40 protein-coding genes (1 of these 40 only partly in view) are annotated in these 45,765 nt (G+C 46.3%); 26 read left to right on the top strand and 14 right to left on the bottom strand.

Translation table 11 applies throughout. From position 1 onward, the window contains the following. Both NF543_RS15915 and NF543_RS15910 read right to left on the bottom strand, forming a co-directional pair. Window positions 1-897, bottom strand: an 897-nt coding sequence (locus NF543_RS15915) for a phage tail-like protein (protein ID WP_257957518.1), incomplete at its 3' end; no start/stop codon positions are given. A 48-nt stretch (window positions 898-945) separates the two neighbouring features. Next, window positions 946-1,650, bottom strand: coding sequence for a response regulator transcription factor (locus NF543_RS15910; protein WP_257668788.1), 705 nt, complete (start codon window positions 1,648-1,650; stop codon window positions 946-948). A gap of 519 nt (window positions 1,651-2,169) precedes the next feature. Between NF543_RS15910 and NF543_RS15905 the strand changes: the two genes are divergently transcribed. The 20 genes from NF543_RS15905 to NF543_RS15810 all read left to right on the top strand — a co-directional run bounded on the left by NF543_RS15905 (window position 2,170) and on the right by NF543_RS15810 (window position 28,927). Further along, window positions 2,170-2,811, top strand: a complete 642-nt coding sequence (locus tag NF543_RS15905; RefSeq protein WP_257668789.1) for a response regulator — start codon at window positions 2,170-2,172, stop codon at window positions 2,809-2,811. Between the two features lie 3 nt (window positions 2,812-2,814). Further along, window positions 2,815-4,863 carry a sensor histidine kinase gene (locus tag NF543_RS15900; RefSeq protein WP_257668790.1) on the top strand — a complete coding sequence of 683 codons (2,049 nt, stop codon included), beginning with the start codon at window positions 2,815-2,817 and terminating at the stop codon, window positions 4,861-4,863. Between the two features lie 153 nt (window positions 4,864-5,016). Further along, entirely contained in the window at window positions 5,017-5,724 is a 708-nt protein-coding gene (locus NF543_RS15895) for a hypothetical protein (protein WP_257668791.1), read from the top strand. Window positions 5,725-5,821: 97 nt separating this feature from the next. Continuing rightward, on the top strand, window positions 5,822-7,006 hold the full coding sequence (locus NF543_RS15890; protein WP_257668792.1) for a trans-sulfuration enzyme family protein: 1,185 nt from the start codon (window positions 5,822-5,824) through the stop codon (window positions 7,004-7,006). Between the two features lie 57 nt (window positions 7,007-7,063). Next, a complete protein-coding gene (locus tag NF543_RS15885; protein WP_257668793.1) occupies window positions 7,064-8,056 on the top strand; it encodes a sugar kinase in 993 nt (330 codons plus the stop codon). An 87-nt stretch (window positions 8,057-8,143) separates the two neighbouring features. Further along, complete coding sequence (locus NF543_RS15880; protein ID WP_257668794.1) at window positions 8,144-8,785, top strand: beta/alpha barrel domain-containing protein; 642 nt, start codon at window positions 8,144-8,146, stop codon at window positions 8,783-8,785. Between the two features lie 78 nt (window positions 8,786-8,863). Beyond that, window positions 8,864-10,711, top strand: coding sequence for a beta-N-acetylhexosaminidase (locus tag NF543_RS15875; protein ID WP_257668795.1), 1,848 nt, complete (start codon window positions 8,864-8,866; stop codon window positions 10,709-10,711). A 360-nt stretch (window positions 10,712-11,071) separates the two neighbouring features. Beyond that, window positions 11,072-11,563 carry an RpiB/LacA/LacB family sugar-phosphate isomerase gene (locus NF543_RS15870; protein WP_257668796.1) on the top strand — a complete coding sequence of 164 codons (492 nt, stop codon included), beginning with the start codon at window positions 11,072-11,074 and terminating at the stop codon, window positions 11,561-11,563. A 5-nt stretch (window positions 11,564-11,568) separates the two neighbouring features. Then, entirely contained in the window at window positions 11,569-12,981 is a 1,413-nt protein-coding gene (gene gnd, locus NF543_RS15865) for an NADP-dependent phosphogluconate dehydrogenase (RefSeq protein ID WP_257668797.1), read from the top strand. Between the two features lie 52 nt (window positions 12,982-13,033). Beyond that, on the top strand, window positions 13,034-14,536 hold the full coding sequence (zwf, locus tag NF543_RS15860; RefSeq protein ID WP_257668798.1) for a glucose-6-phosphate dehydrogenase: 1,503 nt from the start codon (window positions 13,034-13,036) through the stop codon (window positions 14,534-14,536). 26 nt (window positions 14,537-14,562) lie between these two features. After that, a complete protein-coding gene (gene pgl, locus NF543_RS15855; protein ID WP_257668799.1) occupies window positions 14,563-15,300 on the top strand; it encodes a 6-phosphogluconolactonase in 738 nt (245 codons plus the stop codon). An 88-nt stretch (window positions 15,301-15,388) separates the two neighbouring features. Then, window positions 15,389-15,985, top strand: a complete 597-nt coding sequence (locus NF543_RS15850) for an RNA polymerase sigma factor (RefSeq protein WP_257668800.1) — start codon at window positions 15,389-15,391, stop codon at window positions 15,983-15,985. 73 nt (window positions 15,986-16,058) lie between these two features. Further along, window positions 16,059-17,030, top strand: coding sequence for a FecR family protein (locus NF543_RS15845; protein ID WP_257668801.1), 972 nt, complete (start codon window positions 16,059-16,061; stop codon window positions 17,028-17,030). A gap of 121 nt (window positions 17,031-17,151) precedes the next feature. Beyond that, the gene (locus tag NF543_RS15840; RefSeq protein ID WP_257668802.1) at window positions 17,152-20,832 is read left to right on the top strand and encodes a SusC/RagA family TonB-linked outer membrane protein; all 3,681 of its coding nucleotides are present in this window, start codon (window positions 17,152-17,154) and stop codon (window positions 20,830-20,832) included. Between the two features lie 29 nt (window positions 20,833-20,861). After that, window positions 20,862-22,508: a SusD/RagB family nutrient-binding outer membrane lipoprotein gene (locus tag NF543_RS15835; protein WP_257668803.1), complete on the top strand. Its 1,647-nt coding sequence runs from the start codon at window positions 20,862-20,864 to the stop codon at window positions 22,506-22,508. A gap of 5 nt (window positions 22,509-22,513) precedes the next feature. Further along, window positions 22,514-23,887, top strand: coding sequence for a PhoPQ-activated pathogenicity-related family protein (locus NF543_RS15830; protein WP_257668804.1), 1,374 nt, complete (start codon window positions 22,514-22,516; stop codon window positions 23,885-23,887). Window positions 23,888-23,914: 27 nt separating this feature from the next. Next, a complete protein-coding gene (locus tag NF543_RS15825) occupies window positions 23,915-25,144 on the top strand; it encodes a purple acid phosphatase family protein (RefSeq protein ID WP_257668805.1) in 1,230 nt (409 codons plus the stop codon). A 76-nt stretch (window positions 25,145-25,220) separates the two neighbouring features. Continuing rightward, on the top strand, window positions 25,221-25,880 hold the full coding sequence (locus NF543_RS15820) for a DUF8465 domain-containing protein (protein ID WP_257668806.1): 660 nt from the start codon (window positions 25,221-25,223) through the stop codon (window positions 25,878-25,880). Window positions 25,881-25,970: 90 nt separating this feature from the next. Continuing rightward, on the top strand, window positions 25,971-27,116 hold the full coding sequence (locus NF543_RS15815) for a metallophosphoesterase family protein (RefSeq protein ID WP_257668807.1): 1,146 nt from the start codon (window positions 25,971-25,973) through the stop codon (window positions 27,114-27,116). Between the two features lie 230 nt (window positions 27,117-27,346). Further along, entirely contained in the window at window positions 27,347-28,927 is a 1,581-nt protein-coding gene (locus NF543_RS15810; protein ID WP_257668808.1) for a calcineurin-like phosphoesterase C-terminal domain-containing protein, read from the top strand. 8 nt (window positions 28,928-28,935) lie between these two features. Here the strand turns inward: NF543_RS15810 and NF543_RS15805 are convergent, their stop codons facing one another. From NF543_RS15805 to NF543_RS15795, 3 genes are all read right to left on the bottom strand, one after another. Then, window positions 28,936-29,946: a hypothetical protein gene (locus tag NF543_RS15805; RefSeq protein ID WP_257668809.1), complete on the bottom strand. Its 1,011-nt coding sequence runs from the start codon at window positions 29,944-29,946 to the stop codon at window positions 28,936-28,938. After that, window positions 29,943-30,437 carry a P-loop nucleotide/nucleoside kinase family protein gene (locus tag NF543_RS15800; RefSeq protein ID WP_257668810.1) on the bottom strand — a complete coding sequence of 165 codons (495 nt, stop codon included), beginning with the start codon at window positions 30,435-30,437 and terminating at the stop codon, window positions 29,943-29,945. The genes NF543_RS15805 and NF543_RS15800 overlap by 4 nt, the downstream gene beginning before the upstream one ends. Before the next feature lie 307 nt (window positions 30,438-30,744). Next, window positions 30,745-31,413 carry an NAD(P)H-dependent oxidoreductase gene (locus NF543_RS15795; protein WP_257668811.1) on the bottom strand — a complete coding sequence of 223 codons (669 nt, stop codon included), beginning with the start codon at window positions 31,411-31,413 and terminating at the stop codon, window positions 30,745-30,747. Window positions 31,414-31,518: 105 nt separating this feature from the next. Between NF543_RS15795 and NF543_RS15790 the strand changes: the two genes are divergently transcribed. Then, window positions 31,519-31,884 (top strand): winged helix-turn-helix transcriptional regulator, encoded by a 366-nt coding sequence (locus NF543_RS15790; protein ID WP_257668812.1) that lies wholly within the window; start codon window positions 31,519-31,521, stop codon window positions 31,882-31,884. Between the two features lie 201 nt (window positions 31,885-32,085). Here the strand turns inward: NF543_RS15790 and NF543_RS15785 are convergent, their stop codons facing one another. Both NF543_RS15785 and NF543_RS15780 read right to left on the bottom strand, forming a co-directional pair. Further along, entirely contained in the window at window positions 32,086-32,385 is a 300-nt protein-coding gene (locus tag NF543_RS15785; RefSeq protein ID WP_257668813.1) for a winged helix-turn-helix domain-containing protein, read from the bottom strand. Beyond that, window positions 32,382-33,008: a hypothetical protein gene (locus NF543_RS15780; RefSeq protein WP_257668814.1), complete on the bottom strand. Its 627-nt coding sequence runs from the start codon at window positions 33,006-33,008 to the stop codon at window positions 32,382-32,384. Before NF543_RS15780 ends, NF543_RS15785 begins: the two co-directional genes overlap by 4 nt. 110 nt (window positions 33,009-33,118) lie before the next feature. Between NF543_RS15780 and NF543_RS15775 the strand changes: the two genes are divergently transcribed. Further along, on the top strand, window positions 33,119-33,889 hold the full coding sequence (locus NF543_RS15775; RefSeq protein WP_257668815.1) for an oxygenase MpaB family protein: 771 nt from the start codon (window positions 33,119-33,121) through the stop codon (window positions 33,887-33,889). 107 nt (window positions 33,890-33,996) lie between these two features. Here the strand turns inward: NF543_RS15775 and NF543_RS15770 are convergent, their stop codons facing one another. The 7 genes from NF543_RS15770 to NF543_RS15740 all read right to left on the bottom strand — a co-directional run bounded on the left by NF543_RS15770 (window position 33,997) and on the right by NF543_RS15740 (window position 43,475). Beyond that, complete coding sequence (locus tag NF543_RS15770) at window positions 33,997-35,274, bottom strand: TlpA family protein disulfide reductase (RefSeq protein ID WP_257668816.1); 1,278 nt, start codon at window positions 35,272-35,274, stop codon at window positions 33,997-33,999. A gap of 44 nt (window positions 35,275-35,318) precedes the next feature. After that, the gene (locus NF543_RS15765) at window positions 35,319-36,749 is read right to left on the bottom strand and encodes a RagB/SusD family nutrient uptake outer membrane protein (RefSeq protein WP_257668817.1); all 1,431 of its coding nucleotides are present in this window, start codon (window positions 36,747-36,749) and stop codon (window positions 35,319-35,321) included. A 35-nt stretch (window positions 36,750-36,784) separates the two neighbouring features. Further along, window positions 36,785-40,429: a SusC/RagA family TonB-linked outer membrane protein gene (locus NF543_RS15760; RefSeq protein WP_257668818.1), complete on the bottom strand. Its 3,645-nt coding sequence runs from the start codon at window positions 40,427-40,429 to the stop codon at window positions 36,785-36,787. A 91-nt stretch (window positions 40,430-40,520) separates the two neighbouring features. Next, complete coding sequence (locus tag NF543_RS15755) at window positions 40,521-41,807, bottom strand: FecR family protein (RefSeq protein ID WP_257668819.1); 1,287 nt, start codon at window positions 41,805-41,807, stop codon at window positions 40,521-40,523. Between the two features lie 96 nt (window positions 41,808-41,903). Further along, on the bottom strand, window positions 41,904-42,500 hold the full coding sequence (locus NF543_RS15750) for an RNA polymerase sigma factor (RefSeq protein ID WP_257668820.1): 597 nt from the start codon (window positions 42,498-42,500) through the stop codon (window positions 41,904-41,906). Window positions 42,501-42,687: 187 nt separating this feature from the next. Next, window positions 42,688-43,053 carry a DUF2200 domain-containing protein gene (locus NF543_RS15745; protein ID WP_257668821.1) on the bottom strand — a complete coding sequence of 122 codons (366 nt, stop codon included), beginning with the start codon at window positions 43,051-43,053 and terminating at the stop codon, window positions 42,688-42,690. Between the two features lie 29 nt (window positions 43,054-43,082). Then, window positions 43,083-43,475 (bottom strand): DUF1801 domain-containing protein, encoded by a 393-nt coding sequence (locus NF543_RS15740; protein ID WP_257668822.1) that lies wholly within the window; start codon window positions 43,473-43,475, stop codon window positions 43,083-43,085. Window positions 43,476-43,708: 233 nt separating this feature from the next. Between NF543_RS15740 and NF543_RS15735 the strand changes: the two genes are divergently transcribed. The 4 genes from NF543_RS15735 to NF543_RS15720 all read left to right on the top strand — a co-directional run. Then, a complete protein-coding gene (locus NF543_RS15735) occupies window positions 43,709-44,041 on the top strand; it encodes a hypothetical protein (protein ID WP_257668823.1) in 333 nt (110 codons plus the stop codon). A gap of 164 nt (window positions 44,042-44,205) precedes the next feature. Beyond that, the gene (locus NF543_RS15730; RefSeq protein WP_257668824.1) at window positions 44,206-45,027 is read left to right on the top strand and encodes an AraC family transcriptional regulator; all 822 of its coding nucleotides are present in this window, start codon (window positions 44,206-44,208) and stop codon (window positions 45,025-45,027) included. A 69-nt stretch (window positions 45,028-45,096) separates the two neighbouring features. Continuing rightward, on the top strand, window positions 45,097-45,582 hold the full coding sequence (locus tag NF543_RS15725; RefSeq protein ID WP_257668825.1) for a VOC family protein: 486 nt from the start codon (window positions 45,097-45,099) through the stop codon (window positions 45,580-45,582). Window positions 45,583-45,621: 39 nt separating this feature from the next. After that, window positions 45,622-45,765, top strand: the beginning of a protein-coding gene (locus NF543_RS15720; RefSeq protein ID WP_257668826.1) for a VOC family protein. It continues 225 nt past the right edge of the window; only the first 144 of its 369 coding nucleotides appear in the window; it begins with the start codon at window positions 45,622-45,624; its stop codon lies off the right edge, out of view.

The raw sequence follows: 45,765 nt of genomic DNA, 5'->3' as shown, positions 1-45,765 counted from the left end.
ACCATCCGCGCCCGCCACGCCCTGCTCACCCTGCAAGGAATCGATGAAATCCTGTTCCGTGCCTGTGTTGCCTTCGGCTAGCCATATTTCATACGCCGACAGGCCATCTTCCAACGCCACTGTAACGGCCTCTCCGGCTTCATTAGTATAGGTATACGTACCGTCACCATTGTCTGTTAAGGTCGTTACCGTTTCGTTGGCCCCCACCAATTCCCTGATGTCAATTTGCTGTGTAACACCCTCTGGATTGATATATGTGAACTGGTTTCCGTCGTAGGAGACGTTACCGCCCTCTTGGGCAATAAGCTGATTCAATAGGTTACGAACGTCCTCGTTGTTGAGGATCTGTCCGAAATTTGTTATTACGTCACCTAATACATCTATCTTCACTCCATCACCTGTGGGATTGCCATCCTCATCAAAGGATTCCTCATTGAAATAGGTATAGGTGCCATCGCCATTGTTTGTCAAAATAGTCACTGTTTCCAGGGCTTTGACGATTTCCTGTAAATTGATTGTTTGTTGATTACCTTCGCCGTCCACGATGACAAGGGTATAATCGTCTGGGACGTACGTAACGGATGTGGTGCCTTCTCCCGCCGCCCTAACCCAACGGGTACCGTTGTTGTAATAGATGCCGGGAACCACATCGTTAGAAGTGGCGGTGTTGTACACCATCATACCTGCCACATGGGCAGATAATGGAGTAGGGTTACTTGTTGCTGATAGGGACAACCGGGTGTGCAACAATCCTTTGTTGTTACTTTCCAATTCTAGTATCGCATTCTGATTGGGCATTACCCCGCCCTGAATGGTATTGTCCTTTACCTTTTGTTGAGCATACCCAGTTCCCAATACAAGCATAAACCCAATGGTAAACAGTAATTTTCGAATCATTTTGTGTGAATTTTATTTTAATATTATTTCAATTTTTTGTATAAATCGTTACTTCGTTAAGCTATAGTCATTGGAAAGCTCTTTGATAATCCCTAATTCTAAGACCAGCCATATCAACTCGGTTGTATGATTGACACCAGCCTTGTTCAATATCCGTTCTTTATAGCTTACTATCGTAGTGTACTCTACCCCTAGACTTAAACTGATATCATGCATGCTCACCCCCCGCACAAGATGGGAGCAGACTTTCACTTCTCTTCTTGTTAATTTGCTAAACGGGTAAGGCAGCGCATTCCAACTCGAACGAGGGTTTAAGGAGGTGGTGTTTTTTTGTTCGACTGCATAAAGCGTACCTTCCAACACGGCTTTTACCGTGGTAATGATGGTAGCTGGCGAGCTATGCTTGGATACAAAACCACGGGCCCCTGCGTCCAAGCAAAGTATCCGATAGGTTAAGTTGTCAAATCTTGATATGAACAGTACTTTTACGTCCTTATTGATTGTCTTCAAGGCTCCCATGATGTTATGAATCCCACCCCCTCCAGGCACTTGGGTATCGACAATAAAAAGATCCACGCCATTCCTTTTCAATGCGCGTTTTTGAGATAATAGCAGGGGAAAATCATGGGCAACGTGAACCTTGATGTCCGGCCAACTCTTCTCCAATAAATGCTGCAGCGCAATACTGACTACGGGATGAGAATCTACTATCCATACAGTTAACCCATTTTTTGTATTTGTTTTGCTATTCATCGTAATTTCTTCAAGTTACTGCGCTGTTTCTTTGAGATGCAGTATTTCTATGGTTGATGATGCTGTGTTTTTGGTTGTTATAATTTAAACAATGATTCATCTTTCTGATACCGTAATCGGAGTATAACTAGTCATGCTGATTTTTTCATCTCTTGGTTACAAAGGAAGTAGATAATCTTATACGTTTTTCACACCAAAATTGCGGGAAATACCACCCCAATTTTGGTGATAACACGTAACACATATTCACACGTTATCTCCGCCCATGGTATAGATAATCCATTAAAATGTCTATACGTCATCGCATACCCCGATAAGGTCAAATCTGGAGCTGCCTACCATGATTTTGTGGAACAATATCTAATTTAGGTGAGATGCTTGCTTTTCTTCATATTCCCTACAGCTATATTTTTATTAAGGCGATATGCATTGAAGCTGCTGAAGGAATTGTATCTTTACTAAAAACTTGGGTCACTGCAATGATCTATTGTTTTTTTGTTTGATTAAACGCCTTAAATTATGAAAGTAAGCATACTTGACGACCATACGCTAATCGTTGAATCTATTCGTGGGGTATTGAATAAGATGCCTGGTATTTCCGAAATCACCCTTTATACCAACCCACTTCTTTTTTTAAAGGAGATCAGCGTTAATTATCATCCCGACCTTTTAATTACCGATCTGATCATGCCTTCCATGGGTGGTCTTGATTTAATTGAACATTGTAAGACATTGTTAAAAGACAAGATTAAAATCGTTGTTCTTTCATCGATAAACAATGCACCAACGGTAAGGCAGGCCTTGCGGATGGGGGTCAATGGCTACCTGGCCAAGGATGCTACGATGGAAGAACTGGCTGAAGCGGTGCGTGAGATCATGCAGGGGAAACAGTACATCGGAAAAAGTATCCAAAAAAATTTCCTGAATAGTATTATTACCGAAGAACAGGTCGTACTCCACCTGACCCCGCGTGAAAAAGAAGTATTGGAACTGCTCTGCTCAAGCAAAACGGTTAAAGAGATTGCGCATGAGCTAAAGTTAAGCGCAAATACGGTGCATTCCTATCACAAGAATATTCTTCGGAAATTCAAACTAAACCGTACGGTCGATCTGGTGTCTTTTGCCATACAACATGGCCTGCATAATCCTTACCATTCATAAACAATGCGAACGGCCGTAAAACACCTGTGCAGACTCCCATTTATCTTTATGGTGGTACTGTTATTCAGCAGCAACCTGAAAGCCCAGATCAGTGATGAATTTTATCGAGCCTTACCAAAGGAGTTCAGACCTGAAGATCCGTCAAAATTAACCCCTGCCGAAAAGAGGGTATTGTTGGATGGGGCCAATATCCGCTTTCACCTAAAAGCCTTTAACCCTGAATTAGACAGTATTGCCACGGCTTTGTACGCCGAGGTTGACCAGCTGCGGGATCAGAAAGACAGGATTGCTTCCCTTTGGGTTATTTCAAAGTACACGCGAAACAGGTTTGAAGACCTGGAGCTGATGCTGTTGTATATAAACAGGCTTATAAAGGAAATCAATCATAATGACGCTTTTTCTGCTGAGCTATGCACCGCCCTGCTCATGAAAGGCACAGTGCTTCTTGAAAGTGGCGAAATGGAGCCCGGCCTTTTTGCTTTACAGGAAGCCGAAAAAATGATCAGGGATAAAGAGAATATCCATGAGCGGGAAAGACTGGGATACATCTATTCGGCCATGTCAAGAGCATATATCCAGCTTGAACTTTATGACCAGACGATTGCTTATATCAATTTAGCGAATCCTTACTTTAGCGATGTTAAACCAGAGCAATCGAAAAATATAACGCTTGCCCATGCTGAGTTGCTTAAAGCATCAGCATATATCGGTTCTTTTCAAAAAAAAAATCAATCCACCTACCTGGACACGTCGCTCGCCATCATCAGAAAATTAATGCATTCAACTGCTGATGATCCGAAATGGAATGTTCTCTGTTATGAATTGCTGGGCAAAATAAGCTATTTTAAAAAAGATTACCGGCAGTCAATGATTTATCTTGATTCTGCGGATTTACCAAAATACGCCAAACTGGCGCTTATAGATCATCATTTACCTGAAAGAATGGCCTTCAGGGGGCTGAACCTGTTGCATCAAAGCAATACTAAAGCTGGGGATTCATTGATCAAAAAAGCAATCAATCTCAATAATGAGATGTATTCCCCTATATCGGCATTGTACTATCAGTTTTATCAGGCATACAGGGACATAGGGGACTGGGAAAACGCGTCCGGATACTTGGAAAAGTATATTGATCGGAGAGATTCTATAGATATAATCCAGAAAAATATAGCTTTTGCGGATATCAATGAGAAATACAAGAGTGCCCAAAAAGAAGCACAGATACAGCAGTTAGAAATAGACCGGGAAGTCCAGAAAAAGCAGCAACGGCTTACCCTTTTATTGGCCATTATTGCTGTTTTGTCCCTATTGCTGGTCATGCTGTTGATCCATCTTTTCACGAAGAAAAAACAACAGGAGCTTGAAAATGAAAACCTCCGGATTGCCCAGTCCCTAACGGACCAGGAAACAAAAATGATCGAGGAACGATATGAATCGTTAAGGCTTTTGCGGTTGGAGATATCCAATGATATGCACAACGAACTGGGTGGCGCATTGGTTTCACTTAATTTTTACATCAATGATGTTCAAAACGCTTTCAAGGATAAAAAGGTGGCCGAAGCACTAAACAACATAAAAGAAGAGGCAAACAGTATTTACATACAAACCAGGGATTATATCCATGCGCTGCAGGAAAATGCGAAGGATATTAAGTTTGATCTTGTCAATTTTCTCCTGTACCTGCCCTTGCATTTCGATCAGCGCACCACGTTAAAGGTACGGACGGATGTGGAGGCGGATCCGCTGGAGTCAAGGCTGACGGTACAGCAAAACAATGAGTTTTATTTGCTTATAAAGGAGGCCCTGGCTAATATATTAAAGCATGCTAACGCAACTTACTTTACCATCAAGATAGATTTCTTGGGTGAAAACTGCCTGTTCGTGATCTCAGACAACGGAAAGGGATTCGACCACGGTTCAACAAGTTCCGGCATGGGGATAAAAAACATGAAGGAACGTATTGCCAACCTCAACGGCGAATTAACCATCGAGTCTGATAAAAAAGGCACAATATTAAGTGGCTCCTTTCCGGTATCATCCCTCTCAAAATAAAGTCGGGTTTTCTTGGAAATTCGAAGATTTTCAAGTAACTTTATAGAACACTGTTGAAATAAACAAACCGTTGAGGAAAAACGGTGTTTATAACATATGTTGGGTACTGCTGGGATGGGAGGATTTATGGTTTCACCGATAAAACGCAATGTTATGAAACAGTCAAGTTTTAATACCCCACAATCAGGTTCGCTTGCTGCAAGCCGCAAGCACGATAGCCTTGACAAATTCCTGAGCCGCGGCAAGGAGTTGTTTTTAAAAATGCTGGATGATCAACTGCGCCGAAAATTTGTAACCCTATCCATCCTTTTTTCTGCTGCCTTATTTTTTATGGCCTGTAGCGCAGATAATGCCAGCCAAAAGGCGGAAGAGGCGCTGCAAAGTGAAAAAGACGCCATCCTGGCGGTAATCGAGAAGGAAACCGAGGCTTTTTTTGCTCGTGACTATGAAAGTTGGAAATCCAACTATGTTCAGGAGGATTATGCTTTTCAGGCATGGAGCAACAAGGATGGGACATTCGATTCCAGCGTTGGCTGGGAGGGAATAGATAATTCTGTAGGCCAATACATCCATGACAATCCAGAACCTGTATCTAGCCACCCCATTGTAGAACGGAAAAACATTAAATTCAAGTTCTATGGAGACAATGTAGCTTACCTTACTTGGGATCAGTTTAATAGTGACCGGGAAAACAAGCTTTTCTTCCACAGCAAGGAGGTGAGGTTGCTGGAAAAAGTAAGCAACGAATGGAAAATCGTATGTGTTTCAGCTTTCTGGGATTTTAAAAACCTGATCCCTGCGGAAAAACTGAAAGATATTCAGCGCATGGATAAGGAAAGCAGGGGTAAGGATAAGATTTAGAGCCTTCGTGCGTTGTTTGGTTGGTGCTAAAAAATGGCCGCGCTATTGGCATTGAAAAGGTATATCCTTACCTTAGCCCAAATAAATTCCATACGACATGAGCCATATCGAAACGGATTTAATCCATTCGGGGAAATCATTTAATAAAACACACGCAATCGTTCCACCCATTTACCAAACCGCCACTTATTATGCCGCAGACAATGCCGAGGAATATATGGCGGCAGCTACCGAGGCGCGGCATCCCCATTTTTATCACCGCCATGGTAATCCGGTAAGCAGCCAAACTGCAGAGCTGATTGCCAAACTGGAGGGAACGGAGGCCGCACTGTTGACCGCTACGGGAATGGCTGCCATCAGTACAGCCGTGCTGTCTGTTGTAAAGGCGGGTGATCATGTAGTGGCTCAACAATCACATTATTCGGCAGCGCGCGTATTACTCAAGGAATTACTCCCTCAGTTTGGTGTAGAAGTGTCCTATGCCGACCAATGTGATAACGCATCCTTTGAGAAAGCGATTAAGGATAATACGACCTTGATTTACCTCGAAACCCCCTCTAATCCCAACCTTTCCATTACCGATCTCTCCTTTGTGGGGGCACTGGCTAAGGAAAAAGAGATCACTACCATTTGTGACAATACCTTTGCGAGCCCGATCAACCAACGGCCGGGGGATTTTGGTATCGACATCATCGTACACAGTGCCACCAAATACCTTGGCGGACATAGCGACCTTACCGCGGGCGTGATTTGTGGAACCGAAGAAGCAGTCAATAAGGCGTGGAAGAAATTATTGACACTGGGAGGGGCCCTCGCTCCCTTTGACGCCTGGCTGCTGCTTAGGGGACTGCGTACGTTGGCCATGCGTGTACGCCAAATCAATGAAAATGCATTGCAATTGGCACAATGGTTTGAGCGGCACCCCTTGATAAAACGGGTAGCTTACTGTGGGCTCCCTTCGCATCCACAGCATGAATTAGCCAAGCAACAAATGAAGGGTTTTACAGGTATGCTTTGCGTAGAAGTGGATGGCGAGGATGAGCAACAGCAATTCCAATGTGCTCAAAAGGTTTTGAACGACTTGGATATCTTTGCAAATGCGGCAAGCTTGGGTGGTGTGGAATCATTGGTGGTGCATCCCGCCAGCATGTGGGGCCTGCATCATTCCAATGAACAGAAACTGAAGGCAGGCATCAATGATGGGATGCTGAGGATTTCGGTAGGCGTAGAGCATATTGATGACCTGATTGCCGATTTTGAACAAGCTTTGGCTAAGATATGAGATTTGAGACGTGAGATTTGAGACATATTCATTATTTTAGCCAACCTATTTATATTCATGATTAAACATAAGATATTATCATTTGGGGAGTTACTGCTTAGGTTCAGTTCTTCTGGAGAAACTTTTCTTGGTGCCGAATATGCCGTTTCCGTATTTCCGGGTGGTTCGGAAGCTAATGTAGCGGCCTCTCTGGCGCAATGGGATGTGCCGTGCAGCTACATGAGCCGGATACCAGACAACGATTTATCAAGGCAGGCTGTGCAAACGTTAAACCAGCTTGGTGTAGACACTGTCCCATGCCTGATGGAAGGCGATCGGATGGGACTATACTTCCTGCTCTCAGCCAATGGCCTGAGCAAAGGGGAAGTGGTGTATGACCGAAAATATTCGGCATTTAGCCAATTGGAACCTGGTAAGATAGATTGGGATAGGGTACTGGAAGGCTATACCTGGTTCCACTGGAGTGCGCTTACTCCAGCCTTGAACGAATCGCTGGCTGCGGTATGCCATGAGGCATTGGATGCGGCAAGCAGGAAGGGGCTAACGATATCGGTAGACCTCAACTATCGGAATAAACTCTGGAACTATGGAAAACAACCCATAGCAATAATGCCGAAGCTGCTCCAATATTGCGATGTGGTGATGGGCAATATTTGGGCAGCCAATAAAATGTTGGGTACATCCGTATTGGAAACATTGGGAAGGGATACTGCACCTGATGTTTACTATGAACATGCTAAAGAATCCGCTCAGGAGATGTTTGCTTCGTTATCCAAATGCAAGCATATCGCATATACCTTTCGCTTTATGGATTCAGCCACCCATAATCTCTTATATGGCACATACCATACTAGGGAAGCAGATTTTATTTCATCCATTCATGAAACCAACAACGTGGTAGACCGCATTGGTAGTGGCGACGCCTTCATGGCTGGCCTGATTTACGCATTGGTAAACGATAAAAAAGGGCAGGAAATCATCGATACGGCCACTGCCGCAGGATTTAAAAAACTATTTGTTAAAGGAGACTTTGGTAATGGGAATATTTAGCCATCGGTTGGCAGTTGTCCGCCAGTTGGTGGAAATAGGTGCTCTCACGTCTCAAATCTCACGTCTCAAATCTCAATACTAAAAACAATGGAAAAAACGCTTGATCATATCCTTGCCCATCCAATATTGCCGGTGTATTACCACGATGACTTGCAAACGTGTATCAACGTAGTCAATGCTTGCTATCAGGGAGGCATCCGTGTTTTTGAGTTTGTAAACCGGGGCGACAGCGCGCCGGAGAATTTTTCGCAACTTCTCTCGTACCAAAAGGAAAACTGGCCTGGCCTGCTAATGGGTATCGGCACCATCAAAAACGCCGCGATGGCTAAAGCTTATATCGATATTGGAGCGAAGTTTATCGTCAGCCCTGTCGTGAAGCCGGAAATTGCTGAAATAACGCTCCAAAAGGATATCCTGTGGGTTCCCGGTTGCATGACCCCCACGGAAATAAGCCTGGCGGAGGATTTGGGTGCGCCATTGGTGAAACTCTTTCCCGGCGACACCTTAGGTGCGGGATTTCTCAAAGCCATCAAACCCCTCTTTCCAGCTATGCGGTTTATGCCCACCGGCGGCGTGAATCCCACAAAGGAAAGCATCACGAGTTGGTTTGATGCGGGTGTGAGTGCCGTGGGTCTGGGCTCCAAGCTTTTTGCCAAACCGGAAGGTGAAACAGGTTATGATTGGTTGACCGAGCGCAGTAAGGAATTGATGAGATGGGTGCGGAAATAATTTTTTGAAAATCGCTCAATCGATTGCGCGGATTATTATTGGTTCGGTTTGTTATGTTTGTGGAGAGATATCCTGATTATGAAAAAACTAACCAAATTATCCGCTATTATAACGTTGTTGTTTTCAATGGGTTTGCAGGCCCAAGATCGTCAGCTTTCCATCATCCCACAACCTTTGGAGTTGGAGCAAAAGCAAGGCGCATACATACTTCATGAAAAATCGATTATTCAGTTTGATGATAGCGATGCCGAATTAACCGCATTGGCCGAACTGTTTGCCCAGGGACTTTTTGAGCGTACAGGGATACGTCCACAGCTGGCATCCCCTCGTTCCGTTAAAACAGCAAATACCTTAACACTTCAATTGACTTCCGATACCTTGGGCGACGAGGGTTATCGTTTGACGGTAAGCGAGGACGGAATAACTGCCCGCGCGGCGAAGGCAAACGGATTGTTCTATGCAATACAATCCATATACCAGTTATTGCCCATTGGAGAATCGGCCAATAAAGGGGTAGCAATCCCGGCCGTCGAAATCATGGACAAACCTCGCTTCGGGTGGCGAGGGCTGATGCTGGATGTGGGGCGGTATTTCTATTCCGTAGACTACATCAAGAAATACATCGATTACTTGGCTATGCACAAGATGAATGTCTTCCACTGGCATTTGGTAGAAGACCATGGCTGGCGTATTGAAATCAAGAGCTATCCCAAACTTACTGATGTGAGTGCATGGCGCCCTAGCACCAATTTCCAACGCGGCTCCTATATCAATCACAATCCACATGGGGGCTACTATTCACACGAGGACGTACGCGAAGTGGTGGCTTATGCACAATCGCGGTATGTGACGGTGGTTCCTGAAATCGAATTACCCGGACATGTGCTCTCCGCTTTGGTGGCTTATCCCGAATTGTCATGCACAGGAGGACCGTTTGAAATCCCTGAGCAGTGGGCCATACAGCAAGATATCTACTGCGCCGGCAACGAACAGGTATTTACCTTCTTGGAAAGCGTGCTGTCGGAAGTCGTGGAATTGTTTCCCAGCGAAATTATACATATTGGAGGTGATGAGGCCCCTAAAGACCGCTGGAAGGCATGCCCCAAATGCCAGCAGCGTATAAAGGACGAGGGATTGAAGGATGAGCATGAATTGCAAAGTTACTTCATTACCCGTATCGAGAAATTTCTAAATAGCAAGGGCAAGCGCATTATTGGATGGGACGAAATACTTGAAGGCGGATTGGCTCCTAATGCCGCAGTGATGTCTTGGCGTGGTATTAAGGGCGGTATTGAAGCAGCACGGATGCACCATCCGGTGGTGATGAGCCCTACCACACATATGTATTTCGATTATTTCCAAGGTGAGCCTTACCATGAGCCCAATGCTATCGGTGGGCATCTACCTCTGCGTAAGGTTTATTCCTATGAGCCATTGCCCGAGGAGCTCACACCAGAGGAACAGCAATACATTATGGGTGTACAAGGCAATGTATGGGGTGAATACATCCATTCACCAGATAAGTGTGATTACATGACTTATCCGCGCGGTGCGGCATTGGCCGAAATAGCCTGGAGTGCCATGAAACATAAGGATTGGGAGGATTTCATCCGTCGGCTAGAAGACCAATACCTGCGCTATGAACAGGTTGGAATCAACTACGCGAAGAGCGCTTACCAAGTGTATTTTGAGGTAGAAGATGATGTGGCGGGCAAGAAATCAGCCGTCACACTGAAAACAGATAGCTACCAACCGGAAATTTACTATACCGTGGATGGCAGCGAACCGTCATTGGATTCACCGAAATACCATGGGCCTTTTGAAGTGGCCGAATACACAACAGTTAGAGCTGCTACGTTTAAGGATGGCAAACGGGTAAGTCCGGCGAGTGTGCGGTCAATGGTGCGTTTCGAGAAGACGGAATGATGCCCCACTGGTTTAATTTGAATTTAACGAAGATATATAGTTCAACGAATTCCTTCTACCCCTAAGTTTATACGTTTTACGTAATAGCTTTATTTATTATAAACTAGCTGTTGTATGGTAACAGGTAGTTGATTCGTATTTTATGGGTAATTTCCCCTAGAAAGTCCCTATTATTATCAGCATTGGATACGAGTCTTAATGGAAACGGTTGCCACTCAATGCCAGAGATAGCACTTAATCCGTATAGTTTTCAAAAATGACAATGAATTTTCAATCAACATCGATTTTTTGGCTATCTTCATCGGCTGTTTTGCTGGGCATAATAATATACCAGTATTTTTTTAATTTAGCCTTATGGTTATGAAGATAGGCATCGCAGCCGACCACGCTGGCTTTGAACAAAAGCAGCAGTTGATTACCAAGCTTACCGAAGCTGGTTATGATGTACATGACTATGGAGCCTTGGACTATGACCCAGCAGATGATTACCCCGACATCATTGTTCCATTGGCGCATGCGATTGTAAAAGAAGAAGTGGCGCGCGGTATTGCCGTGTGTGGCAGTGGTGTCGGTGTGTCCATCGCCGCCAATAAGATCCCGGGTGTACGTGCTGCTTTGGTTACCGATACCTATTCCGCTCACCAAGGAGTAGAACATGATGATATGAACCTGCTTTGTATAGGTGGGCGTGTCATTGGTCCTATGTTGATTTGGGAACTGGTGGATGCGTTCGTCAACGCCCGGTATCAAGCGGAAGAACGTTTTGAACGCCGGTTACAGAAGGTTATCACCATGGAGAAGCAAGGGTTGGAGGCTTATCAAACAGAAAATAAACAACAGGTAAAAAAATAGATTGCATGAAGCAATACGATTTTGGGGTAGTAGGTTTGGGTGTCATGGGACGGAATCTGTTATTAAACATGGCAGACCACGGCTTTGCTGTGGCTGGGCTCGACTTGGACGAGCAGAAAGCCACGTCCTTGGAGAAGGAGGCTGCCATTGGCCAACAGGTAGTCGGTACAACGTCCGCCGAGCAGTTTGCCAGTTTGCTGAAGGGCCCACGGGCACTGATGCTGTTGGTTCCCGCAGGCAAACCGGTGGATGCAGCCATCGCCTCACTACTCCCTTATCTAAACAAAGGCGATATCATCGTGGATGCAGGTAACACGTATTTCTCCGATACGGATCGTCGGGTGCGTGAATTGGCCGACAAGGGCATCCATTTCTTTGGCATGGGTATTTCCGGTGGCGAAAAGGGCGCCCGTTTTGGTCCAAGCATGATGCCAGGCGGTGACAAACAGGTATACGAACAATTACGCCCCATCTTCGAGGCAATTGCCGCTAAGGTAGATGGGGAACCCTGTGTGGCATATATGGGCAATGGATCAGCGGGCAACTATGTGAAAATGGTGCACAACGGCATCGAATATGGCATTATGCAACTAATTGCCGAAACCTATGATTTCCTGAAACGGGCAGGAGGGTTTGACGATGACCAATTGCAAAAGACCTTTGAAGCATGGAACGACACCGAACTTGGCTCCTTTCTTATCGAAATAACCGGTGAGGTGTTGAAAAAAGTAGATGAGGAAACAGGCATACGGCTGGTGAACTTGATTTCGGACCGTGCGCGGGCCAAAGGCACGGGTAAATGGACTTCCCAAAACGCCATGGATTTACAGGTCCCCATCCCAACGATTGATGTTGCCGTGAGCATGCGCGATTTATCCAGGTTCAAAACTGAACGAATCGAAGCCGCTAAGCAATTGACTTGGGAGGGAATGAAAAATATTCCCGTGGAGGAGAAAGAACAGCTTGTCGAACAAATGAAACATGCTTATTATTTTGCAATGACGGCCACCTATGCCCAAGGGTTGGCTCAATTAGCCATTGCCTCGACCGAGTACGGCTATGACCTCCGAATTGAAGAGGTGGTTAAGATTTGGCGTGGCGGATGCATTATTCGTGCAGTATGCTTGGAAGATTTCCGCCAAGCATACAGGCGAAACGCCGCGCTTCCTAATTTATTCCTCGATAAAGCAATAGGGGATAAATTGGTGCATGATCAGCGAGCTGCGCGGGATATCATCAAGTCGGCAGTTGATGCTGGGATTCCCATGCCCGCTTTCATGGCCTCTTTGGCTTATTTTGATGCTTATCGGACGGAGACGCTTCCAACCAACCTCATTCAGGCCCAACGCGATTATTTCGGTGCACATCAGTATGAGCGGATCGACCGTGAAGGTGCCTTCCATACGCAATGGGATTGATGAAGATTATAGCTACTAATCGTTACTATTTAATTAAAAACATGTTTCAAGAATGAAAGCAGGCAGAAAAGTCACCCCAACAGTGATTGTGATATATGGTGGTACCGGCGACCTCACCAAAAGGAAATTGATTCCGGCCTTTTACAATCTATATATTGACGGCTGGATGCCCGACAAGTTCGCCATCATTGGTTTAGGTAGGTCCGGCTTGAGCGATGATGAGTACAAAGAACACCTACATAACGGATTGGTGGAATTTTCGCGAAATGGCACGCCTGCCAGTGAACGATGGGAACAGTTTAATAAGGCGATATCCTATTTCCAGTCCGATATCAATGATCCGGCCGCATACGAGCAACTTGTGTCAAAATTGGAGGCCTTTGACAAGCAGTGGGGGGTACGGGCAAATCGTTTGTTTTACCTATCCATTGCACCCCAATTCATCGAAGCAGCAACGATGAACATCAGCAAGTACAAGCTGGCAAAGGATCCGGCGCTAGACCGCATCGTGATTGAAAAACCCTTTGGGTATAACAAACAGACGGCCGTGGAGCTAAATCAATTGCTGGTCCGGACTTTCCAGGAAGAGCAGATTTATCGTATAGACCATTACTTAGGTAAGGAGACCGTACAGAATATATTGGCATTCCGCTTTGCCAATGCACTTTTTGAACCCCTATGGAACCGCAATTACATCGATTATATACAGATTACCGTAGCCGAACAGGTGGGTGTAGAAGACCGCGGCAGCTACTATGAGCATTCCGGCGCACTACGTGATATGATACAGAACCACTTGTTGCAAGTGCTGTGCATGATTGCTATGGAGCCCCCCATCTCTTTTGAAGCAGAAGAGATACGCAACCGCAAAGTGGATGTGATGCGGGCCATCCGCCGATTACGGCAAGAAGAAGTGCATAAGTACGCTGTTCGGGGACAGTACGGTTCAGGTTGGATCGGCGGAAAAAAGGTGCCCGGCTACCGGGAAGAGCATGGAGTAGATCCCCATTCCAACACGGAGACTTACGCTGCCGTACAACTCTATATTGATAACTGGCGGTGGCAGGGTGTGCCATTCTACGTACGTACCGGCAAACGGATGCAGGAAAAAACGTCGTCCATCACCATCCAATTCCGGCCAGTACCGCACTCCACGTTTTCACAAAGCCAGGCTGGTAATCTCATGCCCAATCGGTTGACGATCAATATCCAACCGCAGATGGATATCCGACTCCGTTTTACCACGAAAAAGACGGGGTTGGACATGAGCCTTAACCCAGCGGAAATGGTCTTTAATTATGATAAGTGTTCTACGCAAACACCAGAGGCCTATGAAACCCTCCTACTGGATGCGATGCGGGGGGATGCCACCCTGTTTATGCGTTCGGATCAGGTAGAGGAAGCTTGGGACGTGATTACCCCAATACTGGAGGCTTGGGAAAGCAGGGATTCGCTGGATTTCCCTAACTATGCATCAGGGGCTTGGGGACCAGAGAGTGCCGAGGCGCTGATTGCACGGCAAGGACATATCTGGGCATTGAATCTGCATACGTAAACGTGTAGCATAAAAGCAGGAAAAAAATGATTAAGAAGTTCAACGACTTACAACAATTAAATACGAGTGCGGCTCAACTGTTTATACAAGCGGCCAACGATGCCATAGCCAAAAAAGGAAACTTCACCGTAGCATTGACTGGAGGTTCGTCCCCTGTCGGTTTATATCAATTGTTAGCCGCTTCACCGTATCGGGAGCAAGTACAGTGGGATCAGGTATATGTCTTTTGGGGTGACGAGCGTTGGGTGCCCTTGAATGATGAAAGGAGTAATGCGCGCATGGCGTTTGAAACCCTATTGGATCATGTTCCCATTTCCAGGGGGCATATCTTCCCCATGTGGGCCGATACGGTGTCCCCGGAAGAATTTGCACGTCAATATGAACAAGCATTGAAGCTTCATCTCGGCGCCGATGGGATTTTTGACCTGATCCTGCTGGGTATGGGCGCTGATGGACATACGGCTTCGTGGTTTCCGCATACGGCTGTGGTGCATGAATATGACAAATGGGTTGTTGCCTATTTTCTGAAAGCCCAGGAAATGCATCGCATCACACTCACTGTACCGCTGATTAATCGGGCAAAGCAAATGGTTGTAATTACTTATGGTGAAAGTAAGTCAGATGCCTTGTATGAGGTATTGGAAGGAGCCCGCAATCCCGAAAAATACCCTGCGCAGTTACTTGAGCCCATAGCGGGGGAGGTGATTTGGATTGTGGATGAGGCGGCGGCAGCGAAGTTATCCAGCTTGGAGAAGCATCAATGACCTTTATCGATTGATTATCGAGGAGATCGATATACATGAAATTTTAACTTCCACTTAACATTCGCATCGTAGCTTTGCTTCTGATTCCATGGCTGCAATAGATGCAATAACGCTCGACCGCTTACGTAGCGGAGACACTTCGGCATATACGATGGTGTTTCGGAAGTATTGGGAATTTTTGTATGCAGTGGCCTATCGGCGCTTACAGGATGAAGCATTGGCGCAGGATGTGGTGCAAGATGTTTTCATGCGCGTATGGGATAAGCGCGAAAGTCTAGCTTTTACACCGGAGTATTTGGAATATTACCTGTTGAAGGCTATCAAGAACCGTATCATCAACCATTTTGCCTCTCAGCGTGTCAAGGCATACGTACTCGAACAAGTGTTACACCGCATGGAAAGCATGAGCGCTCAACCTTATCAACCGAGCCGCTATCTTGAATTGGAGCGCTTTCTTGATGAACAGGTTAATACCTTGCCCGATACGATGCGGGCTGTGTTTCTAATGCGCAGTGATAATTTATCCATACGCGCTATCGCATCCAAGCTGAACATTGCCGAACAGACCGTAAAAAACAACCTCACCGAAGCCTCCCACCGGCTTCGCAGATCATTGCGCAAAAAATTTGCTGACGAAGAATTTGCAGGTTTGCTGGTCATCGCTGCTTACCTAACAATTACTTAACGTAATATTCTTATCAATTTAAGGTACGTTTTGCCCCTTCACCTGTATCCCTTGTAGCGTAACAGACAAGTAAGTGGATAAACGTCAATTTCAGCAACGACTACGGAAATACTTAGCTGGTAAGGAAGATGAGACCAGCCGGAAACAGGTAGATGAATGGTTCGACTCCTTCGGGTACGATAAATCCGTGCCACCGCTTGATGATGAAGTTAAGGCCAAGCGTATACAGCATGTTTTGGAAGAGCGACTCACCCGCCACGTCCACATGTTGCCGGTACGTCGCGGTATTGGTGTTTGGCTATCCGTGGCCGCCGCGAGCGTTACGTTGGCACTCGGCGTGCTGTGGTGGAGTACATCTGAAAAAAGACAGTCCGTTTCACTGGCAGGGGCCGAGCAGCGGACAATGGATACCCTCGCTGCCGAAGTTGGCAAGATGAAAAAAGTCGTGTTGCCCGACCAGTCGACGGTATGGCTCAACGCGAACACACAAATCCGCTATGACCACCAGCATTTCCTGACAAAACGGGAGATCATCTTGGATTACGGGGAGGCTTTTTTCGAAGTAACAAAAAACCCTGCTAAACCTTTCGTCGTCCACATGGACGATTTACATACAACCGTATTGGGCACCGCATTCAATGTAAAGCACTACGCCGAGTTGACTTATGCGGTTATTCAGGTAGAATCGGGCAAGGTGGCTATTTCAGCCAAAGGCGATAAGCTACAGGATACATTAATGGCGGGCAAAGGTATCCGGTACGATAGGACGGGTGGTGTTTTCAGCAAGGCTGATCTATTTGCCGCCGATGCGGGAAGTTGGAGGGAGGGTCGGATTTTATTGGAAGATGCCACGTTCGAAGAACTGGCCATGGTCATTTACAATCGCTTTCAGGTAAGGTTGCAAACGGAACTGCCAGCGGCGAGCGGTTTCAGGTATACGATGACCATTTTGCAACATAAATCGCTGGAAGAAACCATACAACTGATATGCAACGTTCACCAAATAAACTATAGGAGGGAAGGCCATGAAATAACCATCTACTAGCTCATGAAAAAAGGGGGCAGAGCCCCCAATTTAAGTACTGCCGCCAGCCGAGCGACGGCAAATCAGACGGCTGGCTGTAGTAAAAAACCCGAATAATTCACATAATCGAGTACGCAAATATATGAAATATAAAAATAAGGTTATCCGACTCGCCATGAGGACTTTTCTGTTTACAGTAGCCATGCTTACTTGTATTCAACTAATTTGGGCAGACCGGGGGAATGCCCAAGCATTGAATGGTAGAATCAATATTGGTTTTCATGATGAAAGCCTTTCAGACGCGCTGCTGCGCTTTGGAAAATCCGTGTCCGTGCAAATCGCCTACGATGCAAAAGCGCTGGATATGAATAATTATACAGTCCAAGCCAGGCGCTTTGAAGATACAGAAGCCAGCGCAATTTTGGCTTATCTCTTAAACAATACCGCTATCACCTATATCGAAAGTGATGCCGGCTTGGTGCTGGTCTCGAAAGAGAACGTAAAGCAAATGGGACGTATCGAAGGGCAGGTGGTAGATGGCGATCAGGTTCCCTTGGCCGGTGCAACGATACGGGTGGTTGAGCTGGGTCGTACTGCGGCTACCGACCAGTATGGAAGGTATTCCATCGCCGTGCAAGATGGAACGTACACCGTGCAGGTGAGTTACCTGGCCTACGGAACCCAGCGCAAGGAACAGGTTGCCGTCTCAGGCGGCCGATCGGTCACCGTCAATTTTGAGCTGGTATCCACCTCGGATGAGCTGAATGAGGTGGTGGTTACGGCTTTGGGCATCAAGCGTGAAGAACGTTCACTGGGTTATGCAGTGGGCCGGGTAAAGGGGGAAGACCTAAACCGGGTCGCAAACGAGAATGTGCTCACCGGTATTGCCGGACGGGTGCCCGGAGTTGCCATCAGTGCAACGGGGGGAACCGGGTCTTCCGTTAGTATGGTCATCCGTGGGGCTACTTCACTGAACAACGACAACCAGCCCCTTTTTGTAATCGATGGTGTGCCGGTGGGCAACACCCTAAACAATATCGGACAAATCGGCAGCGACAACCGAGTCGACTATGGAAACGCCATTGCGAGCCTCAACCCGGATGATATCGATGAGATATCCATTTTAAAAGGGCCAAGTGCGGCGGCATTGTACGGATCGCGAGCGGGTAATGGCGTGGTGCTGATCACCACCAAATCAGGGAAAGACGTAAATAAGATGACAATCTCCGTAAACAGCAATACAGTATTCGATGTGCCTTACAAATTCCTGGATATGCACAGCAAGTTTGCGACCGGAGTGATACCGCTGACACCTGATAATCCAATTGCCGGTGGGGGCCTCATTATCGAAGAGGGTTCGGCAGCAGGTATGGGGCCTGAGCTCGATAAGGGCTATCTGGCGGTGCAGTGGAACAGTCCTGTAGATGAAAATGGCAACAAAATCCCCACCCCTTTGGTTTCACATCCTAATAATGTCCGTAATTTCGTGCAAACAGGGATTACCTCGACCAACGGCATTTCAATTGCCAGTAACAACGACCGGATGGATTACCGCATTTCCTACGCCAACATGAGCAACCGCGGAATTATTCCCAATTCAGATCTTTTCAGGAATTCCTTGAACATCAATTCAGCGGTAGAACTCTATAAGGATGTATCGCTTAGCGCGCAGGTCGATTTTAGCCGGAACAACTCAAACAATCGGCCAGCCACGAACCGCGGGGCAAACCCCATGGAGTGGGCCTACAAGGTTTCACCCCATATCAACATCCTGGATCTGCGCAATTATTGGGTGGACGGGTACAAGGATGTGCAGCAGCTTTCACAGGCACCGGATGACTATAACAACCCGTATTTTCTTGCCTACGAGGTAAACAACGCATTTGTGCGCGACCGTGTATTTGGGAACCTGAAAGCGGAATGGCAGATCACACCGGAATTCAATTTCATGGCCCGCTATGCGCTAGACTTGTACAGCGAAGAGCGGGAGTCAAAGGTACCCTACAGCTACACCAACGAGCCAAGGGGAGCCTATGGTATTGTTAACCTGCGCCGTCAGGAGCAGAATATCGATGTGCTGGCTTTATATAGGAAATCGTTTAGCGCATTCAGTTTGCTTGGGTCTGTTGGGGGTAACCTCCATTACCGGCGCAATCGCGATGTACAAACCAAATCGAAGAATGAAGCAGGGTTAATTACCCCAGGCCTATATACACTGAGCAATATTGCCCCCACCAGCTTGGATTTCACTAGTTATCTTTCCGAAAGGGCCGTAAATAGTGTTTATGGTTTGCTCAACGTGGGTTACCGGGATATGGTGTATTTAGACCTAACGGCCCGCAACGATTGGTCCAGCACACTGCCGGAAGACAATCGTTCATATTTCTATCCATCGGCTTCCTTGAGTGTTTTGCTCGATAAAGCCCTGAACTTGCCGAATGACATCAACCTGCTGAAAATAAGGGGTGGCATTGCCCAGGTGGGCAACGATACGGAACCCCATCGGTTAATGAACGTGCTCAGCAATGCCGGTGTATGGGGCGGCAATGTGATCAGGATGAGTAAATCGGGAGAACTGCTGATCCCAAACCTTAAACCGGAAAAGGCTACCTCGTTCGAGGCTGGAATCGATGTTTCCGCGCTGCAAAACCGCCTTCGGCTTGAGGCGAACTACTATAAAGTGGAAAATGAAAATCAGATCATCCCAATTACACTGCCGGGATCGAGCGGTTTTTCATCCATTAACATCAATGCGGGGCTGTTATCCAGTCGAGGGGTAGAAGTCGTCTTGGGTGGTACACCGGTGAAGACAGCCAACTGGATGTGGGATGTCAACCTCAACTGGTCGAGAAACCGCACAAGGATCGACCGGCTTAGCGATGGGATGGAATTCTTCCCTTTTTGGACGGAAGGCCGAGGAGGGGCGCGCACCTATGTAGGTGAAGAAATCGGAGATCTTTATGATTCGAAGCTGGTTACGGTAGAGGACAAAAATTCACCTTACTACGGATTCCCAATATTGAACGAGCAAGGCTCTTGGCAAGCGATACGCATCAACAACACACGTAACAAGATCGGTAACTTCAATCCGGATTTTGTCATGGGCATGCAGACCGCGCTCAGTTATAAGCGTTTTACACTCCATGCCGCGTTGGATATGCGTTTCGGGGGTGACTTCATGTCGCAAACCTATCGGTATTCTGAGTCAGATTTGAAAACACAGCGGTTTCTGGATAACTTGATTCATCCGAATGGCCTCAGCGGGCAGGCCTTGCGTGACTATTTGGTTAACAATGATTTAGTGCAGGTTAAAGGCAACTCGTTCAATATTGTGGGTGGGCCTACTGTAGAATATGGCGCATTTCCTTTGTTGATTGATGGTGTGTACTATGGTGATTTCGCAGTATTCAATCCTGGAGTCATCGCTCAATATAACGACGCGGGTGAAATTGTCGGATATACTGAAAACTTGGGCGGAGAAGGAACAAAGTACATCCCATATGCCAACAATTATCCCTGGGATTTCATGCTGGCCTCTACATTCGATGCTTCCTATATCAAGCTGCGCGAACTTTCGTTGGCTTATGCATTGCCAGTTAATTTCACCCGGAAGCTCGGGATGCAAAATGCATCAGTATCCGTGTATACGCGTAACATCATCTTATGGACAAAGGCAAAAATCGGCGTGGACCCAGAGATGGCTTTCCAGCAGGAAAGCAGTAGGCAAGGAGGCGGTGGAACCCAGTTTAAACAAGGGATAGAACGGTACAACGTGACTCCTTGGGCCATGCCTATCGGTTTCAGGCTCGCGGTTACGTTTTAGGGTTTATAGCACATAAAGATAGTCAAGCAATGAAGACAATAAACACAATAGCAAAACGATTCAGTTGGGTGTTCGCCTTAGTGGTGATGAGCGGCTGTAAGGACCTCACTGAACTGAACATCGATCCCAATGGTAGCGATGAGGCAACCATCAACCCAAACCTCATCATGCCTACGGTATTGACCGAGGCAGCCAAGGTATATCTCGACCTCGGATTTCAGGACGTCGCCGGCGTGATGCAGCATACGCAGAAAGATGCTTGGTTTACTTCACATAACGATTACGAATGGTTGGGGAGCCAAAGTTGGGTTAGCCACTACAGTATCCTGCGCAACAACGCGCTATTGATGAAACGTGCCGAAGAAGAGGGGTTGGCATTCCACCAAGGGGTAGCGTTAGTGATGAAATCCTTTATGTTCGGCCTCATCACCGATTTGTGGGGCGATGCCCCTTATTCGCAAGCACTTAAAGCTGAATTAGGCGGAAGCGAAAACCTGTTTCCTGCCTACGACAGCCAAGAAACGATTTACCGGGGTATCCTTGCCGATCTTGAGGCTGCCAACACGTTGCTTTCGCGGCCTACGGAAGAATACGAATCAATATTAGGTAGCGCGGATGTGTATTTTGGCGGTAATCCGCGCCTATGGCAGCAGTTTGCCAATGCGCTGCAGCTGCGCTACTACATGCGCATTTCAGAAAAGCTTCCTGACGAGGCCAGGACCGGTATCGAGCGGATTGCGGGAAATCCAGAGCAGTACCCCATCATGACCTCAAGCGCCCATGATGCCGCGATGATATATCCAGGTATTTCCGCTGTGGATTCGTGGCCTTCCAATACCTTTACCGATATTAGCGGAAGCAATTACCGCCGATTGAAAATGTGTGCTACATTGGTTGAATATATGCAGCATCGCCACGATCCCCGTCTGCCTATATGGGCAAAACCGGTGGAAATACCGCTGGTGGTGAGCGACGAATTCCCTGCGGGTACAGACCGGATAGTCAATGGCCGCCGCGAACTATCGCCCGACGTGGTAGCGGGGATCCGTATTGACACCGATCCAGACTATGTGGGATTGCCGCCAAGCCATTCGGCATTGCCATCGGCCTATAATTTGAACCCTACACCCGGTCAGAAGTCGTACAACCCGCATGTCTCTTACCTCAGTGAGATTTATATGGGGTCCAAAGGGTCGTTATTGAAGGCGAGGCTTCTTTCTGCTGCAGAGGTTTTCTTTATCTTGGCAGAGGCTGCTTGGAAGGGATGGAACGTGGGCGATGTAGAGACCCACTACAACAACGGGATCAAGGCTTCGCTGGAAACATGGACAGTAGGTAGTGGTTATCCTGATTACATCAACGAAGTCGGTGTAGCCTATGATGGCAGGTTGCAACAAATCATTGAGCAGAAGTGGATAGCCAGTTGGACTGCGGCTACAGAAGCCTGGTTCGACTACCGACGCACTGGCTATCCGGCGCTCCAAGCCGGTACAGCGGCAATGCGCTCGGTACTGCCCGTTCGTTTCTACTACATGCAAGATGAACTCAATATCAACCGCGCTAACGCTGAGGCGGCATTACAGCGCTTGGAGCGGACTGGTTATTCACAGGCCGAGGGTGAAAATAGTGCATGGTCCAAACCATGGCTGCTGCAAGGAACCGATAAACCTTGGTAACGTATATGAGATTAGTTAAAATCAATAATCAACCAGTACGGATGGCCGCTTTTGCGGTCGTCCTTACTTGGTGTATCGTATTTGGCACATGGGCACAGTCCATTACGCCTCAAACAGCCCTTCGACACTACGTAGAAAAATCCGATTCTTCGTTCCGCTGGCAAGTACGGGGTTCCCTACGCGCTGGGAGTATGACGCGCTACGACTTGCTGCTTACATCACAGATATGGAAAGGGATCGTTTGGACACACCAGCTTACGTTGATTGTGCCTGATACGGTTATGTTCGACGGTGCGCTGCTGTACATCGCTGGAGGTTCCATTGAAGACGGCTTGCCGAAGTGGAATACCAATCCCGATGATCGGCATTTTCGAGCCGCCCACTACGTAGCAGAGAGCAACCGGGCAGTGGTGGCCTTGCTTAGGCAGACGCCCAACCAGCCACTGTACGGTGGTAAGAAGGAGGATGAGCTCATCTCCATGACCCTGCATCGTTATAAGGAAGACAGAGATTTCGAATGGCCATTGTTGTTCCCCATGGTGAAAAGCGCAGTGCGAGCCATGGATGCCGTACAAGCGTTTATGAAGGATGGCAAGCTTGTGACCATAAACCGGTTTATAGTTACCGGCCTATCCAAGCGCGGTTGGACCACTTGGCTGACCGCGGCGGCAGACGACCGAGTAGTGGCCATTGCTCCGATGGTAATCGATGTGCTGAACATGCCGGTGAGCCTACAGTACCAGATTGACTCTTGGGGTGATTACAGCATTGAGATCCAGGATTACGTGCGGCTCGGTATCCCACAAAGTGCCACTACGCCCGATGGACAGGAAATCACCGCCATGGTAGATCCCTATGCGTACCGCAGCCAGCTCACCATGCCCAAACTGCTCTTCATGGGGACCAACGACCCTTATTGGGTGGTAGACAATGTGAAAAACTACCTCGACAGCATCCCCGGCCAAAATAGGTTGCACTATGTATCCAATGCAGGCCATGACCTTGGTGATGGAGAGCAGGCAGCAGAGGCGCTGGGTGCTTTTTTTGGATACATTTTGAACAACAAGCCCTTACCGGTTTCTGATTGGACGGTAAAATCCCCGCGGAAATCCCCGAGGTTGCGGATCCGTACGACACGTGATAAATTGGTGGATGTTATCGTCTGGACCGCTTCTTCAGCCGACAAGGACTTCCGAGACGATCATTGGACATCGGAGTCATTGGGCATCCGGAAAAAAGCCGCTGTTAAACTTTCACTCCAACCACCCCACGAAGGCTACCGGGCCTACTATGTAGACCTCCGGTATGAAAGCCCTGCAGGTGGAACGTACACCCAAAGCACACGGGTGTTCATAATGGATAATAATGGAATACATTAACTCATACACTAAATATATAACTATACTATGAAACGATTCAAGAAAATCAGGTTTATATGGGCACTTGTCGTGCTCCTCATCAGTTTATGGCAGTCTAAGACCGCCGGCGCACAAGTGTTTGCCCCAACGGGCTATCCCGATCGGTTGGTGTTGACCCTCACTGCCGAACCGGCCACAAGCCAGGTTGTCACTTGGCGCACCGACACCGCTGTGCCAACCGCTAAAGCGCAGTTGAAACAGGAAGATGCTTCACCGGCCATGGAGGAAGGATTTCTGGAGTTCGCTGCTGAAACACTACCCTTTATGGGCGAGGAGGGCCGCAAAGACCATTATCATCGTGTAACTTTCACGGAGCTGAAGCCCGCCACTGTATACGCCTACCGCGTGGGCGATGGAACGCATTGGAGTGAATGGTGCCAATTTCGCACCGCGGATACAAATGGCAGTACAAGCCCTTTCACTTTCATCTACCTTGGCGACGGGCAAAATGACCTCAAATCCCGCTGGTCGCGCGCAATCCGGCAAGCATTCAGACAACAGCCCGATGCGCGGTTCATTGTGCATGCCGGCGACTTGATCAACCGGGCCAATAGCGATTCGGAGTGGGGTGAATGGCACTATGGTGCAGGGTTCATCCACAGCATGATACCTGCCGTACCTACGCCCGGAAACCATGAGCATTTCCGCGATGAGCAGGAGCGGCTGACACTCGATCCACATTGGAACACCCAGTTTGCCCTACCGGCAAATGGCCCACAGGGGTTTAACGAGGTGTATTACGTAGATTATCAAAATGTGCGCATCATTTCCCTGAATAGCCAATTTATCATGCTGGACGAGGCTGCACAGGAGTTACAGCTGCGCTGGCTTGAAGATGTGCTGAAAGACAACCCCCAACAGTGGACCTTCGTAGCCATGCACCATCCGGTATACTCTACCTCCAAGAAGCGCGACAATCCGCCCTTGCGCGAACGATTCAAACCCTTGTTTGACCGCTATGGGGTGGATTTGGTTATGCAGGGGCACGATCACACCTATGCACGTGGGAAAGGCCCGGATGCTGCGGCAAACGGTCCGGTATACTTGCTTTCCGTGGCTGGCCCAAAGATGTACGATTCGGATTCCGATAGGTGGATGGATGTTTCGCTGGTGGACACTCAACTTTATCAAACCATCCACATTACTGGAAACAAATTGGTGTTCAAAGCGTATAAAGTATCTGGTGAGCTGTTTGATACATTTGAACTGAGCAAATAAGGGGATATCGGCGAAATATTAAGATTTCTTGTTTTAACATGTTTAAGCCTATCTTTGGTCCTCATAAATAAATAGCATGAAATTCAAACTGGGAGATTTTGTCCGTTTTGTGGATGAAGATTTGGAGGGGCATATCACCTCGTTTATGCCCAACGACCTTGTTGGTGTTACTGGAGCTGACGGTTTCGAAATCCCTGTACAGGCAAATAAAATCACCCACGTGCATGGGCAATTGACCAGACACTCAGCGGATGAAGAAGGAGAGGCCGACGAACAGGTAGCAACTGCGGGACCTTTTATAACCGAAGGGATAGACTTAGCGATTGTAGGCGACACAAAACAAGGACTGGCTATGTTTTATCTGATAAATGGCACTTCTTACGAGATGCTGGTATCTTTCAATACCGTAAAAGGACAGGATGTGACAGGAGAGTTCCGTGGAACGGTTGCCCCGCATGCTACTGTACAACTCTATATGGCCAACTTATCCAACATCGGCAACTGGCCTGAACTGAATATTCAGGGGCTTTTTCATGCCCCTGTGTGGAAATTGCCTAAATCTCCTCTAGATGTGAAGAAACGGATTCGCCCGGCCGACTTATCGACGCCGAAACAACATATCGCCTCACTTGACACGAAAGCATGGGTTTTTCGACTCGATCAGCCAGCGCCCTCCATTGACACTGAAAAGCTCAGGGAGCACTTTATTTCACATCGGCCTACACGTGGGCGCTGATTGGTTCAATCACTGTATAGAAAGATTAATAATGTACTTAGCAGTTCGTTAACATCGTGTTAATATTGTTTATGGTATCTTTGTGATACTATGGAAAAGCACAGAAGGAAGCCGGTCTTTTTGAATCATATGGTGGATGATTCCCACCTCTTTATACCACTACCGCATCCAACGGGGGAATACCCTTATCGAATGGATATTCAGAATTTACTGGGTGACAAGACACGATTTTTAAAAGAACAGATGAGTTTCCACATGGTGGGCGATACCGGAAGTGCGAGACATTCGGATTTTCAGGCCTTAATTGCATCAGCACTTAGCCAACAAGCTGCGGCTGACATGACAGTAGGCGAAAAACCGGCATTCCTTTTCCATTTGGGTGATATTGTGTACAACCACGGAGAAGCAAGCGAATATCCCAAGCAATTCTTTGTGCCTTACGAGGATTATCCGGCCGCCATCGTTGCTATTGCGGGAAACCATGATGCGGATGTCAATCCAGATGCTGAATTCCCTTATCAAAGCCTGGATGCTTTTATGGATGTGTTTTGCGATACTTATCCCCGTAGGATGATGTTTGGGGGAGGCAGCAAACGGCTTAGTATGATTCAACCCAATGTATATTGGACATTGATAACACCACTGGCGCATTTTATTGGGCTTTATGCCAATGTCACGAAGTACGGTACGATTGCGGACGACCAACTTGAATGGTTCGTGAAGGAACTTCGTTATGCCGGTGCCGAGCGGCCAAACAAGGCTATTATCGTATGTGTGCATCAAGCCCCTTACACGGCTGATACCAACCATGGCTCCAGTCTGGCCATGATTGATTTTTTGGAAAACGCTTTCAAGGTGGCTGGTGTAAAGCCTGATATTGTTTTCAGTGGCCATGTGCACAATTATCAACGATTTACCAAGGCCTATGAAGACGGTACGGAGGTGCCTTATGTGGTAGCAGGTGCGGGTGGTTATGCGGACCTGCATCGAATAGCGTGCGTGGGGGATTCCCGAGTAACAGATGAACACCCAGTTTTTGATGACGTGCGGTTGGATAATTTTTGTGACGATAGATTTGGTTTTATCAAAATCGGTATAGAACGGAAAGATGGGAAGCTGCTGATTACAGGAGAATACTATACCATTCCGCGGAATATCATGCATGGCGCCGGAGAAGCTATGCTATTCGAACGTTTTTTTGTGCCGGTAGGCTATCCTTCATATTCGCTTCACTGAGTTATTTATATATTTCCTCTACAAAAAACTTTCTTATGGCAGCCGAGTAGACCGATAACTGCGAAGCATTCATGAGCGCCTTTGCAAACAAACAATATCGAATAAATTTGCTTTTATTGCATATAAAAGCAAATTTATCTAAGTTTAACCATAAATTATCCGACGCTTAACAGTAAGTTAGGCTTAGGGCCGTTTATTTGTCCTTGGTAATGCTAAAAAACAAATCAATCTTGAAAAAATTAATCTCAACTTTTTTGCCGCTGCTTTTGGGTAGCTTGTTATATGCACAATCTTCCGTTACTGGTTATGTATACCACGATGCCAATGGGAATGGCCGGCGTGACCGCCGCGAACAGGGGGTAACGGGTGTATCGGTAAGTAATGGGACGCAAGTGGTAGCCACGGGTAAAAACGGTCGGTATAAACTGCCCATCGGGCAGGATAACATCATCTTTGTGATAAAACCTTCCGGTTATAAAGTACCCCTCAATGAATGGAACCAGCCACAGTTTTATTACATACATAAACCCAGTGGATCCCCTGCATTGAAGTATCAAGGCGTTTCCCCTACCGGTGCGCTGCCAAAGTCCGTAGATTTTGCATTGATACCTCAGGAAGAGCCGGAAAACTTCACTGCATTGATTTTTGGCGACCCGCAGACCTATACAGAGCAGGAAATGGCATTCTTCGCCAAGGGTGTGGTGGCCGAGCTTGAAGGGATACCGAACATAGCCTTCGGCCTAAGTCTGGGCGATTTGGTTGGCGACGACCTGGTATTGCACAGTCCCTACATACAAGCGGTAAGTAAAGTGGGTACACCCTGGTATAACCTGATAGGAAACCACGACATGGATTTTGATGCCGCGGCAGATTTACTTTCCGATGAAAGCTATGAGGCTAGTTTTGGGCCACCCAACTATGCCTTCAATTATGGTAATGCGCATTTCATTGTGCTGGATGATATCCTTTACCCCGACCCGCGTGATGGCAAAGGATACTGGGGTGGCTTCCGCAAAGATCAGCTTGATTTCATAGAAAACAACCTGAAGCATGTCAATAAAGACCAATTGGTTGTACTGGCATTCCACATCCCCTTATGGCACGAGAATGAAAATTCGTTTCGAAATGCTGATCGGCAACGACTTTTTGATCTATTGAAGGATTACCCGCACACCCTATCAATGTCGGCCCATACACACATTCAGCGTCAAAATTTTTATAGTCGCGAGGACGGCTGGCATCAGGATAAACCACACCATGAGTACAATGCAGGAACCACTTCGGGCGACTGGTATTCGGGTGAACTGAATGAGCAGGGAGTTCCGGTATCTACCATGCGCGATGGCACGCCCAAAGGATATGCCTTTCTGAATATTCGTGGCAACCAATACACTATCGACTATAAAGTGGCTGGCCAACCCGAGGAACTGCAAATCCAACTCTTCCATCCACAGGTAGTAGCACAGGGACGTGGCACACAGGCCGGTATATTTGCCAATTTCTTTATGGGCCATGAAGGTAACACCGTTGAATACCGTATTGATGAGGGGAAATGGCGACCAATGAATTACTTGGAGACACCGGACCCGGAATTCGTCAGGCTTTTATACCGTTGGGATACCGCGGAAGAATTGATGCCTGGACGCCGTCCATCCAATGCCGTCAACAGTACACATGTGTGGCGTGGCAATATCCCAACGAATTTACCTGTGGGATCCCACCAGATTGAAGTGCGTGCTACGGACATGTTTGGCCGTACATTTACGCAACAGGGCACCTACCGTTTGGAAAACCCAGTGTCAATAAAGTAAAGGGCTATTTAAAATTCAACCATGTAATTTTCCAGCGCGGCTAAATAGGTAGAAACTGCTTGTAACCTTTGGGTAAGGATCGTTTTATCAGCTGTTTCGATGGCATAAAGCGTATGGACCTTTGCCCGGATATTAGCCCTGTGACATTTATAATAATTAAAGAGCAGCCGTGCCTCTTTCGTTATTTTCATTTCGGAATACTGAAGATAGTTTTGATAAAAATATTCACTTAAATCGGGGCGGCCGTAAGCTTCTAAATCCATGCATAAAAATGCGATTTCATCCAGCACATCGATTTGCCGTAGTTCATCACTAAATTCAATGCAATCAAAAATGACGGGATCTTCACACAAGAAGATATTACTTGTATGAAGATCTCCATGCAAATCCCTGACATATCCCTGTAAAGATCGCTCGGCTAGGTAAGCCCTATAGTTGCTTAGAAAATTATCAGATTTTTTAATAGCGTGCTGGATAATCGCTGCATAATGATCTCCCAAATGTTTGCGAACAAACGGCTGTACGGTACTCAAGTCGTTAAACAATCCTTGCTGGCTATCAATTTCGGTCTTCTTTTTGACCACAGTGGCTTGGAGATGAAAGGCCGAGATTTTGGCGGCTAGGTTTTTTATCAGGTGTTTATCCACGTTGTTTTCTTTAAGCAGTTTATCCATTTCCTTTGCCATATCCATCCGTTTCATGAATACCGCATAATCAATCACTTCACCTTCCTGTTGATTCAAAGAGACCGTATTCCCCTTTTTAAAGATGGGAATAACATTCAAGTACATCTGTGGTGCTAGACGCTTATTTAATATCAGCTCTTGTTCGCAATAATACTTTCGCTTTTCAAGGCTTGAAAAATCAAGAAACGTAACCTGTATAGATTTCTTGATTTTATAGGCATATTGATCAGTCAGGATTACCCAAGAGATATGTGTTTCTATTAAAGCGCTTTTCTCGCGCTGATTGCGAAAACTTTCACCTTCCCTGAGTTGTTCGATCTCATTCCTTTTCATTGGTATCCGATATGGGTGAGCACACTATCTATCATCGTATCTGACGTTTCCTGATCTGAATACAAAACCAGGTGGCCATCCTGCATGGGTTCAAATTCTTCTTTAATTTTTAGGTATACCTCGAAATCCGCCTCGCTATCTACCCGCTTTTTGCTTATTCTTTCCTTAATGGTTTCCTCGGAGGCCCTCATTTCAATAAAATACAGCGGGTATTGAAGTTTCATTGCTGTTTCTAGAAAGAGCTTTCGGATATGGTCCTCTTGGAAAGTAGCATCCAGCACCGTGTTTTGTTCATCTTTTATAGCAGATATCATTGCCGTAAGCATGGATCGATAAACGATATGTTTGGATTTTTTATCATATTGGCCACGTTTTTTTAAGTCATTCCTTACCTTGTCACTGCTGATGAGGAGGCCATTCAATCGCAAAGCCAATGCGCCAGCCAAAAACGTCTTTCCGCTGCCTGGTAATCCAAATATGATGATAATCATTTTGTTATATTTTAACCCCTTGAGAAGCTTGGGATACCTTACAATCCTGACTATGCCTTCGAACGAGCCAGTAATCTTATCAACTCTGTAGCAAAAATCCTTCCCAATGTTGGATGATATCAAGCTATCCACTTTAATATTGACCGCTTTTAGTTTGATGCGATCATTCTTCCATGAATAAGAAAGACTTGATCAATAGAATAAGACATCACTGATGTGGGCGCTGATGCTGGACATCATGGCCAAGTTATAACCATAAAGCGTATTAAATTAAAGCAGGGTTGCCCGTAGCTCTTTTTTAATATTTTTAATAGGCCCCAATACCGATGGGTGATTCATCAATAATATGGATTAACCGGGTTTTCCATGCCTCCAGTTCATGAGCGCGCTCTTCAGCTGATTGCCTAGCCGGTCCGTAAACTACATGGGGACGCAGTACGGAAAATCCAGTAAATTCTAAAATCCCCCGATGCAATGGCCGTAGTATCCCGGCGAGATCGCCATTAAGACCACCTTGTACATAGTCGGCTTCCCCACCACCAGTAGTGAGTGAGAGTAGGGCTTTTTTATCATGGAAAAAACCTGTTTCATAAATATGGCCTTGGCCGTAAAAACGGCCCATGGCAAACACACGGTCTACCCATCCTTTTAAAATGGCGGGCGCACTGAACCACCACAGCGGAAACTGCCAAATCATGAGGTCACACCATTCCACCTTTCGTTGCTCTTCTTCGATGCTGGGTGCAAACCCGTTTACTCGGGTTGCATAGATCTCTTCCAGTTGTTGTTTGTAGAAGGCAGGATCGTGTATACTCGTAAAGTTAGCCCGGTCTGAAACAGGATTAAACTGCATCGCATACAGGTCGGATACCTGTACTTCATGGCCCGCTTGGGTAAGCGTATCCACAGCGGTAGTAAACATGGCCCCGTTCATGCTCTGAGGCTCCGGGTGCGTGTATATAATGAGCGTTTTCATACTGATGATAATTGTGCATTCAATAAACTGAGGGCGAAAGTATTTATTGATCACTATATTTGCTAATGTACAGCGAATTGTAAGAGGCACACAAAAATGTAAGTAATGAGCAAGCGGAAAATCACATCCACCAACAATATCAATCGGGAAAAACTGATAGACTTCTGCGGGATGATGTATGCCATTGATCTGCTGGGCGGCCGGTGGAAATTAATCATCCTGTATAAATTGGAAAAAAGGACACTGCGTTTCAGTGAACTAAAAAAAATCATTCCTGGTATTACAGATCGTATGCTAACGCTGCACCTACAGGAACTGGAGCGGGATGGGTTGGTTGAAAGAACCGTTTATGCCGAAGTGCCACCGCGGGTAGATTACCGGCTTACAGGCAGCGCTCAGTCCCTCATTCCCATCTGGCAGCAGTTGGAACACTGGGGCGTTGCACACAAGAAAAGCTGGGAAACTGGCTAAGTCTTTCAGTCTGCAATTCTGGTTCAGTAAGAACAGGACATATTTTGCGATAACTATACTGATCTTTATAGGCCTGTTGTATTATTTGATTGATATTATTGCATAGTATCAGGCTAAATCTTCTTGATTTTGCTGTGTTAGTTGAAATAATTTTGAAATTAAAAGTGTATGGGTAAATTTTTTTTATGCGTTTCTTCAGGACTATTTCCGCGATTTAATTAAATTTTCCAATGCTTTCAAGTGATTGTCAAATGCGTTCATGCCCTCTTTAGTGGTAAAATAACTGGTATTGGGTTTCCGGCCCACAAATGATTTGTTCACACCAATAAATCTCTCTTTTTCTAGGGCTTTCAGGTGGCTTGCCAGATTGCCGTCGGTCAAGTCGAGATATTCTTTCAGTTCATTAAAACTGAGCTTATCATTGACAGCCAATGCCGACATAATCCCAAGCCTGATTCTGCTTTCGAATGCTTTATGAAAACCTTCAATGGATATCTTCACCGTTCGTACCTGTAATGGATATAAATGCCATAAATAATATGCAGCAGTCCAAAGCCTATCGCCCAGAATAATAGGCCATAACCAATGAAGTATGTGCTGATAAGGCCAAGCCCAATCTCGGTAAGCCCTAACGCTTTCACCTCTCCAAAGGTGAATTTGCTGGCATTATACAATGCAAGGCCGTAAAATATCAGTGTAAAGGGGGCAATTAAGCCAATCAAACCTTTGGAGATCAACACAAGGATCAGCAGACCACATACCACCAGTGGAACGGACATATGAACCAGCATCCTCCTTGAGGTGGCATTCCATACCTTTTCACGTCGCTTATTGGCCTTTTTGTAAGAAAGAAAAACAGCTGTGCCTATTGCCAGCACCAATATTGCCAGCGCCAGGACAATTAATTTCATGAGCGTGATAGACCAATCTCCTGATGCTACGGTAGTATAAACAATTTCATCAGGATTAAAATAGAAGAGCTTATAGGCCAACCAGGCTCCTGTGAGTGCATAAATACCGGCCATAATGCCCGCCCAGCCTGAGAGCGACAGAAATTTCGACGTGCGCTCCATCATGGAACGTATCTCAGCGATATCCCGGGCGTAGTCTTTTTCTTCTTTCATTTAAAAGTACTTTTTTTTTCAAAGTTAAATAGAAGTTTTAAATTTGCAAATGTTTAGCGGAATTATTTTAAGAAATATTGATAGGGCCGGGAGTAGAGGAGGAAAAACGTATGGAGAATTTTGTGAGTAAAGATTCAGTAGTTCGCCGGATTTGGGGGAACGGAGATACCATCCTGTTGATCTTTGCAGGGGCATCTGCAGAGTTTGCTTTGAATAAAGCGGTTGACTGGCTTTATTTCACGGGGCGTCTTCCTTCTGATCCCCTTAAGCGGTTATTCTCCACCGTTTCCTATGCGCGTCAGATCGTCTTCTCCGACTATGATGATGCCATGCATGCCATTGATAAGATATCGGCTATCCATAAAGGAGTTGAAAATCAACGCGGCAAAAGCATCCCTGATTGGGCATACCGTGATGTGTTGTTCATGTTGATCGATTATTCCATACGATCCTATGAGTTACTGGAAAGGAAATTAAGTACAATCGAAAAAGAGGAAGTATTTAACGTTTTTCACCGGATGGGATCGCGCATGCTAGTTAAAGATCTGCCTCCAAACTATCAGCAATGGCTGCTTATGAGAACATCAGCACTACATGAAAACCTATTGAGTGGCAATTTCACCAAAGACCTTTACAAACAATATCAAAAGCACTTAGGCTGGTTCAGATTCCTGATTTTAAAACAGACGCAAAGACTTTTGGTTCCTGAAAAGGTAAATGAATTATTAGACCTTGGCAAGAATCCTTTTGCAGCGATCATGCTGAAATTGTATAAACTCAGCCGGATCATCCGGGTGAAATCATTTCTAAAAAATGCGATACTACCACCAGCGTATAAAAAAGAGATTATAGCACTGGATAGTTACTCCCGTAGCTCATAGTGAGGTTGTTATCGCTTTTCCCTCGGGGGCTCTTCCCAAACTTCGTGCTCCTTGAGCGCTATACCAAGGGCATTGTAAGCCTAAGCAGGCCGTGTAGTTCCGCTAGTTTACATGCTTGGCGGTAACTTTGCAAGCTCAATCATCGCCTCCAGTTCATTAATCAGCTCCGAGTCAGTAGAGAATCCTGTGTTAAAAAAGCGCAACCTTCCCTTGCCGTCAATCACTGCTTTTGCAGGAATACCGTTGGGTTTGTATGCCGAAACCACCTCATACTTACCTGGTTTACCGGGTATCTGCTCATCCATCAGCACATGAAAAGGGTATTTCTTATCTTCCATAAATGATTTTACCCGCTGCAATGCGCCTTCCTGTTTTTCCATTGTAGCGATAAACAGAAAAACCACCTCGGGGTGGCCTTCCACCATTTTTTGCATCGCAGGAAAGGATGCTAGGCATGGTACGCACCATGTGGCCCAGAAATCAATCACCACTACTTTTCCTCGGTAGTCTGATAAGGATACGTTATTTCCATTCAGGTCAAACAAACTGAAACCCGGCGCTACGGTATCCAACATGCTGGCTCGGAGCTCTTCTTTCAGGGTTGATTGGACACCTTGCTGCCACTCGTTGAAACGTTCGTCAAATCCCGCTATGGAGCCATGTTTGTGGACATAGAGATCTTTCAATTGCGCATTCATGTTTGCGGTAGACTTGCCTCTACGTACCATGGCAAGCAACAGATCGTATGCTTTTTCTTCCTGTCGATTCAGTGTCAGCAAACGAGCATAGCGCGCTATGGCAGAAGGAAGTCCATCTTCCGGAGGGCCATCGAATGATTTCTCTTGGTACGAGAGCGCTTGCTTCATTTTACCATTCGCGAAGAGCGCCGTGGCATACGTATCATAATACGGATACTGCGCAAAATTCATGAATCGATTCCAATCGGCTGCGGAGGTTTCTGCGGGCCTTGCAGCAGGATCATCTTTATAGGAATAGTAAAGATCGAGGGTTTCCAGGGCAATTCGTTCGGCGATCTTCGTATCAATACTATCGTTCAAAAGTATAGTTGCACCCATATTCATATAGGATGTCTGATTGAACCTGCTCTGTATCTCGCCTATGTATTTTTTAAATTCATCGTACCGACGTTTGCGGAGAAAGGCAATCGCTACCGTCCCGTTCAACATATCCATAGTGCCTGCATCCTTAACTGCGTCTAAATTGTTTTCTGCAATGATTTTGTTCATTAAAACGCCCGCCTTCTCCGGATCGCTTTCTTTGCTCATATGCTTCAACTGTTCCATTAGCGCGTTCTGTTCTTGGGCCACAACCGACAATGTGAAACAGCTCAACAAAACCAATATTGCATAGTTAATATTCTTCATCATCTTTTTCTTTTATAGTTTATTATTCAATATTCAATATTAAATCATGGATTATCTTCCATACCCGGATTAGCAATGAGTATCTTGGGTGGAATCTTGAGTACCAGCCGCTCAGGGCGAAGTTGGTAAACCGTAGTGGTGCCGTCTTGATGATACAACGTGTGTGAAGAAGTAATATCCTCAAACACCGGATCCACAGTGAGTCTTCTCATATCAAACCAACGGAATCCCAACCCGGCGAATTCACGCAGGCGTTCATGCATGATAAACTGCAACAACCGCGTTTTTTCTACCCCCACTTCCGGCGGCACTTCTGCATCAGCAGGTGGCATCCGGTGGTTCCGCAGTTGCGCTAGTGCCATTGCCGCACCCGCTAGGTCATCTTTTCTTGCTTTGCATTCCGCTATCAGCAGGTATATTTCTGGAAGTACCACGCCGAAAGGGACGATACTCGGCGCTGTTCTGCGTTGGGCTCCTGCTTGGAAAGGCGAACCGGTGGGGAAAGGCGTGTTCGAATAAAGTAGTAGCCGCAGATCTGAAGGGTCATACAAGGCCATTGTTTCACCACTTACTTGGAGGGTGTTTTGCAAAACATGGAAATTCGAAAACTGCCGCAGGTACACGACTTCTTCATTTTCTGTTGTTACCGGATAGAGCGGTCCGAATACATCAATTGGCATAAATATGCCATCCGGAGCAAATGTTTTGTTGTAATCATAGAGTTGTATCGGAACCTGCGCCGTTGCAAGCCCTTGCAATGCCGAATCAAGGAGCGGCAGGGCTTCTTCATGCCGTTGCATAAAGACATATACTTTTCCAAGCAGGGCTTGTGCGGCAGGTTTACTCATGCGGAGGCGGTGAAAAACCTGAGCAGATAAATCCGGCAGCGCTTCTTCCAGATCGTCGATAATGAGGTCATATACGTCCTGTACAGAGGCTCTGCTGAACTGATTGGCCGTAATATCCGCTGTGGTAATAATTGGGAAACCCGGATCAGTGGCAGCAGTAGCTTGCTGATAAGGTTTCCCATAGTAGTTGATCAGCAGAAAATAGGTCCAGGCGCGTCCCGCGAGCGCTTCAGCCCGTATCATCCTTTTCTGTTGGAGCGTTCCGTCTGGCGTATCCATCACTTCGTTGATAATCTTGTTATAGGTGTAGATGCTTTGCATGGGGCCAGTGATCTCTGGATTATCTTCATCGGGCTGGTAGATTTGATCGTTCCAGGTGAAAAGCCGTTGCTCAGGCAATGTGAGTGCGCTGTAATAGGGTTCTTCTGAAGTTACTTCATCTCCCAGCATGAGCTGCGCAGCGGCGCCCACATGCCGCAGGTTTGGGTTGTTCAAAAGCAACTCATAATCCTTGAAGCTGGTCGCAATCACTTTTCCCTTAGGCAAAACTTCGAGGAAACTCTTCTTGCAGCCCATGCCAACAACCAAGAAGAGCAGCAAGGCCGGAGCAAATTTATATGGTGTCATTCGTTCATATTTTTGTTATGGTTTACATATGTAGACTAAAAAAGGATACTTAAACCGGCGGTAATCGTTCCCTGATTGGCACGCATATAGCGAATTCCACCTGAGAGTATTCCCGCTGTACTGCCGCCGGAAGCGTCCTGAAATTCAGGATCAATATCATATCGGTTGGCTTTCCACAGCATCACATTAGCTACTTGAAGACGCAGCCTTACGCCCTGCAATTTCACGTGCGACACAAGCGTCCTTGGAAGATCATAGGAAAGCGCTGCATCCCGCAGTTTTACAAAAGCCGCGCTCACCACATTGATATCACCTTGGGTATAGTACCGTACGTCACGGCGACTTTCATTAACGCTGTTCGTAGGCACCCAAGACGGAACATTTGTAATCAGTTCATCGCCGGGCTGCATCCATCTTTCGGCGAATTCAGCATGCACATTACCACTCCGGAAACGAAGATCGCCGCTTTGTAACGCGTTATTGAAACTGATAGGAATCAGTCCGTTGCCCCCGTAAAACCCGTTCACATCCCTGCGCATCACATTGCCGAAATTATATATCAGATTTGCCGATAGTTCAATATTACCCAACGCAAAAATGGTTGACAGCCCGCCATTCCACACCGGTTGATAGGTGCCCATGTACAATACATCATCGGGTAGGGCGGTGTTTCTATCCTTGGTTTGTTGACCGCCCTGCAGGTTGATGAGTGGATCGCCCATATTGTCCAATCCTACAAAATCATAAGCGAAAACAGCGAATGCCGGATGACCGGCCACATACGTAGCGCTTGCTTTCTGCGCTCCTGTAGCGATAAGGGTTGATTGGTTCAGTTGGGTAATCTGATTACGGTTGTAAGCCAATACCAGTTGATTGGTCCACCGGAATTGCCCCCAGTTAGCAACATGACGCGCTGAAACTTCAACGCCACTGTTTCGCATGTTCCCGAAATTACCGATGACAGTGCTATAGCCCGATAATGGGTTCAACTCTAGAAGACCGATCAAATTTTCGGTATGTTTGGAATAGAAGTCGATGGAGCCACTGAGTCTGTTACCTTTCAACACGCCAAAATCAAGTCCCAAGTTTAATGTGCGCGTGCTTTCCCACGTAAGGGCCGAATTAGCGGGCGTTACAATCGAGAGACCGGTATTACCAGGCAATGTACTGCCAGACTGAGCCTGCAGAATATCATAAGAAGCGGCGGTACCTGGAGCGGGTGAGTTTCCCGTAAGTCCGTAAGAAGTCCGTAGTGAGAGGTAATTAAATACAGATTGTTCCATAAAAGACTCGGAATCTATATCCCACCGCCCGCCAATACTCCATACAGGTTTATTTTGAGCGGAGCGATCCTTGCCAAACAGGTTGGACTGATCTATCCGAATGCTGCCACTGAGTGTATAACGGCTGCGGAACGTATAGCCCATATTGCCATAGTAAGAAAGGAATCGCACACGCGATTCTGTATTACCGAAGAGTGTCGTCGCCGCAAGCAAACTTCGCGAACCGCTGTTGGGCATTACGGGGTTGGCTAGTCCGGCAGTGGAAAGCGTCGCGTAATCAATGGCGGGGTAAGTTTGAAGAAGTTCATTGTAACCACGTATAAGCGATTGGCTGCCTTCCACTAATTGTTCTTGCGACTCTTGCCCTGCCAGCAGGGAAAGCTGGTGTTCATTATCGTTCCACGATCGTTCGTAAGCAAATTGGTTACGCACAGTCCAGTTGCGTTGCATGGCATAGCCAAATGCATACCTGCCACCGGTTACAGGAAGATGGTACACAGGTGGTTGTGTTGAAGTAGCCGGTAGGGTAAACTGAACGGCTTCGTTTCGAACCATGTGGCTGCGGCTATCGTCATACGAACGGTTTTTCTCCACGGCTCTGAACATGCCATATACGCCTGTAAAGGATAGCCCGTCAAGAAGCCTTGCTGTAACACCGGCAGTGATCCTTGCGGTGAGCTGGTCACCCTTAGTATAACCGTATTGGGTCTCTTGAACCGGGTTGTAATTGAGGTTGATTCCGGATTTTTCCTCAAATGCATTCCGGGTTGAATCTGAAAGGTTTTTCACGTAAGGAATGGAAAGCGGATTACCTGCTGCATCCCTGAACAACTGGTAGGGTAGGAAGCGGTTGTCCACTGCTATATTTCTCGGGGCGCTTGTGGTAACATTGGTCAGGTCGGTAATCAGGAAGAGTCCAAGGCGCTTGTTCGGGTTGTAGTCCTGCCGGACATTTATTTTATAGGTGTTATCCTGCTCACCCGGCCTGTTGCTTTGCGTTCCGGTGTAAGCAAGCGAACCATAGATGCCATAAGATTCTCCTCCTCCGCGAACGGAAAGCGTATGATTCGTTAACATGGCGGGACGGTACCAGATATCCCGGATCTGTTGAATATTGCTGATGGATGCCAGGGCGTCTAAGGCAGCGGCTGCCTGCGAATCGGAAATAAGCCCGCGATGGTGGTTATACAAGATAACGTTGTGTGGCGGCACGCCCATGGATCCCAAACCCGTATAAGCGCTCACCGTATTCCATGGATACAGGTTCGGCATAAAGATATCTTCAGCAGCTTGGATGAATTGCCTGCTGTTGAGCACCGGGTAATAATCAGTATCCGGACGCCCTTGGAAGTTCACGAAGCCATCGTATCCGATCGAGAGTTTTTCATTACGGTTGCCCTTCTTCGTAGTAATAACAATCACTCCATTGGCTGCTCTCGCACCCCATATAGAAGCCGCCGAAGCATCTTTCAATACCGTTACATCCTCGAGATCCTGAGGATTCAGCGTATTTACGTTATCCAACGGCACGCCATCTACTACGATGAGCGGCGATTTGTCACTATTGATGGACGTAAGTCCCCGGATCAGCAGCGGGGTACCGGAAGCGGAAGGTGCGTTGTTCACGGTAAGTCCGGGAACTAGCCCATCAAGGCGTTGCAGAATATTCATTGACGTTGTTCTATCCTTGAGCATTTTCATATCCGGCTTTGCATACGCTCCGGTACTCCTTTTTACGGAGAATGTTTGGTATCCACTGCTCACCACAACCTCCTCCAGTTGATTGGACGCTTCGCTGAGCACGAAATCAATGTACAACGTGCCGGTTTTCCCGACATATACTTCTCGTTCATTCCTTCCGTATCCTATACAAGAAACCCGGAGGGTATAAAATCCTTCAGGCAGATTTGCAAAATAGTATTCGCCCTGCTCGCTTGTAACCGCACCCCTTTCCAGTGGTTGTAGTGTCACACTCGCGGGTGTAATGGGCAAACCAACTTCATTCTTCACCGTTCCTTTGATCATTGCCGGTTCGCCAGGGTGTTCAGGCGTGGAAACGGGCGGTTTCGCTTTCAGAAAAATTGTTTTGTTACTGATTTCGTAGGCAAGATTCTGGTTACGGAACACCAGGTCGAGAAATTCAGGTAAGGGCATATTGCGCACAGCGCAGGTAACCCGTTGGGCCTCCTTAACTAAGTCCTTATTGGCAAATATGCGATACCCCGTCTGTTCCTTAATAGCCTGAAATACCGTTAGTAATGGCACTTCTTTTCCCGTGAACGTAACAGACGGCCAGGAAGATTGGGCGCTTACCGAAATGTAGATGAGTAGGAGGAGCACAACGGTAAGACAACGGCCTCGCTGTAATAACACAGTATGTTTTGGTTGAACATCCATTTTGTTTACAATAGTTAAAAAAATCGAATGGTGATCGTTCCGTAAAAAAGTTCTTGGTTATCGTGTTGTGATTCTCGGTATTAATTGGTTATCAAGGAAGAACGATCAATCGTCTCCCGCTTTCCAACCGAAAATGAACTCCAGACATTTTCAACCCTTTCAATACTTCGGAAAGCGACAAAGACCTTTCAATTTCACCGATAAACGCTAAATCAGGGATTCCTTTTTCATATACAACCTCTATATCGTACCACCTTTCCAGCTGACGCATTATTTCCTCAAGGCTCGCCCCATCAAAATTAAACAGGCCGTTCTTCCAAGCCAGTACTTTATCTATATCCGGGTTATTAATAATCCTAGTTTTGGCCATGATCAAGTCTTTTGACCGGCCAGTTAAATTTGGGGTCTGGGCTTGCTGTCCGGGATTGAGTGTAATGGGATTGTCGATCCCCGCCATCACGCGCACACTTCCTTCCAACAACGTAGTTTTGGTGTCGGGTTCGTCCGGATATGCTAATATATTGAACTGAGTGCCGAGGACTTCGACGGTTTGGGCTTGCGTTTTCACGAGAAAAGGCAGATGGAACACGGATGACGCGGATTGGGGGGATGACCGCTGATTTTCCTTATTGCCAACTGCTGATGGCTGACTGCTGATAGCCGATAGCTGACTGCTAACCTGAAAATAGGCTTCGCCTTCGAGTTCGACGACTCGTTCTTTATCGTCAAATTTGGACGGGTACCGCAATATGGAAGCGGCGTTGAGCCAGACTTGGGTTCCATCCGGGAGGGTAATCTGATAAGTGCCGCCTTTGGGGGTGGAGATCGACAGGAGATCGGACTTTCCGACTTTCCGACTTTTCGATTTTCCAACCTCCGGACTGATCACAAAGCTTCCATCTGTATACGTTATCCCGTCGCCGACGATAATACCCGATTGTTCCGAACTTAAATCAATTGTGCGTCCATTGGCCAGCGTCAGCGTGGCCTGGTTGCCACCAGCGGCTATATCTGCTGCTTGTTCACCAACCGCCAACCACCGATCACGCATTACTGAATAAACCGTAATTCCCACTACAGCTAGGAGAATCGCAGCAGCAATACTGCGAAAAAAAATGATGCGGCGCCCACGAGGTCGTATACGAGGCTTATCGAGCCGTGCATTGACATTGTGCAGGGCGCTCTCGGTATCGGCTTCGTCCAATACGCGTATACCTTTGGCCACATAACCTTTATCCAGCAGCCGAGCGTACAACTCCCGGTGACGCACATCGGCCACTAGCCAGCGCACCAACTCTTCGCGTTCCGCGGGTTTAAGGGCATTCGCATGCCGCTTGGCAATGAGGGTGGCAATCCGGAAGTTGCTGAACGTGTCCATCGTCGTTATCTTTTGCTAGTAAGACAACGCCGAGTCAGGAAATCTCTAACCGTTGTGTGTTTTTTTCTACATGGCGTGAAAAGTAGTGTGGCCGCGCTACAGCAGATGCACTCCCAATACCGACAGCAGCAACAACGCATCTGGGTGCTGTTCAAAAAACTTGCGGAGCAGGTAGATACCACGTGCCTTGTGATTATTAACTGAGCTGACGGCGATACCCAACCGCTCGGCAATTTCCTTGCCGCTCAACCCTTCTTCATAGCTAAGCAGCATCACCTGCGAGCACTGGGTGGGCAATGTACGGATGGCTTGCCGCAACTGCATAAGCACCTCGGCCTCGATGATGTGGGCATCAAATGGTTGCTCGGCATCAGCAGCCTCCAACCAATACCTGTTTTCACGGTCCATCTTGCGTTTTTCCATCTTATGTTGGTTGAGGCAAGTATGGCGGGTACTGGTATAGACGAACGCCTTGAGGTTGTCAATCGTCTGGAATTCCGCTCGGCGTTCCCACGCTTTTAGCAGGCTATCCATTGCGGCTTCCTCAGCCATGTGGGTCTGTGGGGAATAGCGTAGCGCATAATACCGTAGCGCAGGATAAAGCAAGCGGAAGAGCTGGTCAAAAACCTTCCCGTCATTTGCACGTAAGCGCTCGTGCAGTGCAGCTAACTCGGCTTCGGTATACAAATCCATTGATGCTTATGACGCCCAGCCAGCGTCGCCTCCGGCCAGGCCTTCCACCATAAGACAACGCTGCATGGTGAAATCTCTAACGCAAAGGTAATTTTTTGAAGATATATGGGTAAAGGGACGCGCAGATCCGCTTGGTCGGAAGGCTTCCTCTGTAATCAAAAAGTTATCCATTCATTCGCCAGTCTTCCTACGCAACTCGCAAAATCTTCTCCATCTTACGACCTTTCGCCAATTCATCCACCAACTTGTCTAAATACCTAACTTGTTGCGTTAACGGATTTTCGATTTCTTCCACACGATATCCACATATTACTCCTGTAATGAGGTGTGCATTTGGGTTTAATGAAGCATTTTGAAAGAATGTTTCAAAAGTTACTTTTTTTTCAATTAAGTCTTGCAACTTCTGGTTATCGAAGCTAGTTAGCCACTCAATTACTTGATGCAATTCTTCTTTCGTTCTACCTTTCTTCTCCACTTTTTCTAGATACATAGGATAGACCGAGGCGAAGGTCATTTTTGCAATACGCTCATGGTGTTTGTTTGCGTTGTTCATACCTTGCATTTTAACGTTAATCTCTCATATTATTCCAACCTTTCTAATTGGCCTTTTCTTTTTACTATGTTTTTATAGTCCCACTGAATTTCTTTTGATTTTTTCAGCCAACGTTTAAGGTCTTCTGTATTGATTTGTTCAACTGCAGTGTAGAAAACAGAAGCGTCTTTAAATTTTTTGCCTATTACATTTAATTTTTCTTCTTCAAAATCGGCACCGCTCCAAAACATCAAATGCCAGCCTGCTTTCTGATTGCTGTAACCAACAATTGGATTACCGTCCAAAAACCAAACAGGGTGTGCGTGCCAAATTTTGCATTCCGCTTCAGTCAGTTCGCTGTCAATTGTCGTTGCGAGCAAGTCGCAAATTTCTTTGTCAACCGTTGTTTGTCTGTCGTTATATGCTTGAATTTCTGCGTTCATCTTAATCTCCAAAATGTTGTTAGGTCCTGTTAGGTGATTCTCTGTTCGATAATTTTTTTCTAAAAGTCAACGAAAGACTGTCCACCCGCACAAAATTTTAAAAAAAATCGCTTCGCTCCAAATTTTCGTTGTCCGCTCGTAATTATCACGTAGTGGGTAGCTGTTTGAAGAGGAACAAAGGGAGTAAAGTTTTGTTTATATTATCTCCTTACTTTATTAATGTAAAAAAACTGTTGAAGCAAATTTACCAAGTCAGCTTTAGCGTATTGAAGACTAAAAACGACAAGATCATCATGAATGATGAAATAGAAGCCAGCACCTATAAAAAATGGTTCGGCAAATACTCAGAAGAAAAGGCTCATTTTGAACGTGAACTGAAACGATTGAAGCATAACAACCAAGACAGGTGGACGCGCCTGAAAAAGTTGTTACCCAAGTTGACTGACCTTCCGAAGCTCTACGAAAAGCTTAATATCCGGCAGAAACATTTTCTTTTAAATAGGGTGTTCAACCAACCATTGATACACACCGCAGGATCTTCATTGCAATCCATCATTATTCGATAAAACTGCCCCGCTATTGCATGGCGAAAGCAGGGTTTAGGTAAAACTTCAGCCTTTGCGCTTCTAATAAACTTTTGTAGATTAGCCGAACGGAAGTGCTTCCATTACCTGGCTTGGCCGATATCCAGCCTGTTTGGCGACATTCTAACAACAAACTGCATCAAAGAATGAACTACCAAACATTTCAACCCCAAAATGACTTAAAATCGCTGGTAAAATGTTACTGGACTTTGGAAGTGCCTGCCGAAAGCAATTCTGAAAGGCAACGGATCGTTCCCGATGGATGCGTTGAAATGGCTTTTATTCTCGGGGACGACATCAAACGTTTTACTTCCGAAAGCGATTTTATTCTTCAACCCCGTGCAATGGTCCTCGGACAAACGATTGAATCTTTTTACATTCAGCCGACAGGGTATGTGAATACTTTTGCAGTCCGCTTCTACCCTTACGGCATTACAAACTTCGTAACTACGCCAATCAAAAATCTGGCAAACAAGGAAACGCCAATCGCCCAACTTTTCGGAGAAACCATAGCGAGTGATTTAGAACGAGAAATCATTCAAGCAACTGATATACAACAACGAATTGAAATTATTGAAACCTTTCTTCTAAACAAACTCAACGAAAAAGCAACGATTGATAATATCGTAAAAACGACCATTGACATGCTTCTTTCGACCAACGGAAGTTCGCCTATAAACGCAATCCTCAAAGAAGATTTATCAAAGAGAAGACAGCTCGAAAGAAAATTTTTAAAGCAGATCGGCATTAGTCCAAAACAATTAGGGAAAGTTATCCGATTGCAGACGGCGTTAAAAATGTTGCTGAACCAAAAGACCGAAACACTGACTAAAATTGCCTACGAAAGCGAGTATTACGATCAGGCTCACTTCATCAAAGACTTCAGGGAATTCACGGGAACCAACCCGAAAGAATTTTTGGAAGACAAGCAAATGGCACTTTCTGCACTTTTTTATACCGAAGATTAAGGTGTCGCATTTTTACAATTTTGTCGTTTACTGACATTTTAATTTTACACCCAAGAATAAGATGTAAAAATGGAAAAAATAATAATCTATTCAATGTCATTAATTGTGATCGGACTTTCGGCTTGTAACAACGTGAAATCCGAGCAAGAAAAAGCAGAAAATACGCAAACTCAAAGAACAAATAATATGAACAATTTAATTTCAATCGTAGAAATACCAACAACTGATTTTCCAAGAGCAGTAAAATTTTACCAGACTATTTTAGGCGTAGCTATCGAAGAAGTTGATATGGATGGAACGCAAATGGGCGTTTTGCCAAGCGATGGTGAAACAATAAATGTTGTGTTGGTAAAAGGCGACGATTACAAACCGACAACAGACGGAGCCGTCCTATATCTGAACGCGGGAGACGACTTACAACCCATGCTTGACAACGTAGAACAAAACGGAGGACAAGTAATCGTACCGAAAACCGAAATCAGTCCCGAAATTGGATATTTTGCATTATTCATCGACACCGAAGGGAACAAATTAGGACTACATTCAGTTCAATAAAACCAAAGCCCAGTCCGTTAGTTGTCAACCAAGTAGAGTATGGTAAAAGCTGAGACAATAATTGCAGTAAAAAACGTTCCTAAAAGTTCGGAGTTTTATCAAAACTTGTTAGGTTGTAAAAGTGAACACGGTGGAGAGACTTTTGAAATCCTGACAAATGAGAATACAGTTGTCCTTTGCTTA

It is taken from the genome of Parapedobacter tibetensis (assembly GCF_024704835.1).
Taxonomy (GTDB): domain Bacteria; phylum Bacteroidota; class Bacteroidia; order Sphingobacteriales; family Sphingobacteriaceae; genus Parapedobacter; species Parapedobacter tibetensis.
Note: the sequence above shows the minus strand (reverse complement) of the source record. Positions and strands in the feature narration are given on the sequence as shown.

Coding starts and splice junctions, on each gene's coding strand:
- NF543_RS15910 (WP_257668788.1), bottom strand. CDS start 1,650: ATGAATAGCAAAACAAATACAAAAAATGGGTTAACTGTATGGATAGTA.
- NF543_RS15905 (WP_257668789.1), top strand. CDS start 2,170: ATGAAAGTAAGCATACTTGACGACCATACGCTAATCGTTGAATCTATT.
- NF543_RS15900 (WP_257668790.1), top strand. CDS start 2,815: ATGCGAACGGCCGTAAAACACCTGTGCAGACTCCCATTTATCTTTATG.
- NF543_RS15895 (WP_257668791.1), top strand. CDS start 5,017: ATGAAACAGTCAAGTTTTAATACCCCACAATCAGGTTCGCTTGCTGCA.
- NF543_RS15890 (WP_257668792.1), top strand. CDS start 5,822: ATGAGCCATATCGAAACGGATTTAATCCATTCGGGGAAATCATTTAAT.
- NF543_RS15885 (WP_257668793.1), top strand. CDS start 7,064: ATGATTAAACATAAGATATTATCATTTGGGGAGTTACTGCTTAGGTTC.
- NF543_RS15880 (WP_257668794.1), top strand. CDS start 8,144: ATGGAAAAAACGCTTGATCATATCCTTGCCCATCCAATATTGCCGGTG.
- NF543_RS15875 (WP_257668795.1), top strand. CDS start 8,864: ATGAAAAAACTAACCAAATTATCCGCTATTATAACGTTGTTGTTTTCA.
- NF543_RS15870 (WP_257668796.1), top strand. CDS start 11,072: ATGAAGATAGGCATCGCAGCCGACCACGCTGGCTTTGAACAAAAGCAG.
- gnd (WP_257668797.1), top strand. CDS start 11,569: ATGAAGCAATACGATTTTGGGGTAGTAGGTTTGGGTGTCATGGGACGG.
- zwf (WP_257668798.1), top strand. CDS start 13,034: ATGAAAGCAGGCAGAAAAGTCACCCCAACAGTGATTGTGATATATGGT.
- pgl (WP_257668799.1), top strand. CDS start 14,563: ATGATTAAGAAGTTCAACGACTTACAACAATTAAATACGAGTGCGGCT.
- NF543_RS15850 (WP_257668800.1), top strand. CDS start 15,389: ATGGCTGCAATAGATGCAATAACGCTCGACCGCTTACGTAGCGGAGAC.
- NF543_RS15840 (WP_257668802.1), top strand. CDS start 17,152: ATGAAATATAAAAATAAGGTTATCCGACTCGCCATGAGGACTTTTCTG.
- NF543_RS15835 (WP_257668803.1), top strand. CDS start 20,862: ATGAAGACAATAAACACAATAGCAAAACGATTCAGTTGGGTGTTCGCC.
- NF543_RS15830 (WP_257668804.1), top strand. CDS start 22,514: ATGAGATTAGTTAAAATCAATAATCAACCAGTACGGATGGCCGCTTTT.
- NF543_RS15825 (WP_257668805.1), top strand. CDS start 23,915: ATGAAACGATTCAAGAAAATCAGGTTTATATGGGCACTTGTCGTGCTC.
- NF543_RS15820 (WP_257668806.1), top strand. CDS start 25,221: ATGAAATTCAAACTGGGAGATTTTGTCCGTTTTGTGGATGAAGATTTG.
- NF543_RS15815 (WP_257668807.1), top strand. CDS start 25,971: ATGGAAAAGCACAGAAGGAAGCCGGTCTTTTTGAATCATATGGTGGAT.
- NF543_RS15805 (WP_257668809.1), bottom strand. CDS start 29,946: ATGAAAAGGAATGAGATCGAACAACTCAGGGAAGGTGAAAGTTTTCGC.
- NF543_RS15800 (WP_257668810.1), bottom strand. CDS start 30,437: ATGATTATCATCATATTTGGATTACCAGGCAGCGGAAAGACGTTTTTG.
- NF543_RS15795 (WP_257668811.1), bottom strand. CDS start 31,413: ATGAAAACGCTCATTATATACACGCACCCGGAGCCTCAGAGCATGAAC.
- NF543_RS15790 (WP_257668812.1), top strand. CDS start 31,519: ATGAGCAAGCGGAAAATCACATCCACCAACAATATCAATCGGGAAAAA.
- NF543_RS15780 (WP_257668814.1), bottom strand. CDS start 33,008: ATGAAAGAAGAAAAAGACTACGCCCGGGATATCGCTGAGATACGTTCC.
- NF543_RS15775 (WP_257668815.1), top strand. CDS start 33,119: ATGGAGAATTTTGTGAGTAAAGATTCAGTAGTTCGCCGGATTTGGGGG.
- NF543_RS15770 (WP_257668816.1), bottom strand. CDS start 35,274: ATGAAGAATATTAACTATGCAATATTGGTTTTGTTGAGCTGTTTCACA.
- NF543_RS15765 (WP_257668817.1), bottom strand. CDS start 36,749: ATGACACCATATAAATTTGCTCCGGCCTTGCTGCTCTTCTTGGTTGTT.
- NF543_RS15760 (WP_257668818.1), bottom strand. CDS start 40,429: ATGGATGTTCAACCAAAACATACTGTGTTATTACAGCGAGGCCGTTGT.
- NF543_RS15755 (WP_257668819.1), bottom strand. CDS start 41,807: ATGGACACGTTCAGCAACTTCCGGATTGCCACCCTCATTGCCAAGCGG.
- NF543_RS15750 (WP_257668820.1), bottom strand. CDS start 42,500: ATGGATTTGTATACCGAAGCCGAGTTAGCTGCACTGCACGAGCGCTTA.
- NF543_RS15745 (WP_257668821.1), bottom strand. CDS start 43,053: ATGAACAACGCAAACAAACACCATGAGCGTATTGCAAAAATGACCTTC.
- NF543_RS15740 (WP_257668822.1), bottom strand. CDS start 43,475: ATGAACGCAGAAATTCAAGCATATAACGACAGACAAACAACGGTTGAC.
- NF543_RS15730 (WP_257668824.1), top strand. CDS start 44,206: ATGAACTACCAAACATTTCAACCCCAAAATGACTTAAAATCGCTGGTA.
- NF543_RS15725 (WP_257668825.1), top strand. CDS start 45,097: ATGGAAAAAATAATAATCTATTCAATGTCATTAATTGTGATCGGACTT.